51 protein-coding genes (1 of these 51 running past the window's edge) are annotated in these 57671 nt (G+C 71.0%); 26 read left to right on the forward strand and 25 right to left on the reverse strand.

Features of this window, described 5'->3' with window-relative positions; translation table 11 throughout:
- Together ABD830_RS00005 and ABD830_RS00010 are read right to left on the reverse strand one after the other, a co-directional pair.
- A partial coding sequence (locus ABD830_RS00005; protein WP_486348590.1) for a copper amine oxidase occupies window positions 1-1011 on the reverse strand: 1011 nt, incomplete at its 3' end.
- A 135-nt stretch (window positions 1012-1146) separates the two neighbouring features.
- Window positions 1147-2049: a hypothetical protein gene (locus tag ABD830_RS00010; protein WP_344984092.1), complete on the reverse strand. Its 903-nt coding sequence runs from the start codon at window positions 2047-2049 to the stop codon at window positions 1147-1149.
- Window positions 2050-2152: 103 nt separating this feature from the next.
- Here ABD830_RS00010 and ABD830_RS00015 point away from each other — a divergent pair, with 103 nt between their 5' ends.
- The 4 genes from ABD830_RS00015 to ABD830_RS00030 all read left to right on the forward strand — a co-directional run bounded on the left by ABD830_RS00015 (window position 2153) and on the right by ABD830_RS00030 (window position 6384).
- Complete coding sequence (locus ABD830_RS00015) at window positions 2153-3394, forward strand: NAD(P)/FAD-dependent oxidoreductase (RefSeq protein ID WP_344984093.1); 1242 nt, start codon at window positions 2153-2155, stop codon at window positions 3392-3394.
- Window positions 3395-3475: 81 nt separating this feature from the next.
- Entirely contained in the window at window positions 3476-4174 is a 699-nt protein-coding gene (locus ABD830_RS00020) for a DUF3152 domain-containing protein (protein ID WP_344984094.1), read from the forward strand.
- A 139-nt stretch (window positions 4175-4313) separates the two neighbouring features.
- Window positions 4314-5435: an MBL fold metallo-hydrolase gene (locus ABD830_RS00025; RefSeq protein ID WP_344984095.1), complete on the forward strand. Its 1122-nt coding sequence runs from the start codon at window positions 4314-4316 to the stop codon at window positions 5433-5435.
- 34 nt (window positions 5436-5469) lie between these two features.
- Entirely contained in the window at window positions 5470-6384 is a 915-nt protein-coding gene (locus ABD830_RS00030) for a pirin family protein (RefSeq protein WP_344984096.1), read from the forward strand.
- Here ABD830_RS00030 and ABD830_RS00035 read toward each other — a convergent pair.
- From ABD830_RS00035 to ABD830_RS00055, 5 genes are all read right to left on the reverse strand, one after another.
- Window positions 6381-8582, reverse strand: a complete 2202-nt coding sequence (locus ABD830_RS00035; RefSeq protein WP_344984097.1) for a protein kinase domain-containing protein — start codon at window positions 8580-8582, stop codon at window positions 6381-6383. The two genes, ABD830_RS00030 and ABD830_RS00035, sit on opposite strands and share 4 nt — an antisense overlap.
- A 92-nt stretch (window positions 8583-8674) precedes the next feature.
- Window positions 8675-9193 carry a S26 family signal peptidase gene (locus ABD830_RS00040; RefSeq protein ID WP_344984098.1) on the reverse strand — a complete coding sequence of 173 codons (519 nt, stop codon included), beginning with the start codon at window positions 9191-9193 and terminating at the stop codon, window positions 8675-8677.
- Window positions 9194-9195: 2 nt separating this feature from the next.
- Window positions 9196-11046, reverse strand: coding sequence for an ABC transporter ATP-binding protein (locus tag ABD830_RS00045; RefSeq protein WP_344987593.1), 1851 nt, complete (start codon window positions 11044-11046; stop codon window positions 9196-9198).
- Window positions 11046-11615: a TlpA disulfide reductase family protein gene (locus tag ABD830_RS00050; protein ID WP_344984099.1), complete on the reverse strand. Its 570-nt coding sequence runs from the start codon at window positions 11613-11615 to the stop codon at window positions 11046-11048. Before ABD830_RS00050 ends, ABD830_RS00045 begins: the two co-directional genes overlap by 1 nt.
- Window positions 11616-11762: 147 nt before the next feature.
- Window positions 11763-11957 carry a hypothetical protein gene (locus tag ABD830_RS00055; RefSeq protein ID WP_344984100.1) on the reverse strand — a complete coding sequence of 65 codons (195 nt, stop codon included), beginning with the start codon at window positions 11955-11957 and terminating at the stop codon, window positions 11763-11765.
- Window positions 11958-12572: 615 nt separating this feature from the next.
- Here ABD830_RS00055 and ABD830_RS00060 point away from each other — a divergent pair.
- From ABD830_RS00060 to ABD830_RS00070, 3 genes are all read left to right on the forward strand, one after another.
- On the forward strand, window positions 12573-13379 hold the full coding sequence (locus ABD830_RS00060) for an ArsR/SmtB family transcription factor (RefSeq protein WP_344984101.1): 807 nt from the start codon (window positions 12573-12575) through the stop codon (window positions 13377-13379).
- A 198-nt stretch (window positions 13380-13577) separates the two neighbouring features.
- Window positions 13578-14738 (forward strand): uroporphyrinogen decarboxylase, encoded by a 1161-nt coding sequence (gene hemE / locus ABD830_RS00065; protein WP_344984102.1) that lies wholly within the window; start codon window positions 13578-13580, stop codon window positions 14736-14738.
- 253 nt (window positions 14739-14991) lie between these two features.
- Complete coding sequence (locus ABD830_RS00070) at window positions 14992-15186, forward strand: hypothetical protein (protein WP_344984103.1); 195 nt, start codon at window positions 14992-14994, stop codon at window positions 15184-15186.
- Between the two features lie 313 nt (window positions 15187-15499).
- On the opposite strand, the gene ABD830_RS00075 is transcribed toward ABD830_RS00070, so the two are convergent.
- Window positions 15500-16957, reverse strand: coding sequence for an MFS transporter (locus ABD830_RS00075; RefSeq protein ID WP_344984104.1), 1458 nt, complete (start codon window positions 16955-16957; stop codon window positions 15500-15502).
- Window positions 16958-17801: 844 nt separating this feature from the next.
- On the opposite strand from ABD830_RS00075, the gene ABD830_RS00080 reads away from it, so the two are divergent.
- The gene (locus tag ABD830_RS00080; RefSeq protein ID WP_344984105.1) at window positions 17802-19301 is read left to right on the forward strand and encodes an alpha/beta fold hydrolase; all 1500 of its coding nucleotides are present in this window, start codon (window positions 17802-17804) and stop codon (window positions 19299-19301) included.
- 182 nt (window positions 19302-19483) lie between these two features.
- Here ABD830_RS00080 and ABD830_RS00085 read toward each other — a convergent pair whose 3' ends face one another.
- A complete protein-coding gene (locus tag ABD830_RS00085; RefSeq protein WP_344984106.1) occupies window positions 19484-20317 on the reverse strand; it encodes a cellulose binding domain-containing protein in 834 nt (277 codons plus the stop codon).
- Between the two features lie 246 nt (window positions 20318-20563).
- Between ABD830_RS00085 and ABD830_RS00090 the strand changes: the two genes are divergently transcribed.
- Window positions 20564-21283 (forward strand): Clp protease N-terminal domain-containing protein, encoded by a 720-nt coding sequence (locus ABD830_RS00090; RefSeq protein ID WP_344984107.1) that lies wholly within the window; start codon window positions 20564-20566, stop codon window positions 21281-21283.
- Window positions 21284-21309: 26 nt separating this feature from the next.
- On the opposite strand, the gene ABD830_RS00095 is transcribed toward ABD830_RS00090, so the two are convergent.
- Window positions 21310-22251 carry a coiled-coil domain-containing protein gene (locus ABD830_RS00095; RefSeq protein WP_344984108.1) on the reverse strand — a complete coding sequence of 314 codons (942 nt, stop codon included), beginning with the start codon at window positions 22249-22251 and terminating at the stop codon, window positions 21310-21312.
- 169 nt (window positions 22252-22420) lie between these two features.
- Complete coding sequence (locus ABD830_RS00100; protein ID WP_344984109.1) at window positions 22421-24115, reverse strand: serine/threonine-protein kinase; 1695 nt, start codon at window positions 24113-24115, stop codon at window positions 22421-22423.
- Between the two features lie 198 nt (window positions 24116-24313).
- Between ABD830_RS00100 and ABD830_RS00105 the strand changes: the two genes are divergently transcribed.
- Together ABD830_RS00105 and ABD830_RS00110 are read left to right on the forward strand one after the other, a co-directional pair.
- Window positions 24314-24844 carry a hypothetical protein gene (locus ABD830_RS00105; protein ID WP_344984110.1) on the forward strand — a complete coding sequence of 177 codons (531 nt, stop codon included), beginning with the start codon at window positions 24314-24316 and terminating at the stop codon, window positions 24842-24844.
- The gene (locus tag ABD830_RS00110) at window positions 24841-27135 is read left to right on the forward strand and encodes a bifunctional polysaccharide deacetylase/glycosyltransferase family 2 protein (protein ID WP_344984111.1); all 2295 of its coding nucleotides are present in this window, start codon (window positions 24841-24843) and stop codon (window positions 27133-27135) included. Before ABD830_RS00105 ends, ABD830_RS00110 begins: the two co-directional genes overlap by 4 nt.
- Window positions 27136-27137: 2 nt before the next feature.
- On the opposite strand, the gene ABD830_RS00115 is transcribed toward ABD830_RS00110, so the two are convergent.
- From ABD830_RS00115 to ABD830_RS00130, 4 genes are all read right to left on the reverse strand, one after another.
- Window positions 27138-28259, reverse strand: a complete 1122-nt coding sequence (locus ABD830_RS00115) for an FAD-dependent oxidoreductase (RefSeq protein ID WP_344984112.1) — start codon at window positions 28257-28259, stop codon at window positions 27138-27140.
- Window positions 28260-28370: 111 nt separating this feature from the next.
- Window positions 28371-28679: a hypothetical protein gene (locus ABD830_RS00120; RefSeq protein ID WP_344984113.1), complete on the reverse strand. Its 309-nt coding sequence runs from the start codon at window positions 28677-28679 to the stop codon at window positions 28371-28373.
- 119 nt (window positions 28680-28798) lie between these two features.
- On the reverse strand, window positions 28799-29365 hold the full coding sequence (locus ABD830_RS00125; protein ID WP_344984114.1) for a hypothetical protein: 567 nt from the start codon (window positions 29363-29365) through the stop codon (window positions 28799-28801).
- Window positions 29366-29367: 2 nt separating this feature from the next.
- The gene (locus tag ABD830_RS00130) at window positions 29368-30135 is read right to left on the reverse strand and encodes a bestrophin-like domain (protein WP_344984115.1); all 768 of its coding nucleotides are present in this window, start codon (window positions 30133-30135) and stop codon (window positions 29368-29370) included.
- 156 nt (window positions 30136-30291) lie between these two features.
- On the opposite strand from ABD830_RS00130, the gene ABD830_RS00135 reads away from it, so the two are divergent.
- Together ABD830_RS00135 and ABD830_RS00140 are read left to right on the forward strand one after the other, a co-directional pair.
- Complete coding sequence (locus ABD830_RS00135; protein ID WP_344984116.1) at window positions 30292-30432, forward strand: hypothetical protein; 141 nt, start codon at window positions 30292-30294, stop codon at window positions 30430-30432.
- Between the two features lie 140 nt (window positions 30433-30572).
- Window positions 30573-30908, forward strand: coding sequence for an avidin-fold protein (locus tag ABD830_RS00140; RefSeq protein WP_344984117.1), 336 nt, complete (start codon window positions 30573-30575; stop codon window positions 30906-30908).
- Between the two features lie 14 nt (window positions 30909-30922).
- Here ABD830_RS00140 and ABD830_RS00145 read toward each other — a convergent pair whose 3' ends face one another.
- Complete coding sequence (locus tag ABD830_RS00145; protein WP_344984118.1) at window positions 30923-31576, reverse strand: Lrp/AsnC family transcriptional regulator; 654 nt, start codon at window positions 31574-31576, stop codon at window positions 30923-30925.
- A gap of 109 nt (window positions 31577-31685) precedes the next feature.
- Here ABD830_RS00145 and ABD830_RS00150 point away from each other — a divergent pair, with 109 nt between their 5' ends.
- Genes ABD830_RS00150 through ABD830_RS00175 form a run of 6 tightly spaced genes read left to right on the forward strand, consistent with a single transcriptional unit; the run spans window position 31686 to window position 37912 of the window.
- The gene (locus tag ABD830_RS00150; RefSeq protein ID WP_344984119.1) at window positions 31686-33266 is read left to right on the forward strand and encodes an ABC transporter substrate-binding protein; all 1581 of its coding nucleotides are present in this window, start codon (window positions 31686-31688) and stop codon (window positions 33264-33266) included.
- Between the two features lie 12 nt (window positions 33267-33278).
- Window positions 33279-34376, forward strand: coding sequence for an ABC transporter permease (locus ABD830_RS00155; protein WP_344984120.1), 1098 nt, complete (start codon window positions 33279-33281; stop codon window positions 34374-34376).
- Window positions 34373-35221, forward strand: coding sequence for an ABC transporter permease (locus ABD830_RS00160; protein ID WP_344984121.1), 849 nt, complete (start codon window positions 34373-34375; stop codon window positions 35219-35221). Before ABD830_RS00155 ends, ABD830_RS00160 begins: the two co-directional genes overlap by 4 nt.
- Complete coding sequence (locus ABD830_RS00165; RefSeq protein WP_344984122.1) at window positions 35218-35994, forward strand: ABC transporter ATP-binding protein; 777 nt, start codon at window positions 35218-35220, stop codon at window positions 35992-35994. The genes ABD830_RS00160 and ABD830_RS00165 overlap by 4 nt, the downstream gene beginning before the upstream one ends.
- The gene (locus ABD830_RS00170) at window positions 35991-36899 is read left to right on the forward strand and encodes an ABC transporter ATP-binding protein (protein ID WP_344984123.1); all 909 of its coding nucleotides are present in this window, start codon (window positions 35991-35993) and stop codon (window positions 36897-36899) included. The genes ABD830_RS00165 and ABD830_RS00170 overlap by 4 nt, the downstream gene beginning before the upstream one ends.
- On the forward strand, window positions 36896-37912 hold the full coding sequence (locus ABD830_RS00175) for a M24 family metallopeptidase (RefSeq protein WP_344984124.1): 1017 nt from the start codon (window positions 36896-36898) through the stop codon (window positions 37910-37912). Before ABD830_RS00170 ends, ABD830_RS00175 begins: the two co-directional genes overlap by 4 nt.
- On the opposite strand, the gene ABD830_RS00180 is transcribed toward ABD830_RS00175, so the two are convergent.
- Complete coding sequence (locus ABD830_RS00180) at window positions 37909-38970, reverse strand: hypothetical protein (protein WP_344984125.1); 1062 nt, start codon at window positions 38968-38970, stop codon at window positions 37909-37911. The two genes, ABD830_RS00175 and ABD830_RS00180, sit on opposite strands and share 4 nt — an antisense overlap.
- 62 nt (window positions 38971-39032) lie before the next feature.
- Here ABD830_RS00180 and ABD830_RS00185 point away from each other — a divergent pair, with 62 nt between their 5' ends.
- The 3 genes from ABD830_RS00185 to ABD830_RS00195 all read left to right on the forward strand — a co-directional run bounded on the left by ABD830_RS00185 (window position 39033) and on the right by ABD830_RS00195 (window position 42673).
- The gene (locus ABD830_RS00185; RefSeq protein ID WP_344984126.1) at window positions 39033-39584 is read left to right on the forward strand and encodes an acyclic terpene utilization AtuA family protein; all 552 of its coding nucleotides are present in this window, start codon (window positions 39033-39035) and stop codon (window positions 39582-39584) included.
- Between the two features lie 38 nt (window positions 39585-39622).
- On the forward strand, window positions 39623-40723 hold the full coding sequence (gene menC, locus ABD830_RS00190) for an o-succinylbenzoate synthase (RefSeq protein ID WP_344984127.1): 1101 nt from the start codon (window positions 39623-39625) through the stop codon (window positions 40721-40723).
- 378 nt (window positions 40724-41101) lie between these two features.
- Entirely contained in the window at window positions 41102-42673 is a 1572-nt protein-coding gene (locus ABD830_RS00195; protein ID WP_344984128.1) for a DHA2 family efflux MFS transporter permease subunit, read from the forward strand.
- A 231-nt stretch (window positions 42674-42904) separates the two neighbouring features.
- Here the strand turns inward: ABD830_RS00195 and ABD830_RS00200 are convergent, their stop codons facing one another.
- Window positions 42905-43624, reverse strand: coding sequence for a hypothetical protein (locus ABD830_RS00200; RefSeq protein WP_344984130.1), 720 nt, complete (start codon window positions 43622-43624; stop codon window positions 42905-42907).
- A 347-nt stretch (window positions 43625-43971) separates the two neighbouring features.
- Between ABD830_RS00200 and ABD830_RS00205 the strand changes: the two genes are divergently transcribed.
- Window positions 43972-44910 carry a hypothetical protein gene (locus tag ABD830_RS00205; protein ID WP_344984131.1) on the forward strand — a complete coding sequence of 313 codons (939 nt, stop codon included), beginning with the start codon at window positions 43972-43974 and terminating at the stop codon, window positions 44908-44910.
- A gap of 86 nt (window positions 44911-44996) precedes the next feature.
- Here the strand turns inward: ABD830_RS00205 and ABD830_RS00210 are convergent, their stop codons facing one another.
- Complete coding sequence (locus ABD830_RS00210; protein WP_344984132.1) at window positions 44997-45194, reverse strand: hypothetical protein; 198 nt, start codon at window positions 45192-45194, stop codon at window positions 44997-44999.
- Window positions 45195-45865: 671 nt separating this feature from the next.
- Between ABD830_RS00210 and ABD830_RS00215 the strand changes: the two genes are divergently transcribed.
- On the forward strand, window positions 45866-47449 hold the full coding sequence (locus tag ABD830_RS00215; RefSeq protein WP_344984133.1) for a glycosyltransferase family 39 protein: 1584 nt from the start codon (window positions 45866-45868) through the stop codon (window positions 47447-47449).
- A 105-nt stretch (window positions 47450-47554) separates the two neighbouring features.
- Here ABD830_RS00215 and ABD830_RS00220 read toward each other — a convergent pair whose 3' ends face one another.
- Complete coding sequence (locus ABD830_RS00220; protein WP_344984134.1) at window positions 47555-48121, reverse strand: isochorismatase family protein; 567 nt, start codon at window positions 48119-48121, stop codon at window positions 47555-47557.
- A gap of 370 nt (window positions 48122-48491) precedes the next feature.
- Here ABD830_RS00220 and ABD830_RS00225 point away from each other — a divergent pair, with 370 nt between their 5' ends.
- Window positions 48492-48824, forward strand: coding sequence for an FAD-dependent oxidoreductase (locus ABD830_RS00225; protein ID WP_344984135.1), 333 nt, complete (start codon window positions 48492-48494; stop codon window positions 48822-48824).
- A 6-nt stretch (window positions 48825-48830) separates the two neighbouring features.
- Here ABD830_RS00225 and ABD830_RS00230 read toward each other — a convergent pair whose 3' ends face one another.
- The 3 genes from ABD830_RS00230 to ABD830_RS00240 all read right to left on the reverse strand — a co-directional run bounded on the left by ABD830_RS00230 (window position 48831) and on the right by ABD830_RS00240 (window position 55837).
- Entirely contained in the window at window positions 48831-51377 is a 2547-nt protein-coding gene (locus ABD830_RS00230; protein ID WP_344984136.1) for a polysaccharide lyase family 8 super-sandwich domain-containing protein, read from the reverse strand.
- Window positions 51378-51420: 43 nt separating this feature from the next.
- Window positions 51421-53658, reverse strand: coding sequence for an Orn/Lys/Arg family decarboxylase (locus tag ABD830_RS00235; RefSeq protein WP_344984137.1), 2238 nt, complete (start codon window positions 53656-53658; stop codon window positions 51421-51423).
- A gap of 373 nt (window positions 53659-54031) precedes the next feature.
- Window positions 54032-55837: a glycoside hydrolase family 2 protein gene (locus tag ABD830_RS00240; protein WP_344984138.1), complete on the reverse strand. Its 1806-nt coding sequence runs from the start codon at window positions 55835-55837 to the stop codon at window positions 54032-54034.
- A 144-nt stretch (window positions 55838-55981) separates the two neighbouring features.
- Here ABD830_RS00240 and ABD830_RS00245 point away from each other — a divergent pair, with 144 nt between their 5' ends.
- Window positions 55982-56512, forward strand: a complete 531-nt coding sequence (locus tag ABD830_RS00245) for a carbohydrate ABC transporter permease (RefSeq protein ID WP_344984139.1) — start codon at window positions 55982-55984, stop codon at window positions 56510-56512.
- 28 nt (window positions 56513-56540) lie between these two features.
- On the opposite strand, the gene ABD830_RS00250 is transcribed toward ABD830_RS00245, so the two are convergent.
- Both ABD830_RS00250 and ABD830_RS00255 read right to left on the reverse strand, forming a co-directional pair.
- Entirely contained in the window at window positions 56541-57608 is a 1068-nt protein-coding gene (locus ABD830_RS00250; RefSeq protein WP_344984140.1) for a LacI family DNA-binding transcriptional regulator, read from the reverse strand.
- A gap of 31 nt (window positions 57609-57639) precedes the next feature.
- Window positions 57640-57671 carry the 3' portion of a family 43 glycosylhydrolase gene (locus tag ABD830_RS00255; protein ID WP_344984141.1) on the reverse strand. It continues 1201 nt past the right edge of the window, so only the last 32 of its 1233 coding nucleotides appear in the window; its start codon lies off the right edge, out of view; its stop codon occupies window positions 57640-57642.

Below are 57671 nucleotides of genomic sequence, written 5' to 3' on the forward strand. Positions count from 1 at the left end.
CATGCCTGGCTGAGACACTCTCGGCTGAGACACCTTGACAGATTGCATAACGCCGTTCTCGCCGAGGCAGTCGCAGCCGAGCTCCAGCGCGTTGGCCATCTTGCCGAGTCCGACGTCGCCGGCGTCGAAGGCGTTCTTCCACCAGTGGTTCATGCTGGTCGAGCCGTACGGGACGACCATCTCGGACAGGCTCGCGCGGTAGACGACGGGGCGGACGCGGCCGCCTTCCACGTACGAGATCTCGTGCAGCACGAGCCCCTCGATGGGGTGCATGGACGCCCGCAGCCGCCACGGCCCCCAGCTCAGCGCGCCGTCGTCCACGGTGAAGCCGGGCCCGTCGGGCTGGACGATCTGCAGCGGCGCCAGCTCGCGGGCGCCGCCGTCGTAGCGGCCCGAGGCGCGCGGCACCGGGACGACCTCGCCGTCCTGCAGCTCGACGACCTCGCCCGTGTCGCGGTCGAGCAGCACGACGAGGTTCTCGATCGGGTGGGCGTAGCCGTTGTCGCCGGGCCCGTCAAGCGCGTACGCGACGCAGCGGGCGAGCCTGCGCCCCTCACCGTCCACGGGCAGCCCGAAGTTGCTCGCGGGCCAGGGGTCGACCTGGACCATCGCCATGTCGGTGACCCCGCGCCTGGCGCACGCGGCCTGGAAGCCGGGGTCCTTGCGGACGGCCTCGACGTTGGCCAGCCACTCCTCCACCATGATCGGCGGCTGGGCGGCGAGGGCGTACACGCAGGAGACGAGGCTCCCGTCGGGCACGGACACCGTGACCATGCAGGTCCTGCCGAGGTCCTTCTCGTACGTGACCACCGTGACCTCGCGCGGGAGCGGCGTACCGGCCCAGCCGAGCACGGCCTCCTTGGGCGGCTCCGCGAGGACGCAGTAGGCGATGCGCGCCCGCGGGTCCACCGCGCCGGACGCCAGGGCCGCCCGGCAGGCTGCCGCGGCCTCCTCCTCCGTGAGCGGTGCGAGCGGGTGGCGTACGGTGGCGCCGGCCGGGGCCTGGGTCATGGGGGGGTTCCTTCCGCGTGGCCGAAGAAGTCGAAGAGCCCTGCGACCACGAGTGTGACACCGGGAATCGCCGCGCGGTTGATCATCCCGATCCCGGACGCGGAGATCGCCACCTTCCGGCCGCCCGGAATGCGGTCACATCGGCACGATGAGAGCCTGGGGGCGGCCCGTCGGGAAGGCCCACACGTGCTTGCCGGCCGCGATCATCAGTGCGAGCGGCGCCTTCAGCCCCAGCCGGATCCTGCGAACGGCGGCGCCGACGACCGGGGCGAGCGCGAAGAGGTCACGTCCCCCGCCGGCCAGCACGCCGTTCGCGCAGGCCAGGAACGGCACCGGCCCCGCGGGAGCGCCCACGAACCGCCGCGGCTCGCCCGACCAGGCGGAGACCCGCAGCAGCCCGCCCGCCACGCTGATCCACAGGGAGCCCGCGCACACGGTCATGCCGCCGCGCTCACAGGTCCCGAGATCCACCTCCCTGGGGCCGCCACGCAGCACGGTGTCGCGTTTCGAGGTCCACCACAGGCGCTCGCCCTCGACCGCGCACAGGTCCAGGCCGGGTAACTCCACAGGGTCGCCGAGGCGGCCCGGCTCGATGAGCCTGCGCGCCCGATCGGCGCCGACGGCCCAGATCTCGCCGCCGCCCGCGAGCACCCGGCCCGTGAAGCGCGCGCTGGCGATCGGCGCGCCGCGCTGGTCGAGCCAGTACACCCGATCGGCCGAGGCCCCCGCCAGGCAGCCCTGCGGCAGGGAGTCCGCGGGCAAGGAGTCCACGGGCGACAACGCGGCGAACGTCCTCGGCACCACCACGGTCCCCGCCAGCGCGCCGGGCATGCCCGCGGTGCCGGCCACCGTGGCCGGCACCGCGGCCAGCGAGCGTAACCCGGGGAGGGCGCCGGTCTCGTCCGCGGCGTCCAGCGGCGTGCCGGACGTCGTGTACGCCCGCACCCCGCCGCTGCCCGCGCACCAGACGGAGGCGCCGTCCGACGCGGCCGCCAGGACAGGGCTCGGCAGGTCGATCCTCGTGACGGCGACGTCCATGCGCCGACCATAACCGCCCGCGATCCGAGCTCCGGACAGGGGTGCCCGGACACGCGGGCATCCCGGCATCGGCCGAGGTCAGCAAGGCTGCGATCATTGACGCATGCGTGTTGCGGTGATCGGGAGCGGCATCGTCGGAGCCAGCGCGGCCTACTATCTGAGCCGGCGCGGCGCGGCGGTGACCGTGGTGGACGGCGGGTACACGGGCGAGGCGACCCACGCGGGGGCGGGCATCGTGTGCCCGTGGGTGGACCACCCGGAGGACGACGACTGGTACCGGCTCACCCGCGAGGGCGCCCGCCACTACCCCGGGCTGGTGGAGGAGCTGGCCGAGGACATCGGCTACGCCACGGTGGGCGCCCTGCTGGTGGCCGAGGACCCGGTCGATCTGGAGCCGGTGCGCGCCCTGCTGCGCCGCCGCCATCCCGGCGCGCCGGAGATGGGCGAGGTCACCGACGTGGCCACGCCGTCCGAGTTGTTCCCGCCGCTGTCCGACACCCTGAGCGCGCTGCTCGTGCCGGGCGCCGCCCGGGTGGACGGGTGCTCGGTGCGCGACGCGCTGCTGCGTGCCGCCGTCGCCCACGGCGCGGAGATCCGTACGGGCGCCGCGGCCCTCACCCCGGCCGGCGAGGTCGTCCTGCACGCCCTCACCCGCGAGCCCTTCCCGGAGACCGCGCCAGCCGCGCCGGCCGCGCCGCTGCCCCCTGAGCCCGCCCCCGGGGAGGTCTCCGGTCAGGGCGGGTCCTGGCGGCAGGGCGCGCCGCTCGCGCTCGCGGAGCCGCAGGGCCCCGTGTCCACGAGAGCCCCCCGGTTCGCGGGCGAGGGTGTGCCGCTCGAGGCCGACAGCGTGATCGTGGCCGCCGGGGCGTGGACGGGCCAGGTGTGCCGGCCCCTGGGCGTGGAGCTGCCGGTCTTCCCCAGGCGGGGGCAGATCCTGCACGTCACCATGGAGGGCGTCGACACCGCGTGGTGGCCGATGGTGCTGCCGAGAGTCGGCCCGTACCTGCTGGGCTTCCCCGACTCGCGCGTCGTCATCGGCGCGACCGTGGAGGACGTGGGGTTCGCGCCGCGCGTCACCATGGGCGGGCTGGACGAGGTGATCTCGGCGGGGCTGCGGGTGGCGCCCGGGCTGTTCGCGGCGACGGTGGCGGAGGCCAGGGTCGGTCTGCGCCCCGTGTACGCCCCCGGCCGGGCCCTCATCGGCCGGCTGACCGGGCGCGTGGTGGTGGCGACGGGCCTGAGCGCGTACGGGCTGACGGCGGGCCCGTTCACCGGCGAGATCGCCGCCTCGCTCGCCCTCGGCGAGGAGCCGCCCATCGACATCACGCCTTACGCCCCCGCCTGAGCGGGTACCTGCCGGAAAATCGCGGCAAGCGGCCACGTATCATCGGATTCCTCCCCACCGTGACCCTGTGGGGAGGCCGCGTTGCCGCTGCTCGCGCTGTTGGTGCTGGTCCTGTTCGCGTCCGCCTGCGCGGCCGCGCCCCCGGCGCTCCCACCACCGGCGCCTCCGCCGGTGCCTCCGCCGCCGCCCAAGCCTTCGCCCGTCCCTCGGGGGCGTCCCGCCGAGGTGAAGGTCCCGTACGAGGCCTCGGGCGTCTACCGGGTCGTGCCCGGCGGCGCGCCTCCCAGGGCTGGGCGCGGGGAGGTGGTGCGGTACCTGGTCGAGGTGGAGCGCGGCCTGCCTTTCGACCCGGACGTGTTCGCCGCCCAGGTGCATCGCACGCTCAACGACGTACGTGGCTGGGCCCGCTTCGAGCGTGTCGACCACGGCCCGGTGCAGGTCCGCGTCGCGCTGTCCAGCCCCGGGCTCACCGAACGCCAGTGCAGTCCGCTCCGTACGGGCGGCGAGCTGTCCTGCTGGAACGGCGAGCGCTCGATCATCAACGCCCTCCGCTGGGCGAAGGGCGTCCCGCAGTACGGCGGCGACCTCGCCGCGTACCGGAACTATCTGATCAGCCACGAGGTCGGCCACAGCCTGGGCCACGAGCACAGCTCCTGCCCGGGACCCGGTCGCCTGGCCCCCGTCATGACCCAGCAGTCGAAGTCGCTGGGCCACTGCCGCCCCAACCCGTGGCCCTTCCCCGAGCGCAGACCGGACGGAAGGGAAGATCGGCCACAATGACCATGGTGGCCGGCATCGTCATCCGGCGGCGCACAGTCAACGCGGTATGACCTATCGCGATATATCGTACAGACGGGAACACTGGGGAATCCCGTTCGGTTGGGCGGGATGGACAGACTTTTTCAGGGGAGAGTGGGCGATGGCAGGAATGCGGACGGCGCGGCGGATCCTCATGGGTGGCGCGGCCCTGGCAGCGGCGGGCTGGGCAGTGCGCGAGGTCCCCGCTGAGCTGGGCGTGCGGCCTCTGACCTCAGGGCCGGACCGGGTGGCGAGGATGCGGCGCTCGCCGCAGTTCAGGGACGGCACGTTCTTCAACCCGATGCCGGAGCCCACCAACCTGATGACCACCCCGCCCGCCGGCCTGCTCGGCGAGCTGGCCAGGAACAAGGAGCAGCGCCGCCCCGGCGGCCCCGTCCCGCTCCGCGTCCCGCCGTCCGACCCGCCGCCCGCCGACGGCCTCCGTGTGGTCTGGTACGGCCACGCCTCCACGCTGGTGGAGATCGAGGGCAAGCGGGTGCTGTTCGACCCGGTGTGGAGCAAGCGGCCCTCCCCGTCGCAGCTGGTCGGCCCTAAGCGGCACCACCCGGTGCCCATCGAGATCCGCGAGCTGCCCCAGATCGACGCGATCGCGATCTCGCACGACCACTACGACCACCTCGACCTGGCGACCGTGCGCTCGCTGCTCGGGACGCAGAAGGCCCCCTTCCTGGTGCCGCTGGGCATCGGGGCGCACCTCGAGCGGTGGGGCGTGCCGGCATACCGGATCATCGAGCTCGACTGGGAGGAGGAGGCCCAGGTGGCGGGGCTGCGCTTCGTCGCCACGGCGGCCCGGCACTTCTCCGGCCGGTCCCTCACCCGTAATGACACGCTGTGGGGGTCCTGGGTGGTGGCCGGGGCGAACAAGCGGGTCTTCTACGCGGGCGACTCCGGCTATTTCGAGGGTTACCGCGGCATCGGGTCGGAGCACGGGCCGTTCGACCTGACGCTGATGCCGATCGGCGCGTACAGCCCCGCCTGGCCGGACATCCACATGAACCCCGAGGAGGCCGTCAACGCCCACCTCGACCTCGGAGGTCAGCTGCTGCTGCCCGTGCACTGGGCGACGTTCACGCTGGCGCTGCACCCGTGGGCGGAGCCGGTGGAGCGGCTGTGGCGGGAGGCCAAGGCACGGGACGTCAAGATCGTCGTACCGCGTCCCGGCGAGGCCGTCGACACCTCCGCCGCCCAGGTGGTGGAGGGCTGGTGGGAGCTCCTCAGCTGACCCGTCCCCCTCGGCCGGGCCGTACAGTCTTGGGGTGAGCAACCTGGAGCTTGACCCGCGGGAGATCCGCTGCGGCGCCGACGCCGGCGCGGACAGCGAGATCCTGGAGGGGCGCGCGGTGCCGCTCGGCGGGCCGCGTGCGATGACGGTGAGCAGGAGCCTGCCGGGCGCGCACCGGCGGATGATCGGCGCGTGGTGCTTCGTCGACGCCTACGGGCCGGAGCGGGCGACGATGCGGGTGCCGCCGCACCCGCACACCGGCCTGCAGACCGTGAGCTGGCTCGTCGCGGGCGAGGTGCTGCACCGCGACAGCCTGGGCACCCTGCAGGAGATACGCCCCGGGCAGCTCAACCTCATGACCGCCGGTCGCGGCATCTCGCACTCGGAGGAGTCGCCGGAGACAGTGCTGCACGGGGTGCAGCTGTGGGTGGCGCTGCCCGGCGAGCACCGGCACACCGGCCCCGCGTTCGAGCACCATCCCGTGCTGCCCGTGCTGGCCGGACCGGGCTTCGAGGCGAGCGTGATCATGGGGTCGCTCGGCGGGGTCTCCTCCCCCGCCACCGCGTTCAGCCCGCTGGTCGGGGCCGAGATCGCGGTGGACGACGCGTGCGAGGTGCCGCTCTCGCCCGGGTTCGAGCACGGGCTGCTGCTGCTCGACGGCGCGGTCGAGCAGGTGACGCCCGGCTCGCTGACGTACCTGCCGCCGGGGCGGTCCGGACTGCGGCTGTCGGGGCGCGGGCGGGTGATGCTGATCGGCGGGGAGCCGTTCGGCGAGGAGATCGTCATGTGGTGGAACTTCGTGGGCCGCTCCCACGAGGAGATCGCCGCGTTCAGGAAGGACTGGATGGAGGGCGAGGGGTTCGGCTCCGTCGAGGGGTTCGACGGGGCGCCGCTCCCCGCGCCCGTCCTGCCCGCCACCCGGCTGAAGCCGCGCGGGCGGGTGCGTTAGCTCCGGTACGTGTAGATGACGCCGAGGTCGGCGGCCCCGACCGGTACCTCGGCCAGCAGGCGCACCATCCTGCCGGTGAAGTCGATCACCTGGATCTGCTGACCGCCCGTGGTGCCCGCAGTCACCCAGCAGACCAGGTGATCGTCGTCGAACCAGGTGGCCAGGCCGCCGCACGGTGACTCGATCCGCTTGACCTCGGCGCCGGTCCGCGCGTCGTACACGCAGTTGTTGCCGCTGGTCAGGCCGGGGCAGTCGGTGACGAACAGCGTGCCCGACGGGGAGAACAGCGCGTCGGCGAAGCCGGCGCCCACGTTCGGGACGCGGCGGACGCGTGTGCCGGCGGCGTCGAAGAAGCGCAGGGCCTGCTGGTCGGTGTCGTTGGACATGGCGACCACGCCGGTGTCCGCGCCGTCGAAGCCGTACCTGATGTTCTTGAGCGAGCCCTCCCTGAGGGAGGCGACCGTGGCCTTCCTGGTGGTGACGTCGAGGACGGCGAAGCCGGTCGACTGCCAGACCTCCTTGACCGGCTTGCCGACGTTGAGCAGCAGGCGGGTGCTGTCACGCGACCAGGCCTGGATGTACGCGCTCAGCGGCTGCTTCGAGGTCCTGACCGAGAACTTCTCACCCGTCGTCCTGTCGGTGATCTCCACGTTGTCGTAGAAGTCGATGAAGCTCTTGCCGCGCTTGGCAAGGTAGCGGCCGTCGGGCGAGAGCATGGCCTCCAACTGGTCCTGATATTTCGTGAACCCTCCCGTGAGGGAGTCGCGGGCGTAGTACACCCACGCGTTGGTCTTGGCGTCCCTCACCGAGTACGTCGTGAGCCTGACCGGGTCGTCCGGGCTCTCGTAGAACGTGGCGGCGGTGCCGGGGAGCCTGATCGGGGTGAGGTCCGCGGTGGGGACCGGGGAGGCGGTGGGGCTCGGGGAGGCCGTGGTGGTGGCGGGCGTGGGGAGTGTGGACCGCTGCCTGTGCTGCAGGTTGATGACGGTGACCACGACGAGGGTGACGGCCGCCACCAGGGCCACGCCCGCGATCGCGCCGCCGATCAGCCAGTTCTTCCTGTTGGACGGGGGCGAGGGCGGGGGGCCGTACGGCATGGTCGGGGATGACGTCCGCGGCTGGTGGTAGGCCGAGGGAGGCTCGAAGACCGGCCGGCCGCTGGGAGGCGGCGGCTGGTCGCCTCCCAGCGGCCGGTACTGGACCTGCGGCTGCTGAGGGTAGGGCGGCTGCCGCTGAGGCCCGCTCCCGGCCTGCGGTGCGCTGCCCACCGGAGACGCGCCACCCATCGGGGACGCGCCACCGGCCGGAGGTGTGGCGCTCACCGGAGGCGGGCCTGGAGGGGTGCCGCCGACCGTGGTGGCCGCGCGGTGGAGGCCGTCCGGGATCGGGGCCGGGTGCTCCAGGAGGCGGTGGATCACCTGCTCGGCCGTCGGGCGGCGGGCGGGGTCCTTCACGAGGCAGGCCGCGGCCAGTTCCCGCAGCGTGCCAGAGAGCCGCGCGAGGTCCGGCTCGCCGTTCAGCACCCGCTGCACGGTCGCGGGCACCGTCTCGGCCTGGAACGGCCCCGTCCCGCCGGCCGCGAAGACGATCGTGCTCGCCCAGGCGAACATGTCGGCCGCCGGCCCGACGGGATCGCCGAGGAGCTGCTCGGGCGCCAGGGACAGGGAGCCGCTCACGGGCACGGTCGCCGTGCTGGAGGTGGCGTCGAGCGCGGTGGCGATGCCGAACCCGATCACCCGGGGCCCTTCGCTGCCCAGCAGCACGTTGCCGGGGGTGAAGTCGCGGTGCGCGATCCCGGCCTGGTGGATCGCCGCGAGCGCGGTGGCGGTGCCGATGGCCAGCCGGTGAAGCGCGGCCCCGGTGCGCGGCCCCTCCTCACGCACCGCGCGCAGCAGCGTCGGCCCATCGACGTACTCGCTGACGATGTAGGGACGGCCCTCGTGCACGCCGGTGTCCAGCACCTTCGCGGTGCAGAACGGCGCCACCCGCTGCGCCGCAGCCGCCTCCCCGGCGAACCGCTCCGCCGCCGCCTCGTCACCGGCCAGCTCGGGACGCAGCCATTTGACGGCCGCCCGTCTCCCCTGCTCGTCCACGCCTAGATAGACGACGCCCTGTATGCCCTCTCCCAGCCGTCCCCGGATCTCGTAGCCCCCGAGACCAGCCGGATCCCCTGCTCTGAGCTCAGTTATCGACGGCATACGCGAATTATGAGCCGCTAATCTTGCAAAGCGCTTTCATGCGATGCTTTCCGTCTGGCCCGCCACGCGCTCGCGTGAGTCGCTGGATCGGCTCAAGCCGGGCTTGACCGAGCCGGGCCCTGATTCTCTCCCAGTACGCGGACGACCACCGCGACCAGCGCGTTCTCCGAAAGGTATCCATACTCACGAGAGTCCACCGACTCCTCGGGGTTGTCGCCGAGGACCACGATGCGGCCCGCAGGGACGGTCTCCTCGTCGACGTGGGCGAGCGCGGGGACGCGGCCGCGCGGCACGGGATCGCCGGGCAGCGCGTGCACCCGCTTGATGACCAGGTCGGTCACCGGCCCCACATGGAGGGTCGCCATCCCTCCATCGGCGGACGGCACTTCGATGTGGACCGGCCGCTCCTCGGCCGCTCCTCTCAGCACGACGACATCGCCTCTCCGTACCTTGGAGACGTCTGCGACACGCCGCGTCAGCAGGCGTGTTCCCGGACCGTAGGTCGGCTTCATGCTGTTGCCGATCACCGTGATGACGAGCAGGCGCCGCACGGCGAGCCCCATCCATGCCGCCGCGGTGACGGTAAGGGCGCAGGCCAGCGCGATGAGCATGGTCAACCCACCCTTTCGCCCGTGTGGTGCTCACTCTGGTAACCGGCCGCCTGCAGGGAGAACATGCGCGCGTAGTCACCGTCGAGAGCCAGTAACTGGGCGTGCGTGCCCTGCTCGGCAATGACACCGTCATGGAGCACGAAGATCAGGTCTGCGTCCCGTACGGCGCCGAGGCGATGCGAGATCAGGATGCTGGTCCTTCCGCTTCGGATGTTCCTGAGCCTTGTGTGCAGGTCATGTTCGGTGTCGGCGTCCAGCCCGGAGCTGGGCTCGTCGAGGATCATGACATCGCAGTCCTGGCGCAGGTAGGCGCGGGCCAGGGCGATGCGCTGCCACTGCCCGCCGGACAGGATGACTCCGACGTCCGAGCCGACTGGGCCGGGCCCGGCGAAGAACATGCGGGTCAACAGTGTCCGGTAGCCGCGGGGCAGTGCGCTGATGGCATCATGGATCCCCGCGAGCTCCGCGGCCTCGCGCAGGCGGACCTCGTCGTCCAGGGCGGACAGCTCGCCCACAGCGATGTTGTCGGCGGCGCTGAAGTCGTACGCCATGAAGTCCTGGAAGACGGCACCCATCCGATCGCGAAGCTCCTCGTGCGGGAGTCGGCGGATGTCGGTTCCGTCCCAGAGGATGGCGCCTCGGGTCGGCTCGTAGAAGCGGCACAACAGCTTCACCAGCGTGCTCTTGCCGGCACCGTTGGCCCCGATGAGCGCGATCGTGGCGCCCGCTGGGATGAACAGGTCGACCCCGCGCAGCACCCAATCGTGGTCGTCGCTGTAGCGGAACCACACGTCGCGCAGCCGGATGCCGTCGCGGAGCGCGGGCACCGGGCGGACGGCCGAAGCCGGGACAGCCGGAGGGGTCGCGCGCAGGACGGCCTCGTAGTGCTCGAACATGAGGGCCTGCTGGTACGCCACAGTGGTTGAGACGATCAGGTCGGTGAGACCGGACTGGGTACCGGCCACTGCGGCGATGAACACCGACACGTCCCCGATCGTGAGCTGACCGCGGCCGGCCGCCACGACCATCCACAGCAGGCCTGCGCTGGAGGCAAGGATCGACAGGAGGACCAGCACGGTCTGCGTTCCCAGCTCACGCCGGTCGAGCCGGCGCTTGGCCGCGTTCGCGGCCCGCCGTTCGGCGATCATCCGGCCGCGCAGGAACGGGCCGAGCCGGAACAGGCGGATCTCCTTGGCCGCCTGCGCGTCGGTGAGCAGGTTCGCGTAGAACAGTTCCCGTCGCTGGGCCGGGCCGATGTCCATGAACATCTTGTGCCGGCGCCGTGACACGCGGAATTCGGCGACGAACCCCGGGACCGCCGCAATGACGACTATACCGGTCACCATCGGGCTGATCAGGGCCAGAGAACCGATGAAACCGACGAGCGACAGCGTCCCCCGGAGGATGCCGAAAGCCCCCTCGAGAAACCCCCCGGGCGCGAACACGCTTTGCTGCGCGAGCCGGAGCCGGTCCAGGAAGGCCGGATCTTCCAGGCGCTCCAGCCCGACGAAGCGCTCGATCGCCTTGAACAGGCCGTCCTGAGCGGTCAAGGCCGCTCGGCGGTCTATCTCCGCGACCAGGTACCTGCGGATCAGCGGAGCGACCCCGCGTACCAGCCCCAGCAACGACAGAACCGCCACCGGCCACAACACGTCCGCGAACCGTACCCGCCCGATCAGGCCGTCGATGACCGCCTTGGTGAGCCAGGCGGCCGCCACCCCTTGCGTCCCGATCAGGATCTCGAGCAGGAGATAGCCCCAGATGGCCGGCATGGCCGCCCGCCCGCAGAGCCCGACCAGCCTTCCACCGTGCCGGACGGCGCTGAGGGCGGGACCCGCCGTAGCCCATCGCATCACGTTCCGGCCCTTCCGAGGGAGGCGGGAACATGCGCACGCGCCACCTCGCCGACATCGTTGCTCACCGCCCGCACCCGCGCTTGGTCGCCGATCACGCAGAACGAGGGAAAGGCCGAGACCTTGAAGGCGCTGCCGACCGGACCGTCGTAACCTTCCACCACCACGTGAGCGGCCCGTGCCAGCGGCTCCACGTAGGACGTCGGATCCTCCGGTCCTCTCGCCACCACGGCCAACGCCAGCTGTCCCTGGTCGCGAAGCTCACGTGCCTGCTCGACGAACGCGGGGATCGTCTCCCGGCAGGCCCCACAGCCGGTACTGAAGAATCCGATCAGTGCTCCAGCCGTCAGCTCATCTCGCGTCACCTGCCGACCGTCAACCGTCTGTGCCGTGAAATCACCGACCGTCTCACCGACCGCCAGGAAACCGTCCCGCGCGATCCCGTTATTACGTACCCGAGCCACCAGGGTCGCAAGATCCCTCACCCGCTTCGCCAGGGCCAGCACCAGCACCAGGTTGAGCAAGCACAAAATCCCGACGAGTACGACACTCACGACGAGCAGCGTCACGCCATCCCCCTTCACCGCTGTTTGCCGAACGCTGTTCGATGCCGACGACGGCCGATCTGGTGCCTGAACCGCGCAAGCACGAGAAGGCCGTCTTTGGGGAGCGCTTGAGGCCGCTGGACTCCAGACGGCTCAAGCGCTCCCACGATGTCATCTCGGGCAGCGCCAGCAGTAGGTGCCGTGTACGGGGTCATAACCCTGAGTCCCGGTGATGATGCACTTGCCGGTCGAGGGATAACATGTCACGCAGTAGGAGGTCTGGCAGCCGCCCGCCGCCTCGGCCTTCTCCTGCGGCACGAACGCGCTGATCAAGCGATCACCCAGCCGAGTGATGAGTTTGGTCACGAGTGCACATTCCCTTCGAATCCCGGGCACGCCATGAGCCCGTCCGTCTGATCTCCGCTGAACGCGCAAGAGGCACTCAGCCGCAGCGGGACATGACACGTGCCATGAAAACAAGAATTTCCAGGCTCGCATCGGCCGATATGCGTACCGTCACGATAAGTTGACTTCTCCAGACGATGCCGGATACGGCTCGGCCGGGTCAAACGTTTGCACGCTGACGCAATATCGCAGTTCACTACCCTGCTCCCGGGTTCTCCACGCTCCCCTGTCTGCGACGCGCCGGTCGCTCGCCGGCTGTCCCTCCCGTGACGGGTCGATCGCGCCTGTGACCTGGGCGTAGAGGCCAGATCTGACATACCCCGACGAAGAGTCAAACCATTCTGCCCGAACGGTAGTCGAAGGGTGAGGAGGTCCGCTCGGACGAGACATAGGGGGCAGGAAGTGTTGCGCATACACTTCACCGATCAGGATTTACGGCGGATTACTTTGGCCGAGGACACGGACCCGCTGTGGGACGTGCTGTTGAGCTTGCATGTGCTTCAGGAAGGGCGGGATCTGGTTTATGGGGAATGGTGGCGACGGACGCGACAGGTGAAAGTCAGCGATATTCGCCTGTTGCTGTCATTGACGCCGCCCCGCGGATATTCGCCGGACTTCCTCACCCCGGGGCGCGGGGGCGCCGCGTTGGAGGAGCAACTGGACGGGCTGCTGTCCACCCCGACACCACGCTTCCGCGAGGAGCTGAGCTATTTCAGTGACAAGCAGCCGAACGCATCGTCGATCAGGGCTCTGCTGGACGGTGGCGCTCCGATGCTCGACCGCTTGGGCAACGCCATCACCAGGTATCACCGTGCCGGGATAGCCCCGTACAAACGCATGCTGCGACCGCACCTCCAGGCCGACCGCGACCGGCGGTTGCACGGGCTCGCCGACGGCGGCGTCGATCGCCTGCTGAGCGATCTCCATCCTGACGTGGTGTGGGATCCACCGGTCCTGCGCGTGCTCGACTACGTCGAACACGACGTGCACCTTGAGGGGCGCGGAATCGTGCTCCTGCCGTCGGCGTTCTGCCGCCGCCATCCGATCACGCTGCGGGACACCGATCTGCCGCCTGTGCTCGTCCTCCCCGTACAGCCTCCTGTCGGCTGGCTGCCTCGCGTCCGGGCGGACGGCACGATGGAACACGAACCGGTCGTGGCCCTGCTCGGGCGGACGCGCGCGTACGTCCTGGAGGAGGCCGCGCGGCCCATGACCACGACAGAGCTGGCCCGGCGCCTCGGCATCTCGCTGGCCATGGCGAGCCGGCACACGACCGTGTTACGCAACGCCGGCCTGGTCGCCTCCAGGCGTGAGGGCAACACCATCTTCCATCACATCACCGCTCTGGGCAGGGGCTTGCTCAACGGCCGGCCGTTCACCTGACCCGCCGCTCTCGGAGATCAACGGCGAGCACCTCGGCGTCGTCATCGGCGTGCACGGGACCGATCCGGCACGGTTCTGACGCCTGCCGGGGAGCCCGGGACCGGGCGCCGATACGATGCCAACGCCCTCCTCACCGGGGTTGGGGCCTGCTCACCGGACCGCCTCGAAGCCCGGGGCAGTTCAACAGGACGGAACAGCGTGGATATCGGCACACAGGCAGAAATCAGTCCGACGCCGGCGTCTGGCAGCGCCCGGCCCAGAAAGCTGCTCCTGCGCGCGCTCGCGGGAGAGCGCACCGAGCGGCCGCCGATCTGGCTGATGCGGCAGGCCGGACGCTACCTGCCCGAGTACCACCGGGTCCGCGAGGCGGCCGGCGGCATGGTCGGGCTCTGCAACTCGCCCGAGCACGCTGTCGAGGTCACCCTGCAGCCGATCCGCCGTTTCCCGCTCGATGCCGCCATTGTCTTCGCGGACCTTCCGCAGGTTGCCGCCGCGCTCGGCCAGACCTTGGACTACCGCGCCGGCGAGGGGCCGGTACTGACGCCTCCCGTCCGCTCGACAGCGGACATAGCCGACTTCCTGCGCGTTTCCCGTCTCCATGAGGAACTGGCCCCGGTCTACGAGACGGTCAGGCAGCTTGCCCGTGCCCTGCCTCCCGAGGTGACACTGATCGGGTATGCCGGCGCGCCGTGGACCATCGCCACCTACATGGTCGAAGGACGCGGCGGCGGCCCGTCGGAGCACGCCGTCGTCAAGCAGTGGGCCCTGAGCGACCCGGAGGGGTTCCAGCCCCTGATCGACGTGCTCACGACTGCTGTCATCCAGTTCCTGGGCCGCCAGATCGAGGCGGGCGCGGAAGCGGTCCAGTTGTTCGACACCTGGGCCGGGATCCTCCCCGACGCCCTCTTCGAACGCTGGTGCGTCAAGCCGGTCGCCGCCATCATCGCAGCGCTGAAGGACAAGTACCCGGGCGTTCCCGTCATCGCCTTTCCCCGGGGCGCCGGGCTCGCCTACGACGGCTTCGCCGAGGCGACCGGCGCGGACTGCGTCAGCCTGGACGCCACGGTCCCCCTTGACTGGGCCGCGCAGAATCTACAGCGCGGCCTCGGCCGCTGCGTGCAGGGCAACCTCGACCCCCAGCTCCTGGCCGCCGGCGGCCCGGCACTCAACGCCGAGACAGACCGCATCCTGCGTGCCCTGAGCGGGGGGCCGTTCGTGTTCAACCTGGGACACGGCATCATCAAGACCACGCCCCCGGAGAATGTCGCCGCCCTTGTCGAGCAGGTGCGCTCCTGGACCACGCCCGTCCCGCCGCACCCGCTGGGCAATCACACGGGGTACCGGCCGCCCAGCGAGTAGCCCTCTTCGCGGAACTGGCGACAACCCCCTTCGGCGCAACCGCCGGTGCCGGCAATCCCGGCCATCTCGTGCGAGGCGCCAGGTGCACCCAGGCCGCGTCAGCGCGGCCAGAATGCGCAGGTACCCGGCCGTCTTGGCGCGCTCACGACCGTTGGCCGGCTCGGGCGGGGAGAGTTCCGGAGGGCGGTGGAGCAGGGACCGCCGTGCCCGGGCGACCGATGCCGCCACCACCCCAGCCGCCCGGCTCGTGCTCATGCTCGCCGCCGTTCACGCCGCCCGCACCGGCGCCATCCGCTCCCTGCTCCTCGATGACGTCGACCTCGGCAACCGACGGCTCACCATCGCCGGCCGCACCCGCCCCGTCGACGAGTTCACCCATCACATCCTGCTCAATGGCTCGATTACCGGCGCACCCGCTGGCCGAACACAGCCAATCCTCACCTGTTGATCAATCAGCTGAGTGCCCTCGACACCGGTCCGGTCCCAAGATCTACTTCGCCAAGAAGCTCCGCGGTCAGGCTGCGACGCTCGAACGCCTTCGCGTTGATCGGCAGCTTGAAGAAACCCTCGCACACACCCGGACCCGCTCCCCCTCGCCGCTGTGTTCGGCCTCGACCCGGCAGTCAGAGAGATTTGGAACGATATCCGGCGTTAACGGGGTTCCTGCTGGTCAGTGAGGCCTACCACCTCCCGCTTACAGGGAGGCTCGCGCCGGAACCGCGGATCCTACAGTGTCAAAATGGTTGGTTCCAAGAGGTGGATCAAGAGGTCACGCCGTCGCGGAAGCGATCTTCGCAGCGGGGCTTGTCCCGGAAGAACAGAGCGACGAGGAGACCCGCTGCCAAGCTGGCCACCGCGCCGACGAGCACCGCGAGATGCATGCCGTCGAGGATCGCCGCGATGTCGCCGGCCTTGGTGCCCGCCAGGGCGACCGCAGCGAGCACCGGGATGCCCAGGGTCAGCGCGATCTGCTGGCTCATCGTACTCAGGCCCGTGGCCAGGCCCTGCTCCTGGTTCGGCAGACCGGACGTCGCGATGACCGTGTAGGAGACCAGCCCCATGGCGTGGCCGAAGAACGCCACCGAGACACCGGCGAGCACGATGTAGAGCCCCGTGTCGCTGCGGCCAACCGTCAGCAGGCTGAGCAGTCCAAGGCCCTGGATGCCCAGAGCGGTGACCAAGGATGCCTTGCTGCCGAGCTTGCCGATGATCTTGGGTGCCACCAGTCCTCCGATGATCGCCGCGACGCTGGCGCCGCCGAACGCGAGGCCCGAGGCGGCGGCCTCGTAGCCCAGCACGTCCTGGAGATAGAGCGTCATCTGGAAGACCACCGCGCTTGTCATACCGATGACGAACAGGCCGGCGAAGTTGCCCCAGCGTACGCTGGGGCGCTTGAGGATGTGCACGGGCGCCAGCGGGTTGGGGCTGCGCAGCTCGACGAACCAGAACGTCACCAGCAAAACGACCGCGACCGCCAGCGTGGCCAGCACCACGGGGGAGCCCCAGCCGTCGCGTTCCGCCGCGGTGATGGCGTAGACGAAGCTCAGCAGCCCCCCGGTGACGGTGACTGCGCCGGGTACGTCGAGGCGGCTGCGCGCCCGGTCACCGGCCTCGACGAGCACCCGCGGCGCGGCAGCAAGGATGATGACAATGACCGGCAGGTTGATCAGGAAGGCCCAGCGCCAGCTGAGCAGCCCCGTCAGCACTCCCCCCAGCACCGAACCGAGCGCGAACCCGCCCGTCAGCAGGGTTCCGTTGAGTCCCAGGGCACGTTGGCGCAGTGGCCCCTCCGGGAAGGACGTCGTCAGCAGGGACATGGCGGCAGGCGTCGCCATAGCGGTGGCCAGGCCCTGGCCCGCCCGACCGGCCAGCAGCATGCCCGGCGTCTGCGCGAGGCCGCCGACGAGCGAGGCCACGCCCAGGAGTGCCAGGCCGAGCAGCAAGAGCCTGCGTCGGCCGAAGAGATCCGCGACCCGCCCGAACAGGAGCGTCAAGCCGGCCGCAGGCAGCATGAATCCGGTGACGATCCACTGGAGGTCGCCGACCTGGAATCCCAGGTCGGTACCAATAGTTGGCACGGCGATGTTCAGCACCGAGAAGTCGACCGCGAGCATGAACTGCGCGCCCAGCAGCAGCGTCAGGATCAGTCGCTGCCGGGACGTCATCCGCTGTCGCGCAGGCGCGTCCCTCACTTCGGTGGGTGCATCGAGCTCGGTCATTGCCATCCTTTCGTCTTCACCGGGTCGCACGCCCGGTGACTCACACCGGCACTGGCGGCCGTTCATACAGGGCCGGGTATCAGCCGAACCGGCTCGCGATCGGGCTGCCGCAACAAGAAACACCGTGGGGCGAGCGGGGGTTGCATCAGCTGGGCGTCAGCACAAGGGCGCTGAGCGGGAGCCGGCCCGATGGCGGCTCCCGCTCGGCTGCTGCGGGCCGCTGGCCGCCCTCTTGTCATCCGGGGTGAGTGGGCGTCGTCCAACCCGAGGGCGGCGGAGCGATCTCCGGCGCGGACTACGCGCTGAGATTCGTCGGCCTCATCGAAAAGGGGAACCACCACCGGGCCCACGTTCAACCTGGCGTACTAAGAGTCGCTGCCGCACGAGCGCGGGGTCCATGAGGGCTGATTTCTCGCGTGAAAGACGGTACGGACGTTCGGCGCTCCTTGCCCAGCGGTATTTGTCACTTCCTCCCAGGCGTATCCGTCACTTACGCCAAGCTGCTTGGAGTAGTTGCCACCTTGATCATTACGTTAGGACACCGCGTCCTCGCGAGCATCCCGGTCGAGACGATCCTTCAAGGCCTTGAGCGGGCTGTCCCAGTCGCGAGCCAGTGCGGCCAGGAACCGCTGCGCCACCTGCATCGGCCAGGAACACAGCCGGCAAGGCATCGATCGGCCAGCGTCAACCGTTCCGGCGGGTCGGGGCGTCCGCATCACAAAGCCGCGATCGCCGACGCGGGCTGCGTGGTGGGCGAGGCAGGATCCGTGCCAAGGATGGTCGACCCCGCCGTCTGCTCTGTACGATCGGCCTGATCTTGGTGCGCGATGCGAGGAGATCGCTGATGGCCGATCCGATGAGCTTACGACGGGCGCGGACATTCCTGCGGGGTACGCTGGCCGTGGCTCTGGCCGCGGTGGTGACGGCGTTCGCACCGACCGCCGAGGCGGGGGCGCACGCGAATCCGCAGTGGACCGAATGCGCCGGCATCACCGACCCCGATCTGCAGTGCGCCGCCGTGACTGTGCCGCTGGACCACCGGCACCCGCGAGGCCGTACGATCTCGATCGCGATCTCCAGGCTCCCCGCCACCGACTCCGCCAGGCGCCGCGGCGTGCTGCTCACCACCGGGGGCGGGCCCGGCGGGCCGGGAGTGCCGCTGCCGAGCACCCTGGCGCCGTTCCTGTCCGCTGACGTCCGCGCCCAGTACGACCTGATCGGATTCGACATCAGGTTCGTCGAACGCAGCACCCCCATCAGCTGTGGGCAACCCGTCGAGGAACCGGCCGGCTACTGGGTCCGTACGGCGACACCCGGGAGCTTCGCCGCCGACTCCACGAAGGCGCGGCAGTACGCGAAGGACTGCGAACGCGCCGCGCGATGGGCGCTGCCCTACGCCACCACCGTGAACGCCGCCCGGGACATGGACTTCATCAGGGCGGCCCTGGGCGAGGACAAGATCTCTTACCTGGGCGGATCGTACGCCGGGATGCTCGGCGCCGTCTACGCCGCCCTTTTCCCGCACCGAGTGGACCGGTTCGCGCTGGACAGCCCGGTCGACCCGGCCACCGTCTGGCGCCCGTTCGAACTGGCCCGCACCCCGGCGTTCGACCGAGGCTTCGCCGAACTGGCCGACTGGATCGCCGAGCGGGACACCGACTACGGCTTCGGCGACACCGCTCAGGAGGTCACGCGGGCCGTCAGCAGCTTGCTCGATCGGGCGCGGACGTCGCCGATCGTCATCGCCGGTCACCCGTGGACCGCGGGCGAACTCGGCTCCTTGATCGTGGCCGGGACCTACTATGAGCAGTACGCAGGGCTGATCGCCTCGGCGCTGGCGGCCGTCGCCGCCGGCCAGGAGCCGTTGGTGCCGTTCCCGATCCGCCCCGTGCCGCCGCCGGGTGTCGCCGGGGTGCCTGCGGACAATCACACGGCCGTCAATATCGCCTACCGCTGCGCCGACGGTCCTTGGCCCCGCGATCCCCGCACCTACCTGCGGGACCTCGCTACCTACGGCACGCGGTACCCCCTCTTCGGACCGGCCAACGCCAACATCACGCCCTGCGCCTTCTGGCCCCCGGCGATGGACCACCCGGCGCCGCCGACGCCCGGCCAGGTATCCGACCAGGCCCCCGGCGTACTCGTTACGGGCGCGCTCAGGGACGTGGCGGTGCCCCTCGCCGTCAGCCGGGCCGTGGCGGCCCGCCTGCCGGGATCACGCCTGGTCACCGTCGACGCCCGTACGCACGCGCCGTTCCCCTACCACGGCGACGCGTGCTTGAACGGAGCGGTGAACGACTTCCTCTCGGCCGGTGTGCTACCCGCGTCCGACCTCGCCTGCTGACCACGGCAGGGCAGCCTTACGCTGCGTATCGCTGGGGACGGCGCGGGCTCGAACGCCGCGAGCGGTGGCGGTTCCTCGACCACGTGGTCGAGGAACCGCGGTCGCCGCCGCCCACCGGAGCAGGCGAGCCAAGGTTCACGCACACTTACCGATGATCCGCTGCTCTCCGCTGAGGACGGACGTCACGGTGAGATCCGGCATCTCGCGCCGTTGAGGTAGAAGGCCGTAGGCGCGGGATTGCTGCCCGTGCTGGAGCCGGTGAAGCCGATGCGGAGGGTCTGTCCGGGCGCGATGTCGCTGTTCCACTGCGGGTGCCCGGCCGTCACGGCCGTGCCCGTCTGCGACCAGGCGGCGGACCAGCCCGAGGTGACGCGCTGGCCCGCGTCGGGGAAGTTGAACGTCAGGCGCCAGTCGCGGATGGGTGTGCTGCCCGTGTTGGTGATCGTGAGGTTGGTGCTCATGCCGGAGTTCCACGCCCACGACGCGTACGTCACGTCACAGTCGCCCACCGGCGGCGGCGTTGGTGACGAGATGACGTCGTTGTAGATGGTCACGGTCACCGTGGGGGAGGCGGGCCCTGGCGTGTTCCACGTGTCCACGGCCACCACGTCCAGGATGTGCGTCTGCGAGGGCACGCCGAACGGCGGCCACGGCAGGTACACCGTGCCCTCGGTGGCCGTCGCCTGGAACGTCGCCATCGTGGTGGCTGTGCCGTCGCGCCGCTCCCGTACCCGGTAGCAGGCGATGCCGTTGTTGTCCGTGGCGGCGGTCCAGCGCAACTCGACCGAGTTGAACAGCACCCGTACCACCTCAAGTGTCGCGGGCGCGGTCGGCGGACTGTTGCTGGGGGGTGGTGTCGGCAGCGAGGTCCCCGTACTGCACGGGGCCGGCGAGCCGGACGGATCCGGCGACGAGGACGGCACGGCGTCCAGGGCCGCCATGGCGGTTCCGGCGAGCAACGCGATGAACGCGACCGCCGCGACGAGTCCCGATAAGCCCACCCAGGTCTTCTGCATCAGCCAGCACCCCTCCGTCGCCCGGCCGTCTCGACGGACATTGTGTGCGCGCTCATGCATGGGGGCAACGAACCACTGGATCCACCGCGCGTAGCTCCTGGTGAACCGTGTGGGCGGATGAATCTTTCAATTCCTGGACCGGGTTTAGCCGTCAGCCGGATATCGCTGGGCAGTGACATCTATCTCTGGCAGCCTCAGCGTCAACCCAAGGTTGACGACCTGCTTGCGTCAACCTATGGTTGACGCATGGATGCCACCGTACGTCTCGACGACCTCATCAACGCGATCAAGAGCCGTCACCCCGACGGCAACGCCCTGGAGCAGCTCACCGACGCCGTGACGCTGGGCGAGCACCTCGGCGAAGTGGCCGATCACCTCATCGGCCACTTCGTCGACCACGCCCGCCACTCCGGCGCCTCCTGGACCGAGATCGGCCGCAGTATGGGCGTGACCAAGCAGGCCGTTCAGAAACGGTTCGTGCCCAAGGAGGGAGGGCTGGCCGAGCAGATGGCCTCCTACGGCCGCTTCACCCCTCGCGCCCGCAACGTGGTCGTGGCGGCGGAGCAGGAGGCCAGGGAGGCCGGCAGCGAGACCATCGAGCCGGAGCACCTCGTTCTCGGCCTGCTGCACGAGCCGGAGGCGCTGGCGGCCAAGGCCATGGTGCGGCTCGGCGCGCCCCTGGACCAGGTCAAGGAGGTCATGAAGGCGATGCTGCGCCCCGGCGGCCAGACCGCGCCCGACCTGCTGCCGCTCGCCCCGCAGACCAGGAAGGCCCTGGAGCTGACGCTGCGCGAGGCACTGCGGCTCGGCCACAACTACGTCGGCACCGAGCACGTCCTGCTCGGCCTGCTGGCCCTCGGCGAGGGGGCGGCCGTGGCCGCGCTCAACGGGCTCGGCCTGACCACGGAGACCGCGGAGCCGGAGATCAAGCGCATGCTCCACACCGTCCTCGGCCAGCCCGGATGATCGGTGATTAGGGCCCTCAGCGGGCCCTAATACACCGATATATGCGCGTGGTCGTAGTGGTTGGCCGTCGTCCCACCCCGGTCGGACATGGTGCGCCACGTGCCTGTCCTGACGTGCCAGATCCGCTGCCGGTAGATGACGTACATGATCCCGAGCCGCTTGGCGTTCTTGATGACCCAGGCGGCGATCTGGTTGCCGCGCTCGACCTCCCCCGCCGACGGCATCGCGCCGCCCCGGCTCAGCATGAAGTCGCAGGCGCGCCCGAGCGGATGCTCGCCACCGTCCTGGATCGTCCGGTAGCACCCGATCCCGAACGGAACGTCGAACCGTTCCCCGATGAGCTGCTTGACCAGCCGCATCCTGGGCGTGATGTTGTCGGACCCGCCGGGCAGCTGCGGCACCCACGTGCCGTCCGGCCGCCGCACCCCCGGAGCCGTGTACAGCTGATCGATCTTGTCCTTGATCCGGTCGATCTGCTTCTCGGCCTTCTTCTTCCGTTTCTCCAGGTCGTCGACCGTACTGGTGAGCTCCTTGGCGCGGGCGTCGGCCTCGTCCTTGGCCTGCTGGTGAGCGTCCCTGACCTGGGCGTAGCCGCGCAGCCGCGCGTCCTGGAGGTCGACGAGGTGCTGGTTGAGCGCCATGCGACCGAGGAAGGAGGACGGGTCCTGGTTGCCGGCGAGGAGGGCGAGCTGGCCGGTTTCGCCGCCCATGTACTGGCTGACGGCCATGGCTCTGAGCTCGACGGACTCGCGTTCGTAGACGGCCTGGGCGGCGGCCAGCTTCTCGCGCGCGGCTTTTTCCGATTTTTCAGCTTTTTGCTGGGCGATTCTGCTGTTGTAGTACTCGGTGATGAGCTTGTCAGAATCCTTCTGGAGCGCGGACAGCTCCTTCTTGAGCTGCTTCACCGTGGGCTTGGGCTCGGCCTCCGCCGGAGTCCCCGCCATCAGGAGCACCGCCCCGAGTGTCACCGCAGAGAGCGTACGGACTGGGCCGCGTAGCCGGTCGGCACGGGAGGCAACCGCCACACTTCTCCTTACCCCGAGCCGCAGGGCAGGTTCCGGTCAGCATGTATTCAGGCCGGGGGGCGCCCTCTATCCGACTGCTGATAGTAGAGGATCACGCCCCCCGGCACACAACTCATGACTTTTCGTTATCACGTGGTCGCCGGACCCTTCGCACCACGATCTGCCGTCCGACCAGCACCGAGCCCGGCACGACCACCAGCCCCAGCAGGCTCGATCCCAGGCCGAGACCGACGTCGGCGTCCAGCACCCCGTCTCCCTTGCCGCTGAGGAGCGGCACGTTCACCGAGACCTTGACGGAGACGGAGATGAGCGGCTTGTTCCTGACCGGAGGCTGCGTGCCGGGATCCGGAGCGCTCGTGGTGGGCGGCCGGGTCTCCGGTGGCCGGGTCGTCGGCGGCCTGGTGGCCGGCGGCTCGCTGGTGGAAGGCCGCGTCGTCGGGGGCCTGGTGGCCGGGGGCTCGCTCGTGGGCGGACGTGTGGTCGGGCGCGCGGTCGGCCGGTTGGAGGCCGTCGGCTGCCGGGTCGTCGGGCGGCCGGTCGGCTGCCGGGTGGGCGCGGGGGGCTCGGTGCGTGGTCCGCCCCCGGTCGGCCGGACCACGGGCGGGACAGACGGGACCGTGCTCGGCTCACCGACGTACGTGACGGGCGGCGTACCCGTGACGGACTCGCTCGGGGTGGGGCCCAAGGAGGTGGGCGCCGCGGAGGTCGGTGGCGCGGAGGTGGGAGCCGCCGAGGTGGGCGAGGCGGGCGCCAGGGTGCCCGCCGGGGAGGACGTGCCGGGCGGCAGCGCGACGCCCGGCCCCGGCCCGGGGGCATCGGCCCAGATCACGAACGCCGACGTCACCGCGGCCGCGGTCGCCAGCACCAGCCCGCCCGTCACCACGAACTTGCCCGCCGGCGTCAGCGTCGTCTTGAACACGGTGGTGGTGCTCTCCGCGGCGGCCGTCTCCGCCCTCGGCAGCAGCGCGGCCAGCGGCACGGCCAGGGCACCGAGCCCGGCCCGTCCGCGCTGGTCCCATTCCTCCCCGTACGTGGCCAGCGCGACCTCTTCCAGCTCGGTCAGGAACGCCTCCGCCGACCCGGGGCGCCCCGCCGGATCCTTGGCCAGCCCGTGTTCGAGCAGCGGGCGCAGCGGCTCGTCGACGTCCTCCAGCGGGGGCGGCACGTGCTGGTGCTGGTAGGCGAGCGCGGCCACGTTCTCGCCGTGGAAGGCCCGGTGGCCGGTCAGGCACTCGTAGAACACCAGCGTGGCGGCGTACACATCGGTGGCGGGGCCGGCCGGGGCGTCCTCCCACTGCTCGGGGGCCATGTAGGAGGGGGTGCCGACGAGGGAGGCGGTCTCCCCGAAGTGCGCCGCCACGCCGAAGTCGACCAGCTTGCTCTCGCCGTCCTGGGTGATGATGACGTTCTCGGGCTTGAAGTCCCGGTGCACGACCCCGCGCTGATGCGCCTCGGCCAGTCCGAGCAGCGCGCCCTTCAGGACCACGAGCGCCGCCTCCGGGCCCGTCGCGCCCTCGTGCTCCAGGAGCCGCCGCAGCGTGACGCCGTCGACCAGCTCCATCACGATGACGGCGTCGTCCTCGCCCTCGACGTACTCCAGGAGGCGAGCGGTGTGCGGGCTGTCGATCTCGCGGATGACCTCCGCCTCCGCCCGGAACCTCCCCACGAACTCCTCGTCCGCGCGCAGCGGCTCGGACAGGTGCTTGATCGCGACGGATTCTCCGTCGGAGTCCCGTACGGCGAGCATCACCCGCCCTGTCCCGCCGTGTCCGAGTTCCCGGATCTCGGTGTAGCCGGGAACTTCCATCCTGGGACCTCCTGACCGGATAAAGATCCTTATGTCAGGACGCTAACCTGGGGTCACACCCCGTGTCGAGCCCCTCCGCAAGAGTGATCGCCCCACGACCACAATCGGTATGTTTACTACGTTACATAGTAGGTTCCGCGATCATCGTGTGGAACGACCGGATTCCCCTATTTCATCCCCTATCACTACGATTCCCGCGTGTCCCCTGAGCAACACAGCAACACGACAGCCGTCTTCGTGAACCAGAGCGGCCGCCGTCGAAGGCTGATCATGATCGGCTCGATCGCCGCGAGCGTCCTGGCTCTCGCGCTGCTCGCCGTCGTGATCGGCGGAATGTTCTCCAGCACGACACTGTCAGTGAACGGCTGGCCGGGTGACCGCCCGGGAGCGGCGGACCGGACGGCTTCGCCGGATCGCACGCCGACGCCTCGCCAGCGGTCGTCCGAGCAGCCGACCCCCTCAGTGACACGTCCGGTGGCGACACGCTCGCCATCACGCCGTCCGACCCCGAGCGCCACCCGCCCGGTCCGGCCGTCGGCGACATCCGGGCAGACCTCGCCGCGACCGGCGCGGACCACGTCGCGGCCCAGCACGGATCCGGAGTCCAGCTCCGAGCCCACCTCGACCGGCCCCACCGCCGACCCCACGGACGCCGCGACCGAGCCGCCCGGCAAGGACCGGACGCCGCCGGGACTGGATCCGAACCGGACGAAGGGCCCGAAGAAGTGAGCTCGCGCGCCCCCTCTCCAGGGGACAAGCTGGTGTGGCCGTCCGCGCCGGTCCCCGCCTGGCAGGACTACCGCTCTACTCAGCCAGGGGACGGAGCACCGCGGAACCCGCCTGCGCAGCCGCCCGCACCGACCGCGAGGCCCCCGGCCGACCCCAAGGGCCACTGGTTCCCGCTCGCCGTCTGCCTGCTGCTGGCCGCCACCGCGCTGGTGCTCAACGGATACGTGACCAACGTCGTCGGCGAGACGCACGCGCCCCCGCCCGCCGCCGGCTCTCCACCCCCTGAGCTGGAGAAGGTCCGGCGCGGCGGCCCCGTACTCAACATCACGGCGAACGGGCCCGCCAGCGCCCGCCTGCCGAGCAGGACGATCGCGCTGACGTTCGACGACGGTCCCGACCCGGCGTGGACTCCGCAGGTGCTCGACATGCTGAAGAAGTACGGCGCCAAGGCGACCTTCTTCACCGTCGGCTCCAAGGTGGCGAAATACCCCGAGCTGGCGCGGCGCATCGTCGCCGAGGGCCACGAGCTGGGGAACCACACCTACTCACACGCCGACCTCGCGGCGCTGCCGGCCTGGCGGCTCAAGCTCGAGCTGTCGCTGACGCAACGTGCGCTCGCCGGAGCGACAGGGCTGCACACCACGCTGGCCCGCCCGCCGTACTCCTCCACCCCCGCGGCGATCTCCGGGCCGCAGTGGGCGGGGATGAAGGCCCTGGCCGCCGAGGGCTACCTGGTCACGCTGACGGACCTCGACACCAGGGACTGGAGCCGCCCAGGAGCATCGAAGATCGCGGCGTCGTCGATCCCGGACAGGGGCCGGGGCGCCGTCGTGATGATGCACGACTCGGGCGGCGACAGGCGGCAGACCGTCGAGGCCGTCGGGGCCGTCCTGCGGGAACTGACCGGCAAGGGCTACCGCGCCGTCACGGTGACGACGGCGCTCGGCATGCCCTCGGCGCACCAGCGGGCCGGCGGAGTGGAGCGGTTCGCCGGCTCCGCGCTCAACCTCGCCCAGCGTGCCTCGGAGGCGTTCGCCGGCGCGCTGGCATGGGTGCTGCTGGCCGCGGGAGCGCTCACCTTGGGGCGGCTCGGCTTCTTCGCCGTGCTCGCGTGGGTGCACGCGGCCCGCACCAGGGGTGGCAAGCGGCGCAAGGGCCGGGCTCCCGTGTGGTCCGCGCCCCCGCCGGTGACCGTGATCGTGCCCGCCTACAACGAGGCCGCCGGGATCCAGGCCACGGTGCGGTCGCTGGTCGACACCACGTACCAGGGCGAACTCGAGATCCTCGTCGTCGACGACGGCTCGACGGACGACACCGCCGAACTGGCGGAGGCGCTGGGACTCCCCGGGGTACGCGTGATCCGCCGGCCCAACGGCGGCAAGCCGGCCGCGCTCAACACCGGCATCGCCCAGGCCGCCCATGAGCTGGTCGTCATGGTGGACGGCGACACCGTCTTCGAACCCGCCACGATCGGCCACCTGGTCCGCCAGCTGGCCGACCCCGCGGTCGGCGCGGTGAGCGGCAACACCAAGGTCGGCAACCGGCGCGGCATGATCGGCCGGTGGCAGCACGTCGAGTACGTCATCGGCTTCAACCTCGATCGGCGCGCCTTCGAGCTGCTCGACTGCATGGCGACCGTGCCCGGCGCGATCGGCGCGTTCCGGCGTTCGGCGCTCATGGCGCTGGGCGCGGTGAGCGCGGACACGCTGGCGGAGGACACCGACCTCACGATGGCGCTGTGCCGGGCCGGATGGCGCGTGGTCTACGAGGAGAAGGCGCTGGCCTGGACGGAGGCGCCGACCTCGCTCGGCCAGCTGTGGAAGCAGCGCTACCGCTGGTGCTACGGCACCCTGCAGGCGATGTGGAAGCACCGGCGCGCCGTGCTCGAGCCCGGCCCGTTCGGCCGCCGCTGCCTCGGCTACCTGGCCCTCTTCCAGGTGCTGCTGCCCTTGCTGGCTCCCGTCGTCGACCTCATGGCGATCTACAACACGGTCCTGGGCGATCCGCTCCCGGTCGTCGCGGTATGGGCGGGTTTCGTGGTGGTGCAGGCGCTGACCGGCTGGTACGCCCTCCGGCTGGACGGCGAGCGCGCCTCGGCGCTCTGGGTGCTGCCGCTCCAGCAGTTCGTCTACCGCCAGCTCATGTACCTCGTGGTCATCCAGTCACTGGCGACGGCCCTGCTGGGCGTACGGCTGCGCTGGCACACCGTACGCCGGGAAGGGACCTTCAGCGGTCCCGGGGACGCCCCGGCCCACCCGTTCCAGGTCCGCGTCCCCGAGGGGAGCCACTAGAGTCAGGCGGCGGGCCGGGCCGGTCGGCCGGCCAGGTAGCCGCGGACGTTGCGCGCGGCCGTGCGTCCTGCGCGGTTCGCGCCGATCGTGCTGGCGGACGGGCCGTAGCCGACGAGCTGCAGCGCGGGCTCGTTGACGGCCTGGGTGCCGTCCACCTTGATCCCGCCGCCCGGCTCCCGCAGACGCAGGGGCGCGAGGTGGTCCAGGGCCGAGCGGAAGCCGGTGGCCCAGATGATCGTGTCCGCGGCCAGGAACCCGCCCGTCGCCGAGTGCTCGTCCGCGGGCCAGGTGACGCCGTGCGCGGTGACGCGGTCGAACATGGGCAGGCGGTTCAGGACGCCCTTCGCCAGGGCCTCGCGTACGACCGTGCTGTACCCCAGGCCGGTGACCCCCACCACGCTCTGCGGCGGGAGACCGGCGCGGACGCGCTCCTCGACCAGGGCGACGGCCTCGCGCCGGGCGTTCTCGCCGAAGTCGCCGTCCCGGAAGACGGGCAGCCGCCGCGTGACCCAGGCCGTGCCGGCGGCGACGCCGGCGATCTCGGAGAGGACGTGCATCGCCGACGCTCCCCCGCCCACCACGATCACGTGCCGCCCGCTGAACTCCTCCGGCCCGCGGTAGCTCGCGTAGTGGAGCTGGCGCCCCTCGAAACCGGCCGCGCCCGGGTAGTAGGGCCAGTGCGGACGGGTCCAGGTGCCGGTCGCGTTGACCACGGCCCGGGCCGACCACTCCCCCGCGCCCGTGGCGAGCACCAGGCGACCGTCCGGGTCGCGCCGCACGGAGGTGACCTTCACCGGTCGTACGACGTCCAGCGCCAGCTCCTCCTCGTAGGCCGCGTAATACGCGGGGACCACCTCGGCGACAGGGCGGCGGCCGTCCACCTCCAGGTCGCGGGGCACGCCGGGCAGGTCGAAGATCCCGTGCACCTTGTCCATGGTCAGCGAGGGCGAGCGGTGGCGCCACGCCCCTCCCGCCCCGTCGCCCGCGTCCAGCACGACCGGCTCGAACCCGAACCTGCGCAGGAAGTACGCGCTGGACAGCCCCGCCTGCCCAGCGCCGATCACCACTACCTCGGTCTCCTCCACGATCACGTGAAACCGCCGGAAGCCTCGCGGTCTTCCCACCGGCCGTCAGAGCACCCGCCCGGGTCACGCGCCGTACGCGCATGTGCCCGCTGGAGGCGAGCACGTTCGTGCGGGGCCGTCGGGAGGCGGCCGAGCAGACGATCTCCGAGCTCACGGCCGGCGCGGCGTCCGCAGGTCAGCCCGTGAGGGCAGCACGCCGACGGCCGCCAGCGCCTCGTCCGTCTGCGCCCACTCCGGCAGCGGGAAGCCGGCAGCGTCGCCGGGCATGAAGTCGAGGATCTCCCGCCCCTCCCCGTCGGTCCCGTGGGCGCGGGGCGCCCCGGCGAACCCTCGCCCCTCCAGGTGGCCGAGCAGCGCGTGCACGGCCGGGGTCCAGGCCCCGGCGGGCCGCCGTACGGTGTCGCCGGCCCTGACCACGTGGTTGACGCCGCCGCCGGTCAGCACCTCTTCGTCAGCCACAGCCGCCACTCCCCCGATCAATCGCACACCACCACCGGACCCGGACGATGATCGCCCAGTCCGGCGGCCAGTGTGCCATGGGGCGCCGGGACGCGGCACCCGATTAACCGTCCCCCTGATCAGCGGCGGGCGCGGAACGCCACGGCCGTCGTCGAGGTGATCGCCGAGACGAGCACGGTCATCACCAGCACGGTGGCGATCGGGCTCCTGCGGCGGGAGGGCGCGGCCGCGACCTGCCGCCGCAAGGGCTCCCGGGGAGTCACCTTCGGCGTGGGGACAGGGGTCGGCGCGCGTACCGGCGTCGTCCAGGGCACCGGCCGCCGCACCTGATGCGGCACCTGATGCGGCACCTTGCGCGGGCACTGCCCCACCTGGACCCGGCCGGTGCACACCCCGCCCGGGAAGATGGTCACGCCGGGCACCGTGACCTTGGGCGCCGCCCGTCTGCCGGGCGGCATCGAGATCGACACCCCGGGGACCGGCTTCCGCCAGGTCCGCACCCGGGGCACGGACACCGTGGGCCCGACGGTGACGCCTTTGGGGGGCGCGGGCGGGCGTACGGACACGCGTGGCACCGGGTGGGGCCATGGATGAGGCCCTGGCCCCTGGTCGGCCGCCGCGGGACCGGCGACGGCCACGGCGGCCAGGGCCACGGCCAGCAGCAGCGGCGCGCGTCTGACGCCCACGCTCACAGCCCCCCGCCGATGCGCGCGAACTCCTGCAGCGCCCCCTGGAACGCCTGAGGCCCCACGGCCAGCGGTCCAGCGAAGGCGTGGGAGATGTCCCAGCTCAGGTACGTGCCGAAGCCCAGCAGCCCCGCCGTCGCCACCAGCGGCAGCATCGCGAGCCCCTTCGGCCTGGCCCCGGCCAGGAACGGGAAGACGACGACCAGCGCGCCGGTGAGGATGGTCAGGACCAGCAGGCCCTGGGGAGGCGTGGCGGCGGCGTCGGCGGTGCGCTGGGCCCGCGCCGCCGAGAGCGTGCTGAGGTATCCCAGCACGCTGGTCCTGGCCTCCTTCTGCTGGTCGCCGGTGACCGGCAGGTTCGTGACGCGGCCGCGCAGCTCGTCGATCCTGGCGGCGCCGACCGGGTCCATCCGGCCCTCGCCCATGAGCGGCCACTCGTCCCTGACGACGAACGTGACATAGTCGCGCAGCGCCCTGCGCACGTCCTGCGGCGCGGCGTCCGGCAGTCCTGAGGCCGCCCAGTACGCGTCGACCGCCGCCTGGCTCTCGGCGTGGGTGTTGAGGCGGGCGGCGTCGGCCGTGGTCCAGGGCACGATGATCGCGATCGCGAACACCAGCAGGAACATGGCCGACAGCATCGCCCCGGCGTGCGCGGCGGACGGCCCGTTGGGGTCGCGGTCCTCGCCGGCTCTTTTGACCTTCCTGAACACCAGCGCGGTGAGCGCCACGGCGCCCACGGCCGCCAAGATCGAGAGCAGGTACGCCACCATGAAGAATCTCCCGAACCTCGTGGATACGTAACGTCACATTACTATCACACAGTGCAATGTTGGCGTCAGGCGCGGAAGAGCAAAGTCCCGGGCAAGCGGCGGGGACGGTACCCTAGGCAAAACTGCTGTGAGCTGGGCAAACATAAGGAAGGGCCCATGAGCGAGCACGTCCACGTCCGCGTCAACCAGGGTCTGGCGGTCAGCGAGGACGGAAATCTGATCGAGGAGTACCGCTGCGGATGCGGTGCCACCTGGACCCGCGTCCACCGGGCCGACGAGGGCCACCCGGAGCCCTGACCGCCCGGATAGCGGGTCTGCTCCCGTTCGGCGCGCGCTGATGCCGCCGGATGGACGGATTGTCGATCATTGACCGCCGTCCCTCACTATCCGTCCAGCAGGATGATGACATTTCAGGAAATGTGGGCACCATGGCGGGCGTGAATCTCAACGGCCGCAAATTCGTGATGGTGAGCTCCACAGCGAGCGTCGTCGACCAGGACAGCCCTACGGAGTTCCACTATCAGGAGTCCGACGGAGTGGTGTGGGGCAGCTACACCGGCGACACCGTGACTCACGGGCACTTCGTCGGCACACGTGACGGCGACCTGGTGTCGATCTCGTACGTGCACGCGCTGAAGGCCGGTGGGACGGCGGGCGGCCAGAGCAGCAGCCGCATCGAGAAGGCGGACGACGGGCTGCTGCGACTGGTGGAGGAGTTCAGTTTCGACGGGGACGACACGGTCCACGTGAGCGTCTGCCGGGAAGTCGCCTGACCGCGCCGTCGCGCTCAATCATCCTTGCGGAGTGCGGCGCGGCCCTCGGCGGCGCCGACGAAGCGCATCTTGCCGAGCGGCACGCCGCTCTGGGCGCCCTCCTGGACGGGCCGCCGTGACGGGCGGGACCGGTCCCTGTCGCGGTCACGGTCACTGGGCAGCACGTACGGCCGCCTGAGCACCTCGTCCAGGATGAACACCGTCTCGGTCGCCTTGACCGCCGGGATGTTGGCCAGGCGGTCGGTCACCATGGTGTGCACGGCGGCCACGTCGGACACGCGTACCTGGATCATGGCGTCGTGCTGCCCCGTGGTGATCGCGCAGTACTCGACCTCCGGCATCCGGGCCAGTTCGGCCCTGAACTGCTTCCACATCTGCTGGCGTACGGTCACGAAGATCAGCGCGGTGATGCCGAGCCCGGCCCGCACGTGGTCGATCTCCGCGGTGAAGCGCTTTATCGCGCCGTCGGCGCGCAGCGCCTCGAAGCGGGTGTAGGCGTTCGCACGGGAGATGCCGACCCGCTCGGCCAGCGCGGCGACCGAGATCCTGCCGTTCTCGCGCAGGACCTCGAGGATCTTCATGTGGATCTCGTCCAGCTCGAGACCGATGCCGATCCGTCCAGGCTGACCGCCACCGCCAGCACCATTTCTAGAAATATCACTCATCATTACCTCACTGACCTTTATATACGTCTCGCCGACCGCGCGGGACCTGGACGTTCTGCCGCACAATCCTCGACATCCTTCTGACGAACGTCCAAATCTTGGAGGACCTACCATGGCAACCCGCTCGCAGACGGCGGCTGTGCTGCTCGCCGGTGCACTCGCCCTCGCCGCCTGCGGAAGCGGCGGCAGCTCCCAGTCCCCCGCCGCCTCCGGCGGTGGCGGCAAGACCCTCGTCATCGACACGTCCTTCGACCTCAAGACGGCCGACCCGGGCCGCACGTACGAGCCGACGGGCCTGATCGTCGGCAAGGCGGTCTACGAGACGCTGCTGACGTTCGACGGGGCCGACGTGACCAAGCCGGTGCCCGCGCTCGCGGAGTCGTACGAGCTGAGCAAGGACGGCAAGACGCTGACGCTCAAGCTGAAGAAGGGCGCCACGTTCTCGGACGGGTCGCCGGTGACGGCCGACGACGTGGTGTTCTCGCTGACGCGCGTGCGTGACATGAAGGGCACGCCGTCGTTCCTGCTGGACGGCGTCGAGGTGGCCAAGACCGACGACTCGACGATCACGCTGACGTCGAAGACGGCCAACCCGGCGCTGCCGTACATCCTGCCCAACCCGGCACTCGGCATCATCAACAGCAAGCTCGCCAAGCAGCACGGCGCCACCGAGGACGCCCAGGACAAGGCCGAGCAGTACCTGAACTCGGCCTCCGCCGGCTCGGGGCCGTACGAGATCGAGTCGTTCAACGTGAGCAGCCAGGTCACGCTCAAGGCGAACCCGAAGTACTACGGCACCAAGCCCGCCTACGACAAGGTCGTCATCCGCAACGTCGAGGCGGCCACGCAGAAGCTGAACGTGCAGCGCGGCGACAGCCAGGTGGCGCTGAACCTGTCGGGCGACCAGGTCACCGGCATGCCCGCGACCCTCCAGGTCAAGAAGACCGCCTCGGCGAACGTCATCTTCCTGCTGGCCAACCAGGACTCCGGCGTCAGCAAGACCACGCCGAACGCCAAGTTCGTCGAGGCGGTGCGCAAGGGCGTGGACTACGCGGGCCTGCTGGAGCTGGCCGGCGAGGGCGCGACCCAGGCGCCGGGCGTCATCCCGTCGCAGCTGCTCGGCGCGCTGCCCGCCGCCGCGGCCACCAAGCGCGACGTGGCGGGCGCCAAGGCGGCGTTGGCCGCCAGCGGTCTGACGAACCCGACCGTCAAGCTGGAGTACCCGAGCGAGCTGACCGTGAACGGCCTGTCGTTCCAGCCGCTGGCCGAGCGCGTCCAGGCCAACCTCAAGGAGGTCGGCATCACGGTGGACCTGCAGCCCGCGCCGGTCACCACGGCGCTGGACAACTACCGCAACGGCAAGGAGGAGCTGGGCCTGTGGTACTGGGGCCCGGACTACCCCGACCCGAGCGACTACCTGGCGTTCCTGCCCGGCAAGACGGTGGGCCTGCGGGCCGGCTGGAAGGCGGGGGCGGCCAAGGAGATCGAGGCCGCCGGTGCCAAGGCCGCCGTCGCGATCGGCGACGACGCCCGCAAGGCCGCCTACGAGGACGTGCAGACCAAGCTCAACGCCTCGGGGCCGTTCATCCCGCTGATCCAGCCGAGCCAGAACATCGTGACGGCCGCGTCGGTGACCGGGCTCGAGTACCACCCGGTGTGGACGGTGGACGTCGCCGACCTCGGCGTGAAGTAAGGGGTCTCCTAGGTGTCCGACAATCCGGGCGCGCCTGACTCACCGCCCGGTCCCGGTGCTGCTCGCCGGGACCGGGCGGCACGGGTCCATCCGCTCGCCCGTTTCCTGATCCGGCGCATCCTCCTCGCCGTCCTGATGGCCTGGGGCATCACGCTCGTCACGTTCATCCTGACGAACCTCGTCCCCGGCGACCCCGTGGCGGCCAACCTCGGCCAGCGGGCCCTCGGCGACCCGGCGATCGTGGCGCAGTGGCGGGCCGAGCACGGGCTGGACAAGCCGCTCTGGCAGCAGTACGTGATCCACCTCCAGGGGCTGTTCCACGGCGACCTCGGCGTGAGCCAGCAGAGCCACCGCCCGGTCAGCCAGGACCTGGCCGAGTTCGTCCCGGCCACGCTGGAGCTGGCCGGGGCGGCGATCCTGGTGTCGCTGCTGCTCGGCGTGGCGTTCGGCGTGATCGCCGCGCTGCGCAGGGACCGGGCCGCCGACCACGTGCTGCGCCTGCTGAGCCTCATCGGCATCTCCGTGCCGACGTTCTGGCTGGCGCTGGTGGCGTTCTACGTGTTCTTCTACCGCCTGCAGCTCACCCCGGGCAGCGGCCGGGTGGACGCGGCGCTCGGCGGCGCGGCCCCCGCCGTGACCGGGCTGCAGACGGTGGACGCGCTGCTGGCGGGCCGGTGGGACGTCTTCACCTCCGCCGTCGGCCACCTCGCCACGCCCGCGCTGGTCCTGGCGCTCTACACGATCGGGCTGCTCACGCGCTTCACGCGCTCGGCGGTGCTGGAGGTGCTGGGGCAGGACTACGTGCGCGCCGCCAGGGCCAAGGGGTTGCCGGGCCGGACGATCCTGTTCAGGTACGTGCTGCGCTCGGCCCTCGTGCCCGTCATCACCGTGGCGGGCCTGGCGTTCGGCAGCCTGCTGTCCGGCACCGTGCTGGTCGAGGCGATCTTCGCCTGGCCCGGTATCGGCCAGTACGCGTACAAGAGCGCCACCACCCTCGACCTGCCCGCCGTCATGGGCGTCGGCCTGGTCGTCGGCATCGTCTACCTGGTCATCAACCTGATCGTGGACGTCCTGTACGGCGTCATCGATCCCCGAGTGAGGCTTCAATGATCTTGAAGCGACTGCCCGAGGCATGGCGGCAGCCCCTGGCCGTGGCCGGCGGCGTGCTGGCGGTGGCCTGGCTGGTCGTCGCCCTGGCCGCGCCCGTGCTGGCGCCGCACGACCCCCTGGCCCAGGACCTGCCGCGGCTGGCGGCGCCCGGTCCCGGGCACTGGTTCGGCACCGACCAGCTCGGCCGCGACATCCTCAGCCGCGTCATGTACGGGGCGCGGGTGTCGATCCCGCTGACGCTGCTGCTGGTCGCGCTCTCGGTGCTGATCGGCGGGCTGCTCGGCGCGTGCGCCGGGTACTTCGGCAAATGGGTCGACGAGACGATCATGCGGGTGGCGGACCTGGTGTTCGCGTTCCCGACCGTGATCCTCGCCATGGTGGTGGCGGCGGCGCTCGGCGCGAGCCTCACCAACGCCGTGCTGGCCGTGCTGGTGGTGGCCTGGCCGGCGTACGCGCGGGTCACGCGCGGGCTCGTGCTGGGGGTGCGGGAGCGGGAGTTCGTGCTGAGCGGCCGGCTGCTGGGCTTCTCGGTGTGGCGCTCGCTGCGGGTGGACGTGCTGCCGAACGTGACCGGCCCCGTCCTCGTCCTGGCCACCCTCGACATCGGCACCGCCCTGCTCCTGCTGTCGGGCCTGTCCTTCCTGGGCCTCGGGGCCAAGCCGCCGTCTCCCGAGTGGGGGGCGATGGTGGCCTCGGGCGTGGAGGTGTTCGACAGCTGGTGGGTGGCGACGTTCCCCGGCCTGGCGATCCTGACCGTGGTGCTGGCGTTCAACTTCCTGGGCGACACGCTGCGCGACGCGCTCGACCCCCGTACCGCCCGCGCGATCAAGGAGCGTGCGCTGTGAGCACCCTGGACATCACCGGGCTGAAGGTGACCATCGGCGGCAAGGAGATCCTGCGCGGCGTCGACCTCACGCTCGAGCCGGGCCGCGTGCACGGCCTGGCCGGGGAGAGCGGGTCGGGCAAGACCATGACGGGGCTGGCCGTGCTGGGCCTGCTGCCGCACGGCGCCCGGGTGTCGGGTTCGGTACGGCTCGGCGAGCGCGAGCTGCTCACGCTGCCGCCCAAGGAGCTGAACCGGGTGCGCGGCGGCGAGGTCGCCATGGTCTTCCAGGACCCCGCGACGAGCCTGCATCCGATGCTGACGGTCGGCAGGCAGCTCACCGAGCACATGCGGCACCACTTGAAGCTGGGCAAGGCCGAGGCGCGGGCCCGGGCGGTGGAGCTGCTGGGCAAGGTGCGGATCCCCGGCGCCGAGGAGGCGTACGGACGGTATCCGCACCAGTTCTCCGGCGGGATGCGGCAGCGCATCGCCATTGCCATCGCGCTGGCCTGCTCCCCCAAGGTGCTGATCGCCGACGAGCCGACCACCGCGCTGGACGTCACCGTGCAGGCGGGCGTGCTGCGGCTGCTGCGCGGGCTCTGCGACGAGCTGGGGCTGGCCGTGCTGCTGGTCACGCACGACCTGGGGGTGATGTCGGCGGTGGCGGACGAGGTGAGCGTGATGAAGGACGGGCTGGTCGTGGAGTCGGGCCCGCGCGGGCGCGTGCTGCGCGAACCCGAGCACGCCTACACCCGCTCCCTGCTGGACTCCCTTCCCGACGCGGAGGCACGATGACCCTCCTGACCATCGACCAGCTGGTCGTCGAGCACCGCACCCCCGGCCGCCCCGCCGTGCGGGCCGTGGCCGGGGCCAGCCTCGCGGTCAACCCCGGCGAGGTCGTCGGCCTGGTCGGCGAGTCCGGATGCGGCAAGTCGACCCTGGCCCGCGCCGTCTGCGGGCTGAACCCGATCACGGGCGGCTCCATCGCGTTCGACGGGGAGCCGGTCACGCCGCTCGGCCTGCGGCGCAGGAAGCTGACCGGGATCCAGATGGTGTTCCAGGATCCGTACGCGTCGCTGAACCCCCGGCGGCGGGTCGGCGACCAGATCGCCGACGGGCTGCGCACCTCGAACGACACCGCCACGTCACCCGCCGACCTGTTGGAACGCGTCGGCCTGCCGCGGGACTTCGCCGGGCGGCATCCGCACGAGTTCTCGGGCGGGCAGCGGCAGCGCATCGCCATCGCCCGCGCCCTGGCCGCGCGGCCGCGGCTGCTGATCGGGGACGAGCCCATCTCGGCGCTGGACGCCTCGGCGCAGTCGCAGGTGGCCAGGCTGATGCGGGACCTGGCCGTGGACTCGGGCGCGGGGCTGCTGTTCATCAGCCACGACCTGTCCGTGGTGCGGCTGATCGCCGACCGGATCGCCGTCATGTATCTCGGCAAGATCGTCGAGGTGGGCGACACGGCCGAGGTGTGGGCCGACCCCAAGCACCCGTACACGAAGGCGCTCCTGCAGGCCATCCCCAAGCCGGACGGCATGGGCGTGCTGCCCGCGGAGCTGCCCGGCGACGTGCCGGATCCGGCGAATCCGCCGGGAGGGTGCAGGTTCAGCCCCCGCTGCCCGCTCGTGATGGACGTGTGCCGCGAGAAGGAGCCGGAGTTCGGGCCGGTCGCCTGCTGGCTGCACGAGCCGAAGTGACGGCCGCGCCGCACGACGCGCCCGCGCCCCAGTCAGACCGCCGGCAGGCGACGGCGCGGCTCGCGGCGGTACGGGCGGCCATGGACGAGGCCGGGGTGGACGCGCTGGTGCTGCGCTCCTCGCCGGACTTCCGGTTCCTCGGAGGCGGCGAGGGCGCGTTCCTCGTGGTGACGCGGCACGTCGTCGCCGAGACCGCCGACCCGGCCGGGATGCTGCCCGAGGGGGCGCGGCGGGTGGGGGTGGATCCGGAGATGCGGGTGCGTGAGCTGTTCGGGCTGGCGATCGAGGCCGAGCTCGTGCCCGCGTCCTCCGTGCTGTGGCCGCTGCGGCTGCGCAAGGAGCCGTACGAGGTCGAGGCCGTCCGGCGCGCGGTGGCTGCGGCCGAAGAGGTGCTGGCGCAGGCGCGGGAGCTGGCCTGGTTCGGGGCGACCGAACGGGCGATGGCCCACCGGCTGCGGGTGCTGGCGGCCGAGTCGGGGTGCGAGGAGCTGCTGTCGCTCCGGGTGGCGGCGGGCGAGCACTCGGCGCTCCCCGCGCACGTGCCCGGGGAGCGCGTGATCAACCCCGGGGACGCGCTGACGGTGTCGGTGTGCGGGCGGTGGGGCGGCTACTGCGCCGAGGTGGCCAGGGTGTTCGCGGTGGCGGAACCGCCGGAGGACTTCGAGGCCATGTACTCGGTGGTGCTGGCCGCGCATCGGGCCGGGCTGGCCGCCGTACGGTCCGGCGGTCCCGTCGGAGAGGTGGCCAGGGCCGTCGGCGAGGTGATCGACGGGAGCGGGTACGGGCGCTTCGCGGCGGCGCACGTCGGCCGGGGCGTCGGGCTGGGGCACGACGAGGGGCCGTGGCCGGGCGAGGACGCCGTCTTCGCGGCGGGGATGACGTTCTGCCTGGAACCGGGCATCTACCTGCCCGACCTGTTCGGGGCCCGGGTGGCGGACGTGGTGGTCTGCACGTCCGAAGGCCCGCTCCCGCTGGGCGCGTACCCGCACACGCTGCAGGTGCTGGAGCGCTAGAGGGATCCGGCGAGCCTGCGGGCCTCGTCCGCCCAGCCCGCCAGGAACATCAGCGCCTTGCCGCGCTCCCTGTAGCGCCGGGCCGCGTCCACGGGCCTGGCGCCGCCGTAGCCGACCTGCGTCGTCGCCACGCCGGCCAGCATCATGGGGGTCAGGAAGTCGTACTTGACCGCCGAGGCGCACACCGCCAGGCGTACCAGCCGCTCGTCTCCCCGCCATCCCGCCTCGCGCAGGCCGCGCACGTAAGCCCCGTAGACGGCGGCCTCCAGATCGGGCAGCAGGTCGGCGGGCAGGAACAGGTCGAACACGCTGTCCGGGATGTGATTGCCGACGTCCTCGCCCAGCGCGCCGTCGCCCGCGAACGCCCAGTCCACCAGCACGCTCTCGCCGCCCCGGTCGATCACGTTGCTCGGCCACACGTCGAGGTGGCAGAGCGCCCTCGGCAGCGACTCCAGCACGGCCAGGAACTCCTCGCGGTCCCGGTGCAGCCGCACCAGCTCGCCGCGCAGCCCCGGCGGGAAGTTCTCGCTGATCAGAGGGTGCCGCCAGGCTTCGTCGTCCTCCAGCAGCTCGTACGGCACCGGCTTCGACCCCGCGTAGTCGCGCAGGAACGACCGGCTCAGCCACGGCCGCTCCACCTCGCCCGCCGCCCCCTGGGCCAGGCCGAGCTGACGGCCGAAGAGCGCGTGGCGTCCGACGTCCCAGGCGGTGCCCGGCCGGCCCGCCACGTCCTCGGTCCACAACGCCAGGTCGCCGTCATCCCGTTCGACCAGCTCCAGCAGCTTCGGCGCGGTCACCCCCGAGCCCGCCCAGAGCTCCGGCAGGCCGTCGGCGTAGACGTCGGCCTCCCTCCGCCAGTAGTTCCAGTGGCGCGGATCGTCGGAGTGCTCCCAGCCCGCGCCGCCCGCCTTGCGCCGGGTCAGCACCTTGAGCACGGCAGACCTCGACCCCCTGCGCACCCGCCAGATGCCGCCCGTGACCGCGTTCTTGGGGTTGTGCGTGAGCGGCTCGACGATCGCGTCGGCGCCCCCGAGCACCCGCACCATCTCATCTTCCACTTGCGTAACTGTAAACCTTTAACAGTGTGTTATGACTCACAGCAAAGGGTAGTCAACAGAACATGCTGCGCATCGGCACGTGGTGGTCCGCCAGGTCGATCGACGTCGTGGCCTGCGGGTGGCACGACGGCGGCCCCGGACCTGTCGAAACGGGCATCAAGCTCATCTACGGCGTGGGCGGCCCGGTGCCGGAGTTCCCCGGGCTGCGCGTCGGCACCAGGGCCGCGACGTGCGCGAAGGAGATCGCCGCGGCCCTGGCCCAGGGTGCCGACGTGGTGGGCACCGCGCCGGGCTGCTGCCCCGCGGCGCCGGTGGTGGCGGCGGGCATGTGGCACTACGGCTGGACCAGGAACGACCTGGGCGCGCTGGCCGGCGCGACCGTCGCGGGGCTGGTGCTGGTCGCGCAGCCGGGGCCGTGCGCGGTGGAGATCTCCCGCGACGGGCACGGCTCGCTCGACGGCGACGTGACGGCCGCGCGTGCGTGCCTGGCCGCCCGCTTCTCCGGCGGCCGCTACCGCACCCCCGAGGTCACGGTCCCGCTGGAGTCGGTGCGCCTCAGCCAGGAGGCGCCCAGCAGGATCCTCATCAGGGCCCGCCGGCCGCAGACGTCGTAGGGTTGGCCAAGGCAGTACCACTACGTCGTGGAGAGAGCGTGAAGATCACCGGAGTAGAGCTGCGGCGCATCGCGATGCCGCTGGTGGCGCCGTTCCGCACGTCGTTCGGCACCGAGACGGCCCGTGACGTCCTGCTGGTCAGGGTGGTGACGCCGGACGCCGAGGGGTGGGGCGAGTGCGTGGCGATGGGCGAGCCGCTCTACTCCTCCGAGTACACCGACGGCGCGGCCGAGGTGATCCGCCGCTTCCTGCTGCCCGCGCTGCCGAAGACCCTGGACGTGCACGACGTCGGCCGCGCCCTGGAGCCGATCAAGGGCCACCGCATGGCCAAGGCGGCTCTGGAGACGGCCGTGCTGGACGCGCAGCTCAGGGCGGCCGGCGAGTCGTTCGGCCGGTTCCTCGGCGCGGCCCGCACCCGCGTGCCGTGCGGGGTCTCGGTCGGCATCATGAGCTCGATCCCCCAGCTGCTGGACGCCGTGGCGGGCTATATCGACGAGGGGTACGTCCGCATCAAGCTCAAGATCGAGCCCGGCTGGGACATCGAGCCGGTCCGGGCCGTGCGCGAGCGCTTCGGCGACGACCTGCTCCTCCAGGTCGACGCGAACGCCGCCTACTCCCTGGCCGACGCCCGGCGCCTGGCCCGGCTCGACGCGTTCGACCTGCTGCTGATCGAGCAGCCCCTCGCCAACGACGACCTCGTGCAGCACGCCAAGCTGGCCCGGCAGCTCAGCACGCCGATCTGTCTGGACGAGTCCATCGAGTCGGCCGAGCACGCCGCCGCCGCCATCGCGCTCGGCTCGTGCTCGATCGTCAACATCAAGCCCGGCCGCATCGGCGGCTACCTCGAGGCCCGGCGCATCCACGATCTGTGCCGGGCCAACGGGGTCGCGGTGTGGTGCGGCGGCATGCTGGAGACCGGCCTCGGCCGGGCCGCGAACGTCGCACTGGCCGCGCTGCCCGGCTTCACCCTGCCCGGCGACACCTCGGCGTCGCGGCGCTACTACGCGACCGACATCACCGAGCCGTTCGAGCTGGCCGACGGCCACCTGGACGTGCCCACGGGGCCGGGCCTCGGCGTGGAGCCGATCGCCGACGTGCTCGACGAGGTGACCACCGGCACGGAGTGGATCACTCTCTGAGGGCCGCGCCTCTGTGCTACGCTCCCTTTCGATCTCTCACCGTGGGCCATAAGCCTCGCCAATCAAGCTTGTCCGTGTCCGATGACATGGAAAAGGTGAGAGTCACACGCCACATTCCGGCAAGGCGGTCTGTGTTGATGGTGACCATTCGGCGAGCAAGCACACTGTCCGACGTGAGGGCGCGGCGATTCCTGCCGCCATTCCGGGCATCGAGCCCCCTCTCACCTCTGCCGTAACCCGGCGTCAGCGCAGCTGATCTGCGCCTTTCACCCCACCACCAGGTCATTCCCACATCCCTGGCCGGTCGTGAACCCGGGAATGCGGTGTCGCCTGCCCGAAACCCACGGCCGGTGCTCTCCCGTACGGAGGTAACGCCCCGTGTCCGCCCTCAATCCGGTCGAGTCGCCGTCGGCGAAACGGCCGTGGCTGGTTCTCTGCGTCCTGTGCACCGGCTTCTTCATGTCGCTGCTGGACGGGACCATCGTCAACATCGCCATCCCCACCCTGATCACCGACCTCCACACCTCGTACGACGAGGTGCTCTGGATCGTCGACGCCTACCTGCTCGTCTTCTCGGTGCTGCTGGTCACCACCGGGCGGCTCGGGGACCGCTTCGGATACAGACGGCTCTTCCTGATCGGCATCTCGGCCTTCACGGTCGCATCCGCTCTCTGCGGCCTCTCGGACTCGCCGGGACAGCTGCTCGCCGCGCGAGTGCTGCAGGGCGTCGGCGGAGCGATGCTCTTCCCCCAGGTGATCGCGTCGATTCTGGCGATCTTCCCGCCGCGGCAGCGCGGACGCGCATTCGGGGTCTTCGGGGCGATCGCCGGCTTCGCGCCGATTGTCGGCCCGATCGGTGGCGGCTTCATCCTGGCGCACCTCGGCCGGCGCTGGATCTTCTTCATCAACGTGCCCATCGGCGTGCTCACCGCGCTCCTGGCCCTGGCGTTCGTCCCCGCCCTGCGTCCGGCACGCACGCACAAGCTCGACCTCGTGGGGGTGGCGCTGGCCACGGCGGGGCTCAGCGGCATCGTCTTCGGGCTGATCGAGGGCGAGCGCTACGACTGGGGAACGATCACCGGGCCGATCGGCATCACGTCGATCCTCCTTGCCGGCGCCCTGCTCCTGGTGCTGTTCGTCGTCTGGCAGCGCGTCCAGCGCGGCGAACCGCTGGTGCCGTTGGAGCTCTTCACCTCCGGCCGCGGCTTCCCGGCCGGCAACGCGATCGGGTTCGTCTTCCAGTTGGGCATGATCGGCATCTCCCTGGTGCTGGTCGTCTATCTGCAGACGGCACGGGGGTACTCGCCGCTGCAGACGGGGCTGGTCCTGCTGCCCAACGCCGTTCTCACCGCGATCGGCTCGGCCCTCGCCGGCCGATTGTCCGACAAGATCGGCGGCAGGCTCGTCCTCCTGGCAGGTCTCGCCACGCTCGCGCTCGGCCTGGGGGTCCTCGTCGTGACGGCGCGCGCGGACTCCAGCGCGTGGCAGCTCCTCCCCGGGCTGCTGATCATCGGACTGGCCGGCGGCGCGACCTTCGTACCGCTGCAACACGTCACCCTGGAAGGCGTCGATCCGCGCCTGGCAGGCGCCGCGTCCGGGGTTTCCGGCACCACCCGGCAGGTCGGCGGTGTGCTCGGCACCGCCGTCCTGGGCGCCGTCCTGTCCACGTCCCTGAGCTCGGCCCTCCGGCATGAGGCAGAGGAGCGGGCCGGGCGGCTGCCCGCGGGGCTGCGCTCGCAGTTCGTCGAGGCCACGATGGCCGGAGGGCACCAGTTCAGCCCTCCGGCGGCGCCGCGCGGGTTGCCTCCTGTGGACACCGCCCTTTTCGTGCGGGCCGGCCATGAGGCGTTCACGGCCGGGTACGTGTCCGCGATGCACGTGACACTGCTCGCCTCGACCGCGCTGCTCGTCCTGGCCGCCCTGTTGTGCTTCACGCTCCGAAAGCCTTGACGGGGTGAGGAAGGAACGGCGTCACCCACCTGCACGGCCTTGTGGCCTCGACCACAGCATCGCCGATGGATCCCGCTAGGTGGCCGAGGTCAACGGCTGGATCGCAATCGTGCCGACGCATCATGACGGAGAGCGCGGACTCCAGCGCGTGGCAGCTCCCCAGGCTGCCGATCATCGGCCTCGCGGGCGGTGGCCGACGGCGACGGCGTCAGGCGACGCCGGGCGCGGGGGTCAGCGAGGCTTGGTGGTTACCGTGGAGGGATCCGGCGCTGTGACCGACACCTTGCTGCCCCACTTCGTGTAACGGGTGTTCACCGTGCTGGTGTAGCTCTCTCCGTCCTCCGCCATCGTGTACGTGGACGTCACCCTGCTGACCAGACCCGACGATGACAGCGTGAGGGTGTAGGAGATCTTCAGGCCATCGTGTTCTTTACCGATCTTCGCGGCGGAGACCCAGGCCGACACGGCCTTGAGCTCCTTCAAGGTGACCGAGCCGGAGACGGAGTTTCCCGTGGTCTTCCCGTTCTTGAGCAGTGTGGCCAGGGTGTTGGGCTCGGCCGGGTTGATGAACTGCGACCACGAGTCGGGCATGCCGTAGTTCTTGCTCTTGTACCAGGTCTTGCCCTCGGGCAGGAGGCGGCTGATCTGGTCGCCCGAATAGTAGCCGGTCTTGCCGATGGCGATGACGCGCTCATACTCGTCACCGTCCTTCGCCGTGATGTCGAACGCGGCGATCTCCTTCCTGCCGAACTGGAAGACGCCCTTGATGTCGCGGGCGCCCCGCTCGTCGGTGCCGTCCGTCCACGTGACGTCGCCGGTGAACCGCACCCCGTGCCCGGCGGCGACCGTCGCCTTCAGCACGCCGACCGGGTCCTTGGGGGCCGCCTGTGCCGGCGCGGCGGCCACCGTCAGCATGGCGAACACCACTGTTGATAAGATCCTCTTCTTCATACAGGCGATCATGCCGGAGACGGACGACAACCTGGAGCCCAAGGTCGTGTGCTCCCGCAAATCGTTATCCGGCTGAGGCGGTTGCCGTAGGCGCCTCAGCCCCAGGATGACGCGACCGGACCGGAAAGCCGCGCGCGACGTTCAGGTGGTCATGCCCGTGAACCAGCATGCGTTGTGGGCGTCTCGTGATCATGGCCGGCAGAGGAGGTTGTCATGAGTCACCCACCGAGGTGGGGCGAGCCGAGCCCGGACTGTCACGGTGGTCTGGCCGTGATCGAGAGCAGTGTCCTGCTCTCATGAGCTCGCGGACGGCAGTCAGCCGCCCGGTGGTACCGGGACGATTACGGGTGCTCTGCGGCGTCGCGGCCGTCGTGCTGCTCGCCGTGCTGCTCGGCGGGGAGGAAGGCCCCCATGTGCCTTACCGGCCGCCTTACGACATCAGCTGCCCCGCGTGGACCGAACTGCACCGTGGGTTCGACGACACACGGACAGAGGATCGCGAGCGTGCCTTCCTGTGCCTGGTGCGGGACGCGGGCGGGCCGATGTTCCCTGATGACAAGTCCGACCAGGCCCTCCTGGCGTCCGGCAGGACATTGTGCGCCCAACCGGGGTGGAGGAGAGCCGACGAATGGCTGCGCAGCGGGGACCGGACAATCAACCTGCACGGTCTGGACAGCGCACTGGTGTTCTTGTGCCCCGACGTCATCGGAGGCCCGGATCTGATGCCCTCGGACGAACAGATGGTCAAGGAGGAGGCCGACTACGTCGCCGCGAGCAACGCCGCCTGCCGTGACCCGTGGCCCAAGACACGGGCCCGCAAGCAGGGGACTGCCGCGTACTTCACGTCCGAAGGCGGCGGCTATCACCTCGCCGACGACGCCGATCCGGACAACGAGGACAGAGCCGAGCGAGACCAAGACGGGTTACTCACGAGCGAGAAGACCGGCGTGGGCATCGAAACGATCACAGAGATGAACGTCTGCGTGACCGTCAAGGCTTTCGACAAGGCTCCGCCGCTGCGGCTCAAAGGCTGGCAGGAAGTGGCCGAAGTGGGGGTCACCAGCCGCAGCGGCCGTCTGATGGTGCCGGCCATGCAGCCGGGCGGCGGGGAGGGGGCCGGGCGGGCCCTGCCCAATCTGGCGGTCAAAGGGCCGGGGCACTACCGGGTGCGGGTCTACGCGCGGGGCGACGAGGACGCCGTCACCATGCTGCCCTCCGAGTGGCATCTGATCGTGGTCTATCCCGGACGGTCCAAGAAGGAGGTCGTCTATCGGTCTCGTGGGTGACAGGGCTGATGCCGCGACCGGGCCGACATGCGGAGATCGCTCTTCGCGCAAGATCATTCTCATCGCCGATGGCCTCGGGACCGGCATCACCTGGTCAGGCGGCCCAGCAGCCGGTCGGCCTGGGGGCCGAAGGTGGCGTCCCCGGTGTCCCGCGCCCGCTCCAGGTACCGTACAGCCTGGTCGGTGTCGCCGTCCTGGCGTTCGAGGTAGCGGCGCGACAGCCGCTCTCCGAGGTCCGCGACGTCGCCGTCGTCCACTTCCGGCCGGACTTCGGATGGGAGCACCCGCTACGCCTGCCTGACTGGACGACCGAGGCTGCGACGGACCCGGTCCGCCGCGGCTCGTCACGTGCTCGGCCGAGCCGTACTCCCCCTGCGCGCCCAGCACCAGAGCCTGTCGAATGTCCGTACCATCGCCGTCGACGGCGAATGGCCGGGGAGCGTGCCCCGGCCAATTGCGCTTGCGCGGTCGCGGTGGGCAGGCCGACGAAGATCATTCCGACGACCGCCAGCACTGTCAGGAGCTTCGGTGCGCCTCTTATTGAGGCTCTCCCCCGGCTTCGACCAGGCAACCCTGGGAGCGAAGACGGTCGGATGGTCTTGTTGATCACGGATTCTCCTCCATGGATCGGGGTGCCTTCGTGGCCTGCTCCGACTGTGGCCCCGGGCGGTGGGCCGGCGACATTCCGGATGTTAGGGATTGACAGCGCAGGTCACGGTGTGCGGGTCGCGTGCCCGCCCATGGCAGGAGCGACTTTCGCCGTCCACGGGACAGGACCGGAACGGAAGAAGAACGGAAGAGCGGTCTCGTAGTGTCCTCCGATGTCGGCCGCTCCAGGGGGAAAGCCGATCGCCGCCGACCGGCGCCTCGTGACGGGGCAACGCGCCGGAGTACGCCTCGGCTGGTCGCTGCGGCTTAGGGTGCGGTCGAATCGGGGGCAAGATTGAGAACACGCGTGCCTGGCACCGCCATGCTGGTCGTCGGGGGCCCTGCTGTGCTCGCCGCCGCCCTGGGGCTGTGGCGGATCGACGAACCCTCCTACTGGGCCGACGAAGGGGTGTCGGTGGCGATCGCCGGCCGTCCGCTGGCCGATCTGCCCACCATTTTGGCCCACATGGATCGGGTGCACGGTCTCTACTACGTGCTGCTCCATTGTGTCTCTGCGGTGGCGGGCACGGGTGAGATCGCGATGCGTCTTCCGTCCGCATGCGCCACCGTCGCGGCGACGGCCGTACTGGCCGCGCTCGGCCGTCGGCTGGTCTCCTCCGCGACGGGCCTGTTCGCCGGGCTGATCTACGCGCTGCTGCCCGTCGTCAGCCGGTACGCGCAGGAGGCCCGGCAGTACGCGTTGGTCACCGCGCTGATGATCGGCCTCACCTATCTCCTCGTCGTCACGATCGACGCGATGCGGGACGGCCGCCACCGGTGGCGGCCGTGGGCGGCGTACACGATCATGCTGGCGGTCGCCGGATGGCTGCACCTGTACGCGCTGTTCATCCTGCCCGCCCACGCGGTCATCCTGCTGTCGGCACGAGCACGGGCCACCCCATGGCGGTGCTGGATCCTCTCGGCCGGAAGCGCGGGCGTGCTGGTGGCACCTCTGGCCGTGGCGGCCCTCGGCCAGTTCGCGCTGGTGTCCTGGATTCCCGTACCGGATCTCGGCACCGTCCGGTATCTGGGACGGCTCGTCTTCGGGGGAAACCCTGTGGCGATCGTGACCGTCCTCGCTCTCGCCGTCGCGGGGCTGTTGTGGCGGCGGCGCGACGGCTTGCCGGCGCGGTCGGCGATCGGCAGCGGCAGGACCCGGCCGACGACGCCAACCAGCGTGCCGGGTTCGGGGCCGTCGAGGGTGGCGACGCTCGAGGTCGCGAACCTCGACGTCGCGGTGATGCCGCGCGGGCAGATCCGGCTGAGCGTGCGGACGGTGGCCCTGCCGTGGCTGCTGGTTCCCAGCGGGCTTATGATCGTCGTCTCGCTGATCGGTCCACCCATCTTCTACCCGCGTTACGTGCTGCACAGTGTCGCGGCCCTGGCCCTGGCGGCCGGCGCGGGCCTTTCCTCCACCGTCTCCTGGGCGGCCGGCCGGATGCCCGCCGCCCGGCTGGTGATCCCATCGGCGGCGCTGGCCGTGCTCGCCGCGTTCACCGGCCCGGCCCAGGTGGCCATCCGGCAGCCGCTCAGCAGGCCGGACAACCTCCGAGAGCTGGCCCACACCCTGCGGGACAACGCCCGGCCGGGCGACGCCGTGCTGTACGTCCCCGCCGGGAACTGGATGTCCACGCTGCCCTATCCGGACTCCGTCGCCCGGCTCGACACGCGGAGTCTGAACGCTGACGGGTTCTTCGGCGAGCTGTCGCCCGACCAATTACACCGAGCCGCTGGGCCTCTTTCTCGCATCTGGGTGGTGGAGGGCAAGACGAGCTACGGCAACGGCGCGCGGATGCGCGATGATCCCCGATTCCGGCGTACCGCCTACTGGTCATTCCGCACCAGGCAACTGTCCCTGTACGAACGCCTGCCACCCCGCGGGAATAGATGATCGGGGCGTCGATCCTGCCCGACCTGGATGGTGCCCCAAGACAAGCGTGCCACCGACTTCTGAACGTCTGCACCTGAATGCGAACGTCCTGGTCAGCGCGTCGGCTCAGCCCGCGTCGTCCGCCGCGAAGCTGACGTCCGTCGTGTCGACGGTGCACGCGCGGCGGCCGGGCGCGCGGTGCCAGCGCCAGTAGAGGTTGGTGTGCGAGATCACCTGGTCCGGCGGCGGCGCGCCGTACTCGCTGAGGTCCTCCGTCGTGTGCGCGTCGGCGACCAGCGTCACGTCGTACCGGCGGACGAAGGCCCCGTGGAGGGTCGAGCGGATGCACTCGTCGGTCTGGGCGCCCGCGACGACGAGCCGGCCCACCCCGCGCTCGGCGAGCACCGCCTCCAGCTCGGTGTCCTCGAACGCGTCGGCGTAGCTCTTGTGGACGAGCGGCTCCGCATCGCGGCAGGCCAGCTCCGGCACGTACTGCCAGGGCTCGCTGTCTCGCGGGAGACGGTCGTCGGAGTGCTGCACCCACACGACGGGCACGCCCTCCGCGCGGGCCTTGCCGATCAGGGTCTCGATGTTCGCGATCACGCCGTCGCGGTCGTGGGCGCCGGCCATCACACCGGTCTGCACGTCGAGAACGAGCAGCGCGGTGTGCGGACGATCGGGCAGAGTCGTCATGGATCCCTCCTGCTTCCTGCTCAGCCTGCCTGGCGCAGATCGAGCTCCAGCAGCCGCGCGCGTACGGCGGCCCGCCGGGCGTCACGGCGGGTGAGCCGGAGGACCTGAGCCATGCCGCGAGCCTAGACCGCGGCACCGACACTGAACGGCCCTATGCTCCGCCCTCCCCCTCCGCGTCCTGGGAGCCGGCGCCGGACAGCTCGAGCGGCGTCGAGCAGGCGGTGCAGCGCGGCGGTACAGTCGCCGGGCGGAGCGGAGCTCGGATGGGTGCGCCAGGCCTCGTCGATGATCGCGGCGACGGTCATACGCGGGCTGAGCGACGACCGCGGATCCTGGAAGACCGTCTGCGCGGCGGGTTGCTGCGACGTTCGTGCCGCACGCCTCCTCCGGCGGGGACAACCACATCGACGTGGCGAGCTGTCCGTTCCAGATCCCGCTGGGCGCGCTGCTGCCCGTGCGCGTGCGCGATGTGCTGGCCGCCGGGAAGGACCCCGGCACCACGCACATCACGAACGGCCGCTACCGCCTGCGCCCGGTGGAGTGGAACACCGGCGAGGCGGCCGGCGCCCTGGCGGCGCACCGCCTGCGGTACGGGCTCGAGCCGGCGCAGGTGCACGAGGACGCCGCCGCGCTCGAACGGTTCCGGGCCGAGCTGGTCGCCGACGGGTTCGAGCCGGCCCGGCCCCAGGTGCGAGGGTACTGAGCCGCCTCACCGGAGGGTTGCGGTGAAGGTGCGGCCGTGGGCGTGGCGGATCGTGGCCTGGACCAGGGTGCCGCCCGGCACGCGCCGTACCGTCACCCCTTCGTCGGCCGTGTCGAGGCGGAGAGGCGCGCCGTGCAGGACGACGCTGACGCGGTCGCGTCGCATCGTCGGGTCGGACAGGGCGACGGTCGTGCGCTCGCCGTACCGGACGATGACCGAGGCGGGGCCGTCGACGAGCAGGCGCTCCACCGGGCGGGGGCCGTCGGCGAACACGTTGGCGGCGACGATCCCGAGGGTCCTGTGCTTGATCGCCTGCACGTGCCGGTCGTTGGCCAGCACGGTGAGCGGGCCGTGCGTGTAGCCGCGCAGGCGGGCCTCGGTCGCGTTCGGGACCAGGGCGTAGGCGAGTGCGGTGAGGTGGCCGGTGGCGGGGTGGTTGATCGAGGCGGTGAAGACGTTCTTGGTCACGCCGGCGGCGGGGTTGGACGTGCGCACCACCTGGCGGCTGCGGGTCACCGTCTCCAGCCCGGCCGCGACGGGCTGCCGGGTGAGAAAGGCGTAGCCGATCGCGGTACGGCGGGTGCCGTTGGCGTAGCGCAGCCAGCGCGGCGGCGTGGTGCCGCCCGCCTGCCAGGCCCCGCCGTCCCAGCTCTCGCCGGTGAGCGCGACCGCGTCGCCGGGAGCGGCGATGCGGCTGTCCACGGTGGTCACCGCGTCGCGGCCGCCCTGGCCTGAGACGTTCGCGGCCAGCACCACGATCTCGTCGTCGAGCATGAACCAGGACTTGGTCGCGCGGGCGTTGCGATAGACGACGAAGTCGTCGGGCAGGGTGCCCGCCTGCTTGGCGGTGTAGGCGGCGTCGTCGGACTGGACCATGCCGGCCGCGCCGTACGCGCCGAGCGTCGCGCCGCCGGAGAAGGCGTTCCCGGCGCGGGGGAAGTACACGTAGGTGTTCTGGGACTCCGAGGAGGAGGTGAAGTTGAGCGGGTGTCCCGGGTTCTCGTACCAGAGGCGGCCGTACAGCTCGGGCACCGTGCGCCGCTCCTCCACCGGCGCGGTGATCCCGGCCAGCCGGTACGGCGAGACGGCCGTGTAGTAGTCGACGCCGAAGACCTCCCGCTGGTCCTCGCCCGCGAGGTACAGGTAGTACGCGCCGTCGCCCTGGAACCAGGGCATGAGGTTCTCGCCGCTCATGTACTCGTACTTGCTGATCCGGTCCGAACTGCGCGCCAGGGCGAAGGCGTAGCCGGGACGCCGGTGGACGGTCCGGTCCATGGCGTTGAACGCCACGCAGCGCTCCGGCGGGTTCAGGTCGGCGGCCGGGATGGCGGAGTCGGCGCGGATGGCCGCGTAGCGGGCGACGCTGACCGGGGAGACGAAGGATGAGGTGTCGGCGGCCGGCAGGAACTTGACGTACTTCTTCAGGGCCAGAGCGCCGGCGCCCTCGACGTGGTCGGCCAGGTCGGCGACGGCCTCCACGATCACTCCGACGTCGGCGTACCCGGTGGTGGGGCGCGAGACCGCCCGCCCCTTGACGATCTCCATCATCCACCCCTCGAAGATCAGCGGGGCGAAGCCGTCGGCGACCCAGCGGTACACCACAGCGGCCAGGTCCTCGGAGGCGCCGCCGCTCGTGGCGCCCTCGAGCGTCTTGAGGGTCTGTACGACGCGGGTGAGCAGGGCCTTGCCGTACGAGCCCGTGTAGGCGACCGAGTGGTGCTGGATGAAGGAGCCGTCGCGGTAGTAGCCGTCGGTGTTGCCGTGCTGGAGGTTGTAGGGGTCGATCGTGGCGAAGACGGTGGCCTGGTCGGAGATGGCCTTGCCGACGCGGGCGTCGTCGCCGGTGAGCGCGCCCTGCACGATCCGGTTGGCGGTGATGTCGGCCAGGTTCGCCCCGGTGTGGAAGCGCGAGTCGAGGTCGACGTCGCCGTCCTTGCCGCTGCGCAGGTAGGCGTCCATCGAGGCGAGGTACGTCGCCGTCAGGTCGGGCCGTTCGTCCCGCACCCGTTCGGCCAGCAGGGCCAGCGTCCTGCTCACGTGGGTGGGGATGCCGATCTCCCAGTTGTGCCAGTTGCCGTAGTAGCCCGCCGCCTGGTCACCGAAGTAACGCTCGTGCAGCCACCCCAGACCGTCGATGACCCGCCGCTGGGCGGCGGCGTCGCCCTCCAGCGCGCTGCCCGGCGTGCGGGTCGCGAGCGCGATCTCGTACAGGTACTGGTAGGCCAGCCGCAGGTTGACGTCGTCGGTGCCGAGCTTCAGGCCGGAGAACAGCTCGCCGTCGCCCGCCTTGTCCATGGCGGCCAGCCGCTGCCTGGCGGCGCCGAGGATCGCCGCGAGCTTGGCGGCGACCTCGGGCCGGGCGTTGACGTCGGGGGTCCCCGCTAACATCGCCACGGTGTTGGCGATCAGCCGCGCGTGATCGATCCCCGCCGCGGCACGTACGGGGGCGGCCGCGGCGAGCAGGCCGGCGGCGGGGATCAAGGAGAGAACCTGGCGACGGGACATGTGCGGCACGGCGAACTCCAGGCCGTTGGGGGGATATGCCGGGCTCACCCTACATGATCCATTTTTGTCGGCCTAGAAAGCGCGCGCGTGGTCAGTTCTTGAGTACCTCCACCCAGTAGCGGCCGTCGTCGTCACGGTGGGCACCGTGGATGTCGGTGGCCAGGTCGGGGAAGGCCCGGTCGAAGTCCTCCAGAGCCCGCAGGTAGGTCATCAGCGGGCCGTCGTGCGGGCCGGTCGCCTCGCCGGGCATCAGCATGGGGATGCCCGGCGGGGTGACCACCACCGTGGCCGCGGCGACCCGCCCCGGCAACCCGGTCAGCGGGACGCGCTCGGTGCGGGCCCGGATCATGGCCTGGTAGCAGTCGGCGGGGGTGGACACCGGCTCGGGCAGCGTGGTGAAGACCTGGTCGAGCAGCTTCCCGACCTCGGAGTCACGCAGCCTCTCGTGGGCCAGCGTGCAGAACTTCTGCAACGAGATCGCGGGCGGCCCGAAGCCGGGCAGCACCTCCGCCAGGGGCAGGTCGTCGTCGTAGGCGTTCTTGAAGTCGGTGAGCGCGTCGATCAGCGTGCCCCACTTGCCCTTGGTGATCCCCATGGAGAACAGCACCAGCAACGTGTGGTCGCCGGTCTTCTCCACCACGATGCCGCGCCGCTCCAGGTAGGCGGCCACGACGCGGGCCGGGATGCCCCAGTCGAGCGTGCCCGTGGCGGCGTCGGCGCCCGGGCAGGTGATCGTCACCTTGACCGGGTCGAGCAGGCAGTAGCCCTCGGACATCCCGTCGAACCCGTGCCACGCGGCCCCCGCCTCCAGCGTCCAGCACCGGGGCTCAGCACACAGCAGTGCCGGGTCGGCGTCGGCGAACGAGACGGTCTGGCCGGTGCGCGGGTCGATGACCGCAGGAGGCTGCCAGACGCCGAAGAACCAGCCGGGCCGCCGGCCGTCCTCGCGGATGCGGGTGGCCAGGCGCACCATCGCCTGCCGGAACCGGACCGCCTCGACGATCGCCTCCCCGGTGAGGAACGGCCCCGACGGGCCGTCCATCATCGCCGCCGCGACGTCCAGCGAGGCGATCATCGGGTAGAGCGGCGACGTCGAGGCGTGCATGAGATAGGTCTCGTTGAACGCGTCGTAGTCGACCGGCGCCCGCTCCGCGGGGCGGACGTGCAGCATCGCCGCCTGCGACAGCGCGGCCAGCAGCTTGTGGGTCGACTGGGTGGCGAACACGGTGGGGCGATCGGGGCCGGGCAGCGTGCGCTCGTCGATCGCCATGCCATACCGGCCGGCGTAGAGCGGGTGGAACCGGGCGTAGGCGAACCACGCCTCGTCGAAGTGCACCCGCGGCACGCTGGCGCCCAGCAGCTCGCCGACCCGCACCGCGTCGTAGCACACCCCGTCGTACGTGGAATTCGTGATCACCGCGTACGACGGCCCACCCGTGGCGAGCAGATGAGCGGACACCCGCTCACGGACCGCCTCCGCCTCCAGCGTGGCCGGCGGGACCGGGCCCGCCAGCCCGAGCCCGTTGCGCTCCGGCACCAGGTAGACCGGGCGGGCGCCGCTGATGGCCAGCGCGTGCTGGATCGACTTGTGGCAGTTGCGGTCCACCAGGACGGTGTCGTCGCGGGCGATCGCGTGGTGGCCGACGATGCGGTTGGCGGTGGAGTTGCCGTTGACCACGAAGAACGTGCGGTCCGCGCCGAAGACCCGGGCGGCGTTGCGCTCGGCCTCCCCGATGGGGCCGGTGTGGTCGAGCGGCGATCCGAGCTCGGTGACGGAGATGGACAGGTCGGTGCGCAGCAGGCGTTCGCCGTAGAAGTCGAAGAACGCCCGCCCCACCGGCGACTTGAGGAACGCCACGCCTCCGGCGTGCGCCGGCGTGTGCCAGGAGTAGCGGTGGTGGTCCTCAAGTCGCCGCAGCGCGCCGAAGAACGGCGGGAGGATCTTCTCGGCGTACTGGTCGGCCGCGTAGGCGATGCGCCCCGCGATGAAGCGGGGGGTGTCCTCCAGCGGGAAGACGTAGCCCTGGATGACCTCGTAGACCCAGAGCGGGAGCTCCTGCTCCTGGGTCATCAGGAAGACGGGCAGGCCGCGGAACCTCCTGGCCACCGCGCCCAGCAGCTCCTCGGCCCCCGGCGCCTCCCACGCCGCGAGGACCGCCGTCAGCGACGCGTCCGACCCGACCACCGCCAGGGCGTCCTCGGCCCGATGGGTCCAGCGCACCTGGAGCCCGAGCTCGTCCATCGCCGCGCACACGCGGCGGAGCTGCTCGGCGAGCGCCGAATCGGCGTCGGGGCGTTCGGTGACGGCGGCCAGAACCGTTCGTTCCATGCGGCACTCCATGATCGGGGGAAGGGACGGGTGGTCCTATCGCGATGGTAACGGTGTGCGGCTGAATGACAACCCAACGTGATGATGTGCCCCATGGAGCTATGTGCGTACTCCCCCTGCTGACCCCGTGCTACGGGGGTGGCTGCGAACGGCGACGTCCCCGCGCAGCGAGCCCGAACACGTCCGTCACCCGCTCCGCCAGGTCGTCCTCCGTCATCGTGGCATCGACCTCCAGGGTGCGCGTACAGACGCAGGCCATGGCGGGCGGCCAGGCGGCGACCGATGGTCGACTTGCCCGCACCGCTCCCACCACCGATCCAGAGAACGTGCCGGAGCCGCTCGCGCAACACTGAGACCTCCGGCAGCCATGAGATCACCCTTCGGAGGCGGCCCGCCGCGACTGGACCCCGCGCACGCGCTCGACGTCGAGCTTGGTCGACCGGTCGAAGCGGTAGATCCCGTTCTCCTCCTGGAACACGTCGGTCAGCTGCGTGTAGCAGTATCCGAACATGTCCGGATCGTCCAGCAGCGCCTCAGTCAGGCCCGCGAAGCGGGCGTGGAACTCCTCCTCGCTCCGTACGCGCTGGCCGTAGCCCCAGGAGCTCTCCCGGTCCGCGTCCTGGTCGGTCCCGGCGAGCTCCGGGTTCCACCAGATGCCGCCGTACTCGCTGACGAAGTACGGCTGGCCACGGTAGGGGACGGAGATGGGCCGCCCGGCCGCGTCGTTGACGAAGGGCTCGTCCTTGCCCAGGCCGCTCAGCTGCCCGGCGAACGCGCTGGGCTCCTGCTCGTAGTTGTGCGAGTCGTAGACGTCCGTCTCCGGCACGCGGTGGCTGTAACCCGAGGCGTCGATCACCGGGCGGGTGGGGTCGGCGAGCTTCGTGGCCAGGAACATGCCGCGGGTGACGTCGTCGAGCTGGGTGACGTGGTCGTGGATCACCTGGGTGGTCTCGTTGAGCGGGCACCAGCCGAGGATCGACGGGTGTGAGACGTCCCGTTCCAGGACCTCCAGCCACTGCGTGATGAAGGAGGCGGTCGGCTGCTGCTCGTGCCCGGCGAAGGCGCCCCAGTCGCCGAACTCGCCCCACACCAGGTAGCCCAGCCGGTCGGCGTGGTAGAGGAAGCGCTCCTCGAACACCTTCTGGTGCAGGCGCGCGCCGTTGAAGCCCGCGGCCAGCGACAGCTCGATGTCGCGCACCAGCGCGGCGTCGGTGGGCGCGGTCATCAGGCCGTCCGGATAGTAGCCCTGGTCCAGGACGAGCCGCTGGAAGACCGGGCGGCCGTTGATGAGCACGCGCTTGCCGTCGATCGCGATCGAGCGCAGCCCGGCGTAGCTGTCCACGGTGTCCGTGACGGCGCCCCCGGCGTCGAGCAGCTCGACCTTGACGTCATAGAGGAAGCCGTCGCCCGGCTCCCACAGGCGTACCCGGTCGGACGGCAGCTCCAGGCGAACGGACGGGGCCAGGTCCGCGTCGGCGCGGGCGCTCGCGGTGGCGACGACGCCGCCGCCGTCGGAGACGGTGACGCGGACCGAGCTGCCGGGGCGGTTGCCGGACAGGGGGACGACGACGGCGAAGGAGGAGGTCGCGACGTCAGGCGTGATCCGGGGGCGGCGCAGGTGCACGTCGGGGACGGGCTCCAGCCACACCGACTGCCAGATCCCCGTCGTACGGGTGTAGAGGCACTCGTAGTTCTGGTACTTGGTGGACTGCTTGCCCCGCGCCTGGGGCTCCTGCCGGGGGTCGCGGGCGCGTACCACGATCGTGGCGTCCTCACCGGGGCGCGCCACGGCTGACAGGTCGGCCATGAACGGGGAGAAGCCGCCGCGGTGGCGGGCCACCTCGACGCCGTTCACCCACACCGTGGCGTCGTGGTCGACGGCGCCGAAGTGCAGCAGCGTCCGGCGGCCCGCCCACGCGGCCGGGATCGTCACCGTGCGGCGGTACCACACCGCCGCCATGAAGTCGGTGTGCGCGAGGCCGGACAGCTCGGACTCCGGCGCGAAGGGCACGGTGATCGTCCCGGAGAGCTCTCGTTCGCGCAGGCCCCGCTCCAGGCCGGAGTCCCCGGCGTCGATCTCGAACTGCCACGGTCCGTTGAGGGTGAGCCAGTCCTGGCGGGCCATCTGGGGGCGGGGATATTCCGCACGGGGGACGTCGTGGGGAGCGGAACGCGACATCGGACACCCTTCGAAATTTGCAGATATGTGCAAGTCAAGACCTTTTGCTACGTAGCAGAGTGTGCCACACTCCCTCCAATCGGAGTCAACATCCGGCTACCCCGCGTTGTGAGGGCCGGCCGGACCCTCTGCGAGGAACCACGTATGAGCAAGTGGCCCACTTCCCCCCTCTCCCGCCGCAGGGCGTTGCAGGCCATGGCCTTCGTGGTCCTGGCCCTGTTCAGCCTTCTCATGCTGGCGCCGTTCCTGTGGGCGCTGAACACCTCGTTCAAGTCCGAGGCGGACGCGAGCGCGTCCCCCGTGACGGTCCTGCCCGAGGGCGGGTACACCTGGGACATCTACGCGCACATCTTCCGGACGGGCGACATCCCCACGTGGATGGTCAACTTCCTGCGGATCGTGCTGCCGCTGTCGCGGCCGATCATCGCGGCGGTGGCGATCTTCACGTTCGTGGGCGCGTGGAACAACTTCCTGTGGCCGTTCATCGTGACCAACGACCCCGATCTCATGACCCTGCCCGTCGGGCTGCAGACCGTCATGACCGGCTACGGCCTCGCCTTCGCCCAGAACATGGCGAGCGCCGTCCTGGCCGCGCTGCCCCTGATCGTCGTCTTCCTGTTCTTCCAGCGGCAGATCATCAAGGGCATCGCCACCACCGGGCTCGGCGGCCAGTGACCACGGGACGCAGGGTCGCGGTCCCGCCTCACTGACTCGACTCGCGCACCTTCAGCTGGAAGTCCACGACGATGCGCGGCTCGTGCCCGCTGGGCTTGCCGGTGATCTGCTCGTGGAGCATCGCGACGGCGTTACCGGCCAGCGCCTCGACGTTCGGGGAGACGGAGGTCAGCGACGGCGTCGAGTAGCGTGCCTCCTCGGCGTCGTCGAAGCCCACCACGGCGACCTCCTGCGGCACCCGGACGCCCCGGTCGTACAGCGCCCGGAGCGCGCCGAGGGCGCAGGAGTCGTTCATCGCGAAGATCGCGTCCGGCATCGGCCGTCCGGCGTCCATGTGCTCCTCGATCGCCCGCCGGCCGTCCTCGCGGGCCCAGCCGGCCTCGACCAGGAGCTCCTCGTACGCCGTCAGCCCCGCCTCCTCCAGCCCCTCGAGAAAGCCCTGCAGCCGCGCCCGTCCCGTCTGGCTTTGGTCGGGCGCGTAGCCGAGCAGCATCAACCGCCGCCTGCCCGTACCCGCCAGATGGCGTACCACCGCCAGCGAGGCCTCCCGGTTGGGGATGCCGACGTGCGGGATCTGGCCCTCGAGCACCTCGTCCCCCACCAGCACGACCGGATAGTCCGCGCGGCGGCGCTGCCCGTCGTCCGGCCGGAGCGACAAGGCCACCATGATCGCGCCGTCGGTCAGCTGGTTGCGGTCGCCCGTCAGCACCTTCAGCTCACGGGCCCGGTCCCCCTCCGTCAGCTCGATCAGCACCGTGTACCCGAGTGCCTCGGCCTCGCGGACCACCGGGCCCGCGAGGTCGGCGAACAGACGTGCCCTGAAGTCGGGGACGACGAGCGCGATGAGCCCCGTACGGGCGGCCCGCAGGCTCCGGGCCGCCGCGTTGGGGACATAACCGAGCGCCGCCATGGCGTCGAGCACGCGCTGGCGCGTCTCCGGGCGGACGTACTCGTAGTTGTTGACGACGTTGGAGACCGTGCGCTGGGAGACCCCGGCGGCACGGGCCACGTCGTGCATGCTCACGGCCATCAGGGCGGCGCCGTACACGTCGCTGTCACGGCCTTCATCGTACTGTCGGGAGCAGCCCGAACTCATCTGGATTCCGCCTCAGGGCAGGGCGGCCCGCCTATTCCGATGCGATCGCCGGTTTGCGGCGCT

The sequence above is a fragment of the Nonomuraea helvata genome, assembly GCF_039535785.1.
Taxonomy (GTDB): domain Bacteria; phylum Actinomycetota; class Actinomycetes; order Streptosporangiales; family Streptosporangiaceae; genus Nonomuraea; species Nonomuraea helvata.

Coding starts and splice junctions, on each gene's coding strand:
- ABD830_RS00150 (WP_344984119.1), top strand. CDS start 31,686: ATGGCAACCCGCTCGCAGACGGCGGCTGTGCTGCTCGCCGGTGCACTC.
- ABD830_RS00080 (WP_344984105.1), top strand. CDS start 17,802: ATGGCCGATCCGATGAGCTTACGACGGGCGCGGACATTCCTGCGGGGT.
- ABD830_RS00075 (WP_344984104.1), bottom strand. CDS start 16,957: ATGACCGAGCTCGATGCACCCACCGAAGTGAGGGACGCGCCTGCGCGA.
- ABD830_RS00160 (WP_344984121.1), top strand. CDS start 34,373: ATGATCTTGAAGCGACTGCCCGAGGCATGGCGGCAGCCCCTGGCCGTG.
- ABD830_RS00250 (WP_344984140.1), bottom strand. CDS start 57,608: ATGAGTTCGGGCTGCTCCCGACAGTACGATGAAGGCCGTGACAGCGAC.
- ABD830_RS00100 (WP_344984109.1), bottom strand. CDS start 24,115: ATGGAAGTTCCCGGCTACACCGAGATCCGGGAACTCGGACACGGCGGG.
- ABD830_RS00045 (WP_344987593.1), bottom strand. CDS start 11,046: ATGCGATGGGCTACGGCGGGTCCCGCCCTCAGCGCCGTCCGGCACGGT.
- ABD830_RS00130 (WP_344984115.1), bottom strand. CDS start 30,135: ATGGTGGCGTACCTGCTCTCGATCTTGGCGGCCGTGGGCGCCGTGGCG.
- ABD830_RS00010 (WP_344984092.1), bottom strand. CDS start 2,049: ATGGACGTCGCCGTCACGAGGATCGACCTGCCGAGCCCTGTCCTGGCG.
- ABD830_RS00170 (WP_344984123.1), top strand. CDS start 35,991: ATGACCCTCCTGACCATCGACCAGCTGGTCGTCGAGCACCGCACCCCC.
- ABD830_RS00135 (WP_344984116.1), top strand. CDS start 30,292: ATGAGCGAGCACGTCCACGTCCGCGTCAACCAGGGTCTGGCGGTCAGC.
- ABD830_RS00145 (WP_344984118.1), bottom strand. CDS start 31,576: ATGATGAGTGATATTTCTAGAAATGGTGCTGGCGGTGGCGGTCAGCCT.
- ABD830_RS00025 (WP_344984095.1), top strand. CDS start 4,314: ATGGCAGGAATGCGGACGGCGCGGCGGATCCTCATGGGTGGCGCGGCC.
- ABD830_RS00090 (WP_344984107.1), top strand. CDS start 20,564: ATGGATGCCACCGTACGTCTCGACGACCTCATCAACGCGATCAAGAGC.
- ABD830_RS00085 (WP_344984106.1), bottom strand. CDS start 20,317: ATGCAGAAGACCTGGGTGGGCTTATCGGGACTCGTCGCGGCGGTCGCG.
- ABD830_RS00220 (WP_344984134.1), bottom strand. CDS start 48,121: ATGACGACTCTGCCCGATCGTCCGCACACCGCGCTGCTCGTTCTCGAC.
- ABD830_RS00240 (WP_344984138.1), bottom strand. CDS start 55,837: ATGTCGCGTTCCGCTCCCCACGACGTCCCCCGTGCGGAATATCCCCGC.
- ABD830_RS00200 (WP_344984130.1), bottom strand. CDS start 43,624: ATGAAGAAGAGGATCTTATCAACAGTGGTGTTCGCCATGCTGACGGTG.
- ABD830_RS00035 (WP_344984097.1), bottom strand. CDS start 8,582: ATGCCGTCGATAACTGAGCTCAGAGCAGGGGATCCGGCTGGTCTCGGG.
- ABD830_RS00185 (WP_344984126.1), top strand. CDS start 39,033: ATGCTGCGCATCGGCACGTGGTGGTCCGCCAGGTCGATCGACGTCGTG.
- ABD830_RS00070 (WP_344984103.1), top strand. CDS start 14,992: ATGCTCGCCGCCGTTCACGCCGCCCGCACCGGCGCCATCCGCTCCCTG.
- ABD830_RS00040 (WP_344984098.1), bottom strand. CDS start 9,193: ATGCTCATCGCGCTGGCCTGCGCCCTTACCGTCACCGCGGCGGCATGG.
- ABD830_RS00235 (WP_344984137.1), bottom strand. CDS start 53,658: ATGGAACGAACGGTTCTGGCCGCCGTCACCGAACGCCCCGACGCCGAT.
- ABD830_RS00015 (WP_344984093.1), top strand. CDS start 2,153: ATGCGTGTTGCGGTGATCGGGAGCGGCATCGTCGGAGCCAGCGCGGCC.
- ABD830_RS00245 (WP_344984139.1), top strand. CDS start 55,982: ATGAGCAAGTGGCCCACTTCCCCCCTCTCCCGCCGCAGGGCGTTGCAG.